Origin of the sequence: Pectobacterium sp. A5351 (assembly GCF_028335745.1) — a bacterium.
GTDB lineage: Bacteria > Pseudomonadota > Gammaproteobacteria > Enterobacterales > Enterobacteriaceae > Pectobacterium.
Genome location: NZ_CP116477.1, coordinates 2939107 through 2996453, shown reverse-complemented (window position 1 = coordinate 2996453; position 57347 = coordinate 2939107). Strand labels below are relative to the sequence as shown.

General features: G+C 52.5%; 54 protein-coding genes, 3 tRNA genes and 2 other RNA genes (2 of these 59 only partly in view). 43 read left to right on the top strand and 16 right to left on the bottom strand.

The window, feature by feature from the left end; all coding sequences use genetic code 11:
• From phrB to O1Q74_RS13865, 8 genes are all read left to right on the top strand, one after another.
• Window positions 1-747, top strand: partial view of a deoxyribodipyrimidine photo-lyase gene (gene phrB, locus O1Q74_RS13900; protein WP_271873889.1) — the end only. Its footprint begins 747 nt before the window's first position; the window shows 747 of its 1494 coding nt (coding positions 748-1494); the start codon falls outside the window, past its left edge; the stop codon is at window positions 745-747.
• The gene (locus O1Q74_RS13895; protein ID WP_271873888.1) at window positions 740-1483 is read left to right on the top strand and encodes a type 2 GTP cyclohydrolase I; all 744 of its coding nucleotides are present in this window, start codon (window positions 740-742) and stop codon (window positions 1481-1483) included. The genes phrB and O1Q74_RS13895 overlap by 8 nt, the downstream gene beginning before the upstream one ends.
• Window positions 1484-1639: 156 nt before the next feature.
• The gene (pxpB, locus tag O1Q74_RS13890; protein WP_271873887.1) at window positions 1640-2296 is read left to right on the top strand and encodes a 5-oxoprolinase subunit PxpB; all 657 of its coding nucleotides are present in this window, start codon (window positions 1640-1642) and stop codon (window positions 2294-2296) included.
• Entirely contained in the window at window positions 2290-3234 is a 945-nt protein-coding gene (gene pxpC / locus O1Q74_RS13885) for a 5-oxoprolinase subunit PxpC (RefSeq protein ID WP_271873885.1), read from the top strand. Before pxpB ends, pxpC begins: the two co-directional genes overlap by 7 nt.
• The gene (pxpA, locus tag O1Q74_RS13880; protein WP_271873883.1) at window positions 3224-3961 is read left to right on the top strand and encodes a 5-oxoprolinase subunit PxpA; all 738 of its coding nucleotides are present in this window, start codon (window positions 3224-3226) and stop codon (window positions 3959-3961) included. Before pxpC ends, pxpA begins: the two co-directional genes overlap by 11 nt.
• 30 nt (window positions 3962-3991) lie before the next feature.
• Complete coding sequence (gene pcp, locus O1Q74_RS13875; protein WP_271873881.1) at window positions 3992-4639, top strand: pyroglutamyl-peptidase I; 648 nt, start codon at window positions 3992-3994, stop codon at window positions 4637-4639.
• Window positions 4640-4682: 43 nt separating this feature from the next.
• On the top strand, window positions 4683-5474 hold the full coding sequence (nei, locus tag O1Q74_RS13870; protein WP_271873879.1) for an endonuclease VIII: 792 nt from the start codon (window positions 4683-4685) through the stop codon (window positions 5472-5474).
• Between the two features lie 15 nt (window positions 5475-5489).
• Window positions 5490-5915, top strand: coding sequence for a bleomycin resistance protein (locus tag O1Q74_RS13865; RefSeq protein ID WP_271873877.1), 426 nt, complete (start codon window positions 5490-5492; stop codon window positions 5913-5915).
• 59 nt (window positions 5916-5974) lie between these two features.
• Here the strand turns inward: O1Q74_RS13865 and O1Q74_RS13860 are convergent, their stop codons facing one another.
• Entirely contained in the window at window positions 5975-7261 is a 1287-nt protein-coding gene (locus O1Q74_RS13860) for a citrate synthase (RefSeq protein WP_271873876.1), read from the bottom strand.
• A gap of 651 nt (window positions 7262-7912) precedes the next feature.
• On the opposite strand from O1Q74_RS13860, the gene sdhC reads away from it, so the two are divergent.
• The 26 genes from sdhC (at window position 7913) to pnuC (ending at window position 31134) form a co-directional block, all read left to right on the top strand.
• Window positions 7913-8302, top strand: coding sequence for a succinate dehydrogenase cytochrome b556 subunit (gene sdhC / locus O1Q74_RS13855; protein WP_015839512.1), 390 nt, complete (start codon window positions 7913-7915; stop codon window positions 8300-8302).
• Complete coding sequence (gene sdhD / locus O1Q74_RS13850) at window positions 8296-8643, top strand: succinate dehydrogenase membrane anchor subunit (RefSeq protein ID WP_015839513.1); 348 nt, start codon at window positions 8296-8298, stop codon at window positions 8641-8643. Before sdhC ends, sdhD begins: the two co-directional genes overlap by 7 nt.
• A complete protein-coding gene (gene sdhA, locus O1Q74_RS13845; protein ID WP_271873873.1) occupies window positions 8643-10409 on the top strand; it encodes a succinate dehydrogenase flavoprotein subunit in 1767 nt (588 codons plus the stop codon). The genes sdhD and sdhA overlap by 1 nt, the downstream gene beginning before the upstream one ends.
• 16 nt (window positions 10410-10425) lie before the next feature.
• Complete coding sequence (locus O1Q74_RS13840; protein WP_015839515.1) at window positions 10426-11142, top strand: succinate dehydrogenase iron-sulfur subunit; 717 nt, start codon at window positions 10426-10428, stop codon at window positions 11140-11142.
• Between the two features lie 273 nt (window positions 11143-11415).
• Complete coding sequence (gene sucA, locus O1Q74_RS13835) at window positions 11416-14223, top strand: 2-oxoglutarate dehydrogenase E1 component (RefSeq protein ID WP_271873871.1); 2808 nt, start codon at window positions 11416-11418, stop codon at window positions 14221-14223.
• A gap of 15 nt (window positions 14224-14238) precedes the next feature.
• A complete protein-coding gene (gene odhB / locus O1Q74_RS13830) occupies window positions 14239-15465 on the top strand; it encodes a 2-oxoglutarate dehydrogenase complex dihydrolipoyllysine-residue succinyltransferase (protein ID WP_271873869.1) in 1227 nt (408 codons plus the stop codon).
• 197 nt (window positions 15466-15662) lie between these two features.
• Complete coding sequence (gene sucC, locus O1Q74_RS13825) at window positions 15663-16829, top strand: ADP-forming succinate--CoA ligase subunit beta (protein ID WP_040034615.1); 1167 nt, start codon at window positions 15663-15665, stop codon at window positions 16827-16829.
• On the top strand, window positions 16829-17701 hold the full coding sequence (gene sucD / locus O1Q74_RS13820) for a succinate--CoA ligase subunit alpha (protein ID WP_271873868.1): 873 nt from the start codon (window positions 16829-16831) through the stop codon (window positions 17699-17701). Before sucC ends, sucD begins: the two co-directional genes overlap by 1 nt.
• 750 nt (window positions 17702-18451) lie before the next feature.
• A complete protein-coding gene (cydA, locus tag O1Q74_RS13815) occupies window positions 18452-20020 on the top strand; it encodes a cytochrome ubiquinol oxidase subunit I (RefSeq protein ID WP_225087362.1) in 1569 nt (522 codons plus the stop codon).
• Window positions 20021-20033: 13 nt separating this feature from the next.
• Window positions 20034-21173, top strand: a complete 1140-nt coding sequence (cydB, locus tag O1Q74_RS13810; protein ID WP_271873866.1) for a cytochrome d ubiquinol oxidase subunit II — start codon at window positions 20034-20036, stop codon at window positions 21171-21173.
• A gap of 16 nt (window positions 21174-21189) precedes the next feature.
• Window positions 21190-21306 carry a cytochrome bd-I oxidase subunit CydX gene (gene cydX / locus O1Q74_RS13805; protein WP_271873864.1) on the top strand — a complete coding sequence of 39 codons (117 nt, stop codon included), beginning with the start codon at window positions 21190-21192 and terminating at the stop codon, window positions 21304-21306.
• Complete coding sequence (ybgE, locus tag O1Q74_RS13800) at window positions 21303-21596, top strand: cyd operon protein YbgE (RefSeq protein ID WP_271873862.1); 294 nt, start codon at window positions 21303-21305, stop codon at window positions 21594-21596. The genes cydX and ybgE overlap by 4 nt, the downstream gene beginning before the upstream one ends.
• A 133-nt stretch (window positions 21597-21729) precedes the next feature.
• Window positions 21730-22134: a tol-pal system-associated acyl-CoA thioesterase gene (gene ybgC / locus O1Q74_RS13795; RefSeq protein ID WP_039348462.1), complete on the top strand. Its 405-nt coding sequence runs from the start codon at window positions 21730-21732 to the stop codon at window positions 22132-22134.
• On the top strand, window positions 22131-22817 hold the full coding sequence (tolQ, locus tag O1Q74_RS13790; protein WP_225087365.1) for a Tol-Pal system protein TolQ: 687 nt from the start codon (window positions 22131-22133) through the stop codon (window positions 22815-22817). The genes ybgC and tolQ overlap by 4 nt, the downstream gene beginning before the upstream one ends.
• A 12-nt stretch (window positions 22818-22829) precedes the next feature.
• Entirely contained in the window at window positions 22830-23255 is a 426-nt protein-coding gene (gene tolR / locus O1Q74_RS13785) for a colicin uptake protein TolR (protein ID WP_010285025.1), read from the top strand.
• Between the two features lie 64 nt (window positions 23256-23319).
• Window positions 23320-24495 carry a cell envelope integrity protein TolA gene (tolA, locus tag O1Q74_RS13780; RefSeq protein ID WP_271873857.1) on the top strand — a complete coding sequence of 392 codons (1176 nt, stop codon included), beginning with the start codon at window positions 23320-23322 and terminating at the stop codon, window positions 24493-24495.
• A gap of 138 nt (window positions 24496-24633) precedes the next feature.
• On the top strand, window positions 24634-25926 hold the full coding sequence (gene tolB / locus O1Q74_RS13775; protein ID WP_271873855.1) for a Tol-Pal system beta propeller repeat protein TolB: 1293 nt from the start codon (window positions 24634-24636) through the stop codon (window positions 25924-25926).
• A gap of 40 nt (window positions 25927-25966) precedes the next feature.
• Window positions 25967-26476: a peptidoglycan-associated lipoprotein Pal gene (gene pal, locus O1Q74_RS13770; RefSeq protein ID WP_010299226.1), complete on the top strand. Its 510-nt coding sequence runs from the start codon at window positions 25967-25969 to the stop codon at window positions 26474-26476.
• Window positions 26477-26485: 9 nt separating this feature from the next.
• Window positions 26486-27262, top strand: coding sequence for a cell division protein CpoB (gene cpoB, locus O1Q74_RS13765; protein ID WP_271873848.1), 777 nt, complete (start codon window positions 26486-26488; stop codon window positions 27260-27262).
• A gap of 174 nt (window positions 27263-27436) precedes the next feature.
• Window positions 27437-27512 (top strand) — tRNA-Lys (locus O1Q74_RS13760).
• 15 nt (window positions 27513-27527) lie between these two features.
• Window positions 27528-27656, top strand: a non-coding RNA gene (locus tag O1Q74_RS13755) — RtT sRNA.
• A gap of 44 nt (window positions 27657-27700) precedes the next feature.
• A tRNA-Lys gene (locus tag O1Q74_RS13750) sits at window positions 27701-27776 on the top strand.
• A gap of 45 nt (window positions 27777-27821) precedes the next feature.
• Window positions 27822-27957: non-coding RNA, RtT sRNA (locus tag O1Q74_RS13745), on the top strand.
• A 234-nt stretch (window positions 27958-28191) separates the two neighbouring features.
• The gene (locus O1Q74_RS13740; protein ID WP_271873847.1) at window positions 28192-28908 is read left to right on the top strand and encodes a DUF554 domain-containing protein; all 717 of its coding nucleotides are present in this window, start codon (window positions 28192-28194) and stop codon (window positions 28906-28908) included.
• Between the two features lie 255 nt (window positions 28909-29163).
• Window positions 29164-30225 carry a quinolinate synthase NadA gene (gene nadA / locus O1Q74_RS13735; RefSeq protein ID WP_271873846.1) on the top strand — a complete coding sequence of 354 codons (1062 nt, stop codon included), beginning with the start codon at window positions 29164-29166 and terminating at the stop codon, window positions 30223-30225.
• A gap of 183 nt (window positions 30226-30408) precedes the next feature.
• Window positions 30409-31134: a nicotinamide riboside transporter PnuC gene (gene pnuC / locus O1Q74_RS13730; RefSeq protein WP_271873845.1), complete on the top strand. Its 726-nt coding sequence runs from the start codon at window positions 30409-30411 to the stop codon at window positions 31132-31134.
• Window positions 31135-31141: 7 nt separating this feature from the next.
• Here pnuC and zitB read toward each other — a convergent pair whose 3' ends face one another.
• Complete coding sequence (zitB, locus tag O1Q74_RS13725) at window positions 31142-32092, bottom strand: CDF family zinc transporter ZitB (RefSeq protein WP_271873844.1); 951 nt, start codon at window positions 32090-32092, stop codon at window positions 31142-31144.
• Window positions 32093-32387: 295 nt separating this feature from the next.
• Between zitB and aroG the strand changes: the two genes are divergently transcribed.
• On the top strand, window positions 32388-33443 hold the full coding sequence (gene aroG, locus O1Q74_RS13720; protein ID WP_271873843.1) for a 3-deoxy-7-phosphoheptulonate synthase AroG: 1056 nt from the start codon (window positions 32388-32390) through the stop codon (window positions 33441-33443).
• A gap of 121 nt (window positions 33444-33564) precedes the next feature.
• On the opposite strand, the gene gpmA is transcribed toward aroG, so the two are convergent.
• The 10 genes from gpmA to modE form a co-directional block, all read right to left on the bottom strand.
• Complete coding sequence (gene gpmA, locus O1Q74_RS13715) at window positions 33565-34317, bottom strand: 2,3-diphosphoglycerate-dependent phosphoglycerate mutase (RefSeq protein WP_015839535.1); 753 nt, start codon at window positions 34315-34317, stop codon at window positions 33565-33567.
• 137 nt (window positions 34318-34454) lie between these two features.
• Window positions 34455-37592: an efflux RND transporter permease subunit gene (locus O1Q74_RS13710; RefSeq protein ID WP_271873841.1), complete on the bottom strand. Its 3138-nt coding sequence runs from the start codon at window positions 37590-37592 to the stop codon at window positions 34455-34457.
• Complete coding sequence (locus O1Q74_RS13705; protein ID WP_271873840.1) at window positions 37589-39082, bottom strand: efflux RND transporter periplasmic adaptor subunit; 1494 nt, start codon at window positions 39080-39082, stop codon at window positions 37589-37591. The genes O1Q74_RS13710 and O1Q74_RS13705 overlap by 4 nt, the downstream gene beginning before the upstream one ends.
• The gene (locus O1Q74_RS13700; RefSeq protein ID WP_271873839.1) at window positions 39079-40338 is read right to left on the bottom strand and encodes a TolC family protein; all 1260 of its coding nucleotides are present in this window, start codon (window positions 40336-40338) and stop codon (window positions 39079-39081) included. The genes O1Q74_RS13705 and O1Q74_RS13700 overlap by 4 nt, the downstream gene beginning before the upstream one ends.
• Before the next feature lie 12 nt (window positions 40339-40350).
• Complete coding sequence (locus tag O1Q74_RS13695) at window positions 40351-40704, bottom strand: copper-binding protein (RefSeq protein ID WP_271873838.1); 354 nt, start codon at window positions 40702-40704, stop codon at window positions 40351-40353.
• Between the two features lie 199 nt (window positions 40705-40903).
• Window positions 40904-41356, bottom strand: a complete 453-nt coding sequence (locus tag O1Q74_RS13690; protein ID WP_271873837.1) for a hypothetical protein — start codon at window positions 41354-41356, stop codon at window positions 40904-40906.
• Window positions 41357-41505: 149 nt separating this feature from the next.
• The gene (gene galM, locus O1Q74_RS13685) at window positions 41506-42552 is read right to left on the bottom strand and encodes a galactose-1-epimerase (RefSeq protein WP_271873836.1); all 1047 of its coding nucleotides are present in this window, start codon (window positions 42550-42552) and stop codon (window positions 41506-41508) included.
• Between the two features lie 126 nt (window positions 42553-42678).
• Window positions 42679-43698: a UDP-glucose 4-epimerase GalE gene (galE, locus tag O1Q74_RS13680; RefSeq protein WP_271873835.1), complete on the bottom strand. Its 1020-nt coding sequence runs from the start codon at window positions 43696-43698 to the stop codon at window positions 42679-42681.
• Window positions 43699-43896: 198 nt separating this feature from the next.
• The gene (gene modF, locus O1Q74_RS13675; RefSeq protein WP_271873834.1) at window positions 43897-45372 is read right to left on the bottom strand and encodes a molybdate ABC transporter ATP-binding protein ModF; all 1476 of its coding nucleotides are present in this window, start codon (window positions 45370-45372) and stop codon (window positions 43897-43899) included.
• A gap of 49 nt (window positions 45373-45421) precedes the next feature.
• Window positions 45422-46213 (bottom strand): molybdenum-dependent transcriptional regulator, encoded by a 792-nt coding sequence (gene modE, locus O1Q74_RS13670; RefSeq protein ID WP_271878928.1) that lies wholly within the window; start codon window positions 46211-46213, stop codon window positions 45422-45424.
• 196 nt (window positions 46214-46409) lie between these two features.
• Between modE and O1Q74_RS13665 the strand changes: the two genes are divergently transcribed.
• The 5 genes from O1Q74_RS13665 (at window position 46410) to glk (ending at window position 50627) form a co-directional block, all read left to right on the top strand.
• On the top strand, window positions 46410-46565 hold the full coding sequence (locus tag O1Q74_RS13665; protein ID WP_010285329.1) for an AcrZ family multidrug efflux pump-associated protein: 156 nt from the start codon (window positions 46410-46412) through the stop codon (window positions 46563-46565).
• A gap of 147 nt (window positions 46566-46712) precedes the next feature.
• Complete coding sequence (gene modA, locus O1Q74_RS13660) at window positions 46713-47483, top strand: molybdate ABC transporter substrate-binding protein (RefSeq protein WP_271873830.1); 771 nt, start codon at window positions 46713-46715, stop codon at window positions 47481-47483.
• Entirely contained in the window at window positions 47483-48172 is a 690-nt protein-coding gene (gene modB, locus O1Q74_RS13655; protein ID WP_015839546.1) for a molybdate ABC transporter permease subunit, read from the top strand. The genes modA and modB overlap by 1 nt, the downstream gene beginning before the upstream one ends.
• A complete protein-coding gene (gene modC, locus O1Q74_RS13650) occupies window positions 48172-49230 on the top strand; it encodes a molybdenum ABC transporter ATP-binding protein ModC (RefSeq protein WP_271873827.1) in 1059 nt (352 codons plus the stop codon). Before modB ends, modC begins: the two co-directional genes overlap by 1 nt.
• A gap of 431 nt (window positions 49231-49661) precedes the next feature.
• Entirely contained in the window at window positions 49662-50627 is a 966-nt protein-coding gene (gene glk, locus O1Q74_RS13645; RefSeq protein WP_271873826.1) for a glucokinase, read from the top strand.
• A 72-nt stretch (window positions 50628-50699) separates the two neighbouring features.
• On the opposite strand, the gene O1Q74_RS13640 is transcribed toward glk, so the two are convergent.
• Window positions 50700-51521: a pyridoxal phosphatase gene (locus O1Q74_RS13640; protein ID WP_271873825.1), complete on the bottom strand. Its 822-nt coding sequence runs from the start codon at window positions 51519-51521 to the stop codon at window positions 50700-50702.
• 273 nt (window positions 51522-51794) lie between these two features.
• Between O1Q74_RS13640 and O1Q74_RS13635 the strand changes: the two genes are divergently transcribed.
• Window positions 51795-51882 (top strand) — tRNA-Ser (locus O1Q74_RS13635).
• A gap of 103 nt (window positions 51883-51985) precedes the next feature.
• Here O1Q74_RS13635 and O1Q74_RS13630 read toward each other — a convergent pair.
• Window positions 51986-52348 (bottom strand): DUF4186 domain-containing protein, encoded by a 363-nt coding sequence (locus O1Q74_RS13630; RefSeq protein ID WP_271873824.1) that lies wholly within the window; start codon window positions 52346-52348, stop codon window positions 51986-51988.
• Between the two features lie 234 nt (window positions 52349-52582).
• Here O1Q74_RS13630 and pgl point away from each other — a divergent pair, with 234 nt between their 5' ends.
• Window positions 52583-53581, top strand: coding sequence for a 6-phosphogluconolactonase (gene pgl, locus O1Q74_RS13625; protein WP_271873822.1), 999 nt, complete (start codon window positions 52583-52585; stop codon window positions 53579-53581).
• A 234-nt stretch (window positions 53582-53815) separates the two neighbouring features.
• Here the strand turns inward: pgl and O1Q74_RS13620 are convergent, their stop codons facing one another.
• Window positions 53816-55066 carry an LVIVD repeat-containing protein gene (locus tag O1Q74_RS13620; RefSeq protein ID WP_271873821.1) on the bottom strand — a complete coding sequence of 417 codons (1251 nt, stop codon included), beginning with the start codon at window positions 55064-55066 and terminating at the stop codon, window positions 53816-53818.
• A gap of 15 nt (window positions 55067-55081) precedes the next feature.
• Complete coding sequence (locus O1Q74_RS13615) at window positions 55082-56158, bottom strand: sugar ABC transporter substrate-binding protein (protein WP_271873820.1); 1077 nt, start codon at window positions 56156-56158, stop codon at window positions 55082-55084.
• Window positions 56159-56453: 295 nt separating this feature from the next.
• On the opposite strand from O1Q74_RS13615, the gene O1Q74_RS13610 reads away from it, so the two are divergent.
• A protein-coding gene (locus tag O1Q74_RS13610) for an IS3 family transposase (RefSeq protein ID WP_271873361.1) occupies window positions 56454-57347 on the top strand; the annotation gives its coding sequence in 2 pieces (ribosomal slippage) (window positions 56454-56931 and window positions 56931-57347; 1365 coding nt in all); it runs 470 nt beyond the window's last position.

Below are 57347 nucleotides of genomic sequence, written 5' to 3'. Positions count from 1 at the left end.
CCGTATCTGGCTCTTGGGATAGTCTCGCCGCGCCAATGTTTTAATCGTCTGTGCGCCGAGTGCCCGGATATGCTGGAACGACGTGAAGGCGGAGCGTTTACCTGGTTTAACGAGCTGGTCTGGCGCGAATTTTACCGTCATCTGATCGTGTTCTGGCCGCAGTTGTGTAAACACCGTCCGTTTACCGCGTGGACGCAGTGGGTGAAATGGCGAGAAGCACCGGAGGATTTAGCCGCCTGGCAGCAGGGTAAAACCGGCTACCCGATCGTAGATGCGGCGATGCGTCAACTGAATGAAACAGGGTGGATGCACAATCGCCTGCGTATGATCTGCGCCAGTTTTCTCGTCAAAGATTTGCTGATCGATTGGCGCGAAGGCGAACGCTACTTTATGTCGCAACTGCTGGATGGCGATCTGGCGGCGAATAACGGCGGCTGGCAGTGGGCAGCCTCGACAGGCACCGATGCGGCACCTTATTTTCGCATTTTTAATCCGACAACACAGGGCGAGCGCTTCGACCCTGAAGGTCGGTTTATTCGTCACTGGCTGCCTGAACTGGATGCCGTGCCGGATAAAGATATTCATCAGCCCCATCGATGGGCTGACAAACATCATCATCAGCTGAACTATCCGCTGCCCATCGTCGACCACAAAACCGCACGTCAGAACACGCTGGCGGCGTTTGAAGCGGCAAAAAATATCGGTATGGCGGATAACGATCGAGAAGAGAAAAGTAAGTATGCGTAATGTGGAATTGGAAAGAATCATTAACGAGAAACTGAGCACGGCGATGTTTCAGGACTACGCACCGAACGGTTTACAGGTTGAGGGGCGTGCAGAAGTAAAATGTATTGTGACAGGCGTAACGGCTTCACAGGCGCTGCTGGATGCGGCGGTAGAAAAGCAGGCCGATGCCATTTTGGTGCACCACGGTTACTTCTGGAAAAACGAACCGCAGATTGTCTGCGGCATGAAGCGCAACCGGCTAAAAACGTTGCTGATCAATGATATCAATCTGTATGGCTATCACCTGCCGCTGGATGCACACCCTGAACTGGGGAATAACGCCCAACTGGCGGCGCTGCTGGAGATTCAGGTGCAGGGCGCGATCGAACCGCTGGTGCCGTATGGCGAACTGGCGCAGCCCATGACGGCAGACGCCTTTTGCCGCCGTGTAGAAAAACGGCTGGGGCGTAGCGTGCTGCATTGTGGGGATAATGCACCGCAACAGATACAGCGCGTGGCCTGGTGTACCGGCGGTGGGCAGGGCTTTATTGAACAGGCGGCCCGCTTCGGAGTCGATGCGTTTATTACCGGTGAAGTGTCTGAGCAAACCATCCACATCGCGCGCGAAATGGGGTTGCACTTTTTCGCTGCCGGACACCATGCCACCGAACGCGGTGGCATCAAAGCGTTGGGCGAATGGCTGGCGGCACAGCATGGTTTTGATGTGACATTTATTGATATTCCTAACCCCGCGTGATGGGTTGAAAGTTTCTGAACCGCACAGGAATGATGTCACATTTTTGATATTGGCATCGTTGTTGCTTGGCTGTTGAGAAGAAAATAGAACAGTAAGCCACACTAATCATTTAGCCATGTTCACCATGACGGATAAAACGCGATTCAGGAGGAAAGATTGCAACGAGCACGGTGTTATCTTCTGGGCGAGAGAGCTGTGGTTCTGGAACTGGAACCGCCCATGTCGTTGGAAAGTCAGCAGCGGATATGGGGACTTGCCGAGCGCCTGAACCACCATGAAGAGGTGCTGGAGGCGATTCCGGGCATGAACAATTTGACGGTGCTGCTGGCGAACCCGCAGCAGGTGGCGTTGGATGCGATTGAACGCTTGCAGCGCTGGTGGGAAGAGAGCGAATCGCTGGTGTTTGATCCACGTGATATCGACATTCCCGTCGTTTATGGCGGAGACGCGGGGCCCGACTTGACGGAAGTGGCCGCGCATAGTGGCCTGACTGCGAGCCAGGTCGTGGAAGCGCACGCGGCCGCACAGTACGTCGTCTACTTTTTAGGCTTTCAGCCGGGCTTTGCCTACCTCGGCGGATTACATGAGAAATTGCATATGCCGCGCCGCGCCGAACCACGTGTGCGCGTGCCAGCCGGATCGGTCGGGATTGGTGGTGCACAGACAGGGATCTATCCGCTGGCGACGCCGGGAGGCTGGCAGTTGATAGGCCGCACTTCACTGACGCTGTTTACGCCACAAACGATGCCACCAACGCTGCTACGCCCCGGCGATAACGTTCGGTTTCTGCCACAGAAGGAGGGCGTATGCTGAAAGTTATCCATGCCGGATTGCATACCTCGGTGCAGGACGGTGGCCGTGTCGGCTTTCGTCGTTTGGGAATCAGCCAGTCAGGGGTGCTCGATCTACCCGCCCTGAAAATGGCCAACCTGCTGGTGGGAAACGCGGAGAATGCCGCTGCGCTGGAAATTACACTGGGCAAGTTTAGCGCAACATTCACCACCGCCTGCTGGGTGGCGCTGACGGGGGCGGACTGTCATGCCGAGCTGGATGGAAAGCCGCTCTGGACAGGCTGGCGTTTCGCTGTGAAGCCAGGCCAAACGTTGAAAATGCGTATGCCACGTAACGGGATGCGCAGCTATCTGGCCTTGTCCGGCGGTGTGGATGTGCCGGAAGCGCTCGGTTCGCGTAGTACCGATTTGAAAGCCGGTTTTGGTGGTTTTGACGGGCGTTTGCTGATGGACGGCGATGAGCTTCCGCTGGGTACGCCGGCTCGTGAACTGACGCGGGAAGCCGGTATTAAGCAACTGTTGTTCAGCAACCGCGTGCGGGCATTGCCGGGGCCAGAGTATCAGGAATTCAGTGAAGAGATGCAGGAGCTGTTCTGGCGAACCTCCTGGCAGTTGAGCCCGCAAAGTAACCGCATGGGCTACCGTTTGCTCGGTGCTGAGCTACAGCGTTCTGCCTTGTCAGGCAACAAACCGCGCGAACTGCCATCGCATGGACTGCTACCGGGCGTCGTGCAGGTTCCGCACAATGGTCATCCTATCGTACTGCTGGCGGATGCGCAGACAACCGGTGGTTACCCGCGTATTGCGACGGTGATTGAAGCGGATTTATTCCATCTGGCGCAAATCCGACTCGGTGAACCGATACATTTTATTCGCTGCACGCAGGCACAGGCGCAAAAAGCGGGCGAAGAACAGCGACGTTACCTCGAACAACTGGCGTGGAGGCTGCATGATTATTGATCTGAATGCCGATCTGGGCGAGGGGGGAGAGAACGACGAAGCGCTGCTGAAGCTGGTGACCTCTGCCAATATTGCCTGTGGATTTCATGCTGGCGACGCGCAAACCATGCGTCAGTCAGTGCGTTGGGGAATGGGCTATGGGGTTGCGCTTGGTGCGCATCCGAGTTTTCCCGATCGTGAAAATTTTGGCCGTAAGGCGATGAATGTGCCTGCGGAAATTGTCTTCGCACAGATGGTGTATCAGCTTGGTGCACTCAGCGCGATTGTCGCTGCCGAAGGGGGCACGCTGTCGCACGTAAAGCCCCACGGCATGCTTTACAATCAGGCCGCATGCGAACCGGCGCTGGCTGATGCGATAGCCAAGGCAGTGAAGGTCGTCAATCCCTCGCTGCGTCTGGTCGGGCTGGCGGGCAGTGAGCTAATCCGAGCCGGGCAACGGCTAGGGCTGGAGACGCGTCAGGAAGTGTTCGCCGATCGCTGTTATCTGCCTGACGGAACGCTGGTACCGCGCACTCAGGCGGGAGCGCTGATTAACAGCGATGAGCTGGCGCTGGCGCAGACGCTGGAAATGATTCAGCGCCAACGGGTCAGGGCAATCGACGGATCCTGGGTTAATGTGCAGGCGGATACCGTGTGTATTCACGGCGATGGACAACACGCACTGCTGTTTGCCCGCAAATTACGTAGCTGCTTTAGCGAGCACCAGATAACGGTTGCTGCGGCATAATCATTATTTTTTGTAGGACGGGGATAATCGATGAAAACCGTTTTGATCACGGCGTTTGAACCTTTTGAGGGCGAAGCGATTAATCCCTCATGGGAAGCAGTAAAAGTGCTTCATCAGCGGGAAGTCGGCGGTGCACGTGTGGTCGCCTGTCGTTTATCGTGTGTTTTTGATGTGTCGCTGGAAGAACTTTACCGTGCTATCGCGGAATGGCAGCCGGAAGTGGTGATCGCGGTGGGGCAGGCAGGCGGGCGCGCTGATATTTCTGTCGAACGCGTGGCAATTAATATTAATGATGCCCGTATTGCCCATAACCGCGGTAACCAGCCGATTGACACGCCCGTGGTGGAAAACGGACCTGCGGCCTATTTTTCGACGTTACCGATAAAAGCACTGGTGCAGGCGTTACGTGTGGCGGGCATTCCTGCCTCGGTATCGCAAACTGCGGGGACGTTTGTCTGTAACCATGTGATGTACGGGCTTTTACATCACCTGCACCAACAGGGCGATGTGGTGCGCGGCGGGTTCGTTCACACCCCCTATTCGCCGGAACAGGCTGCGCGACATCCCGGTGAACCGAGCATGCCTACGCCGCTCGTGACGGCGGCGCTGGAAGTGATGATCAAGCAGTCGCTGGTGCAGCAGGTGGATGTGGCGGTGACGGGTGGCGCGCTGCATTAGAGTGATTAATCGCGCAATATGTCTGAATTTCAGGGAGTAAGGTATGCCGGAAGGACCGGAAATTCGCCGGGCGGCCGATAAGCTGGTTGAGGCCGTTGTGGGAAAAACGCTGACGCGTGTCTGGTTTGCGTTTCCTGAGTTGAAGCCGTACGAGGCGGAATTGGTTGGGCAGCAGATCAGGCAGATTGAAACGCGTGGAAAAGCGCTGCTGACCTATTTTAGCAACGATCGGGTGCTGTATAGCCACAATCAGCTGTATGGCGTGTGGCGCGTCGTGAATGCCGGCGAATCGCCGGAAACGAAGCGGGATTTGCGCGTCCGGCTGGAAACGCAGGATCGCGCCATTCTGCTTTACAGCGCGTCCGATATTGAAATGCTGACGCCGGAAGCGCTCACCGCGCATCCTTTCCTGCAACGTATTGGCCCTGATGTCTTGGATCTCTCACTGACGCTGGAACAGGTGTATGAGCGCCTGTTATTACCGCGCTTTCGCCGTCGTCAGTTCAGTGGACTGCTGTTGGATCAGGCATTTCTTGCGGGACTAGGGAATTACCTGCGCGTCGAGATTCTCTGGCAGGCACAGCTGGCGCCGCAACATACAGCAGCACAGTTGAATGAGGACCAGTTGCAGACGTTAAGTCAGGCGCTGCTGGAGATTCCCCGATTGTCCTACAACACGCGCGGCACCGTTGATGAAAATCGACATCATGGGGCGATTTTTTCGTTCAAGGTTTTCCATCGTGAAGGGGAATGCTGTGAGCGCTGCGGCGGAGTCATCGAAAGAACCATGCTGTCATCACGCCCGTTCTATTGGTGCCCGCACTGCCAGAAGTGATAATGTGAGTGATTTATGCGCAAGATGAATACGTTAATTCCAGAAATGATTGTCTCTGACTTACAAAAGAGTCTGGCGTTTTATTGCCATGTTTTGGGATTTCAGATTGAGTACGACAGGCCTGAAGATAAGTTCGCATTCCTTTCATTTCATGGGAGCCAACTGATGCTGGAACAGGATTACTTAACCGAATCACCCTGGCGTGTGGAGCCTTTAGAACCGCCGTTTGGCCGCGGTATGAATTTATCGATTGAGTGCCCAGATGTTCAGGTGCTGGCGGCGGCGATTGAACGTGCGGGTTATACGCTACGCAGACCCGTGGAAACGTGCTGGTACCGCGATCATGAGGTGTACCACGGGGAAAGTAATTTTCTGGTACAGGATCCAGATGGCTATTTATTGCGATTCACGCAAAGTTTAGGTTGTAAGTCATCCCTTTAGTACCGTTATAAAAAAAGGCCGGATGTGATATCCGGCCTTTTTGATGCGTACTGAATGGATTAATCGTGTTTCAGATTGGATGCGAAGTCACGTTTGTCATAGCCGGTGTACAGCTGACGTGGACGGGCAATCTTGATGCCGTCGTCGTGCATTTCGTTCCAGTGCGCAATCCAGCCCACGGTACGCGCCATCGCGAAGATAACGGTGAACATGGAAGACGGAATGCCCATCGCTTTCAGGATGATACCGGAGTAGAAGTCCACGTTCGGGTACAGTTTCTTCTCAATGAAGTACGGGTCGTTCAGCGCGATATGCTCCAACTCCATCGCCACTTCCAACAGGTCGTCTTTTCTGCCCAGCTCTTTCAGCACTTCATGGCAGGTTTCACGCATGACTTTGGCGCGTGGGTCGTGGTTCTTGTACACGCGGTGGCCAAAGCCCATTAGACGGAAGGAGTCGTTTTTGTCTTTTGCACGTTCGATAAACGCAGGGATGTGTTCCACGCTGCTGATTTCTTCCAGCATACGCAGACAGGCTTCGTTCGCGCCACCGTGCGCCGGTCCCCACAGCGAGGCGATTCCCGCGGCGATACAGGCAAACGGGTTCGCACCAGACGAGCCAGCGGTACGGACGGTAGAGGTTGAGGCGTTTTGTTCGTGATCGGCATGCAGGATCAGAATACGGTCCATGGCGCGTTCCAGCACCGGATTTACAACATATTCTTCACAAGGCGTAGAGAACATCATGTGCAGGAAGTTACCTGCGTAGGACAGGTTGTTTTTCGGATAAACAAACGGCTGGCCCAGTGAATATTTGTAGCACATTGCCGCGACGGTCGGCATTTTGGACAGCAGGCGGTAGGCCGCGATTTCGCGGTGGCGCTCAATGTTGATGTCCAGTGAATCGTGGTAGAACGCCGCCAGCGCGCCAGTCACGCCGCACAATACGGCCATTGGGTGTGAATCGCGGCGGAAACCGTGGAACAGACGGGTAATCTGTTCATGGATCATGGTGTGGCGCGTCACGGTCGTCTTGAAGGTTTCATACTGTTCTGTTGTCGGGACTTCACCGAACAGCAGGATGTAACACACTTCAAGATAGTTGGATTTTTCAGCCAGTTGGTCAATGGGGAAGCCGCGGTGCAGCAGGACGCCTTCGTCACCGTCGATATAGGTAATCTTTGATTCGCAAGATGCCGTAGAGGTAAAGCCAGGGTCAAACGTGAAGTAACCTTTAGAACCGAGGGGACGAATATCAATCTCATCATGTCCTAGTGTGCCGGATAGGACATTTAGCTCAATAGGTTCTTTACCTTCTAGAGTAAGTGTTGCTTTTTTATCAGCCATTTACAGTCTCCTTAGCGCTTTAATTTTAAAAATTTTCACTGAAGAAATACCGTCATGCCTGTACGCCGGCAAGAATAATGGCCGGTGAAACTCTGTCGTGACACAGTCGTCAAATAGGGTACAGAGTAAGGCGGATTGCCGCATTCAGGATGAAAAATTTGTTCTCCAGGTAATTAACAATATTCAGATAATGAGTGGCGCTCTGAATAGATTCTAGTCATTACCTATGACTTTTACGTGGACTCTCCCCACTGTTACATAAGTTACGCCAGTGTGGAAGTGTCGCCGTGTGCTTTAACACATCATAAGGAATTCAATCCCCTAGTTGTAATTGAAATGTTGAACTTTTGTCAAATCAGATAATTAATTTTATATAAATTGTGAAATTCGTGATCTAAATCACTGTTCGGGGCAAATGTCACCAAACAGTTTGTATGGGAATTGTAATGGGAATGTGAAGGACCTATACTGCCGCCAGGTCTCCGGAATCACCCTGCAGTAGGAGCACCCAGTATGAAAGGATCATGCGCTGTTTAGACACCGGAATGTCGATGTTTGAGCGCGTATCGTAAACCCACTCTTCAGGGCTGCAACTTTCATACTGTCTGACCTCACATCAGGCCCGGAGGAAGAAACAATAATAAAAGCTGTGTGGGCAAATCCGTGAAAAAACAAAGACCTGTCAATCTGGAATTGCAGACGATCCAGTTTCCCGTTACTGCGATAGCATCTATTCTTCACCGCGTCTCCGGCGTTATCACCTTTGTCGCTGTCGGTATTTTACTGTGGCTGTTAGGCACTTCTCTTTCTTCAGAGGAAGGATTCCTGCGTGCTGCGGAAATTATGGATAGCTTCATCGTCAAATTTATCGTTTGGGGCATCCTCGTTGCGTTGGCTTATCACATTGTTGGTGGTTTACGTCATCTCTTGATGGATTTTGGCTATATAGAAGAAGACCTTGCCGCAGGTAAGCGTTCTGCAAATATCTCCTTTATTATTACTGTCGTGCTTTCAATTCTGGCTGGAGTCCTCGTATGGTAAGCAATGCTTCTGCGTTAGGACGCAATGGCGTACACGATTGGTTACTGATTCGCGCTTCCGCCATCGTCATTGTTCTGTATGTAATTTATATCATTGGTTTTATTGCTACGGCTGGCGATATCACGTATGAAATCTGGCGTGGTTTCTTCTCGATGGCTCTCACCAAAGTATTCACACTGCTAACGTTATTTTCCATTCTGGTTCATGCCTGGATAGGGATGTGGCAAGTGCTGACCGACTACATTAAACCGCTGGCCTTACGCCTGACTTTACAGTTGGCGATTGTCGTAGCGCTGTTGGTGTACGTCATTTATGGAACTATTGTGGTGTGGGGTGCGTGATGAATTTGCCAGTCAGAGAATTTGATGCAGTGGTTGTTGGTGCCGGTGGCGCAGGTATGCGCGCCGCGCTGCAAATCTCCCAAATGGGCCTGTCCTGTGCCCTGTTATCGAAAGTCTTCCCAACCCGTTCCCATACTGTCTCTGCGCAGGGCGGTATTACCGTTGCGCTGGGTAACACCCATGAAGATAACTGGGAATGGCACATGTATGACACCGTAAAAGGGTCAGATTACATTGGCGATCAGGACGCGATTGAATATATGTGTAAAACCGGACCGGAAGCGATTCTGGAGCTGGAACACATGGGGTTACCGTTCTCCCGTCTGGATGATGGCAGCATTTATCAGCGTCCGTTCGGTGGTCAATCCAAGAACTTTGGCGGCGAGCAGGCCGCACGTACGGCGGCTGCCGCTGACCGTACCGGTCACGCGCTACTGCATACGTTGTATCAGCAGAACCTGAAAAATCATACGACTATTTTCTCCGAATGGTACGCCCTCGATCTGGTGAAGAACCAGGATGGCGCGGTAGTCGGCTGTACGGCTATCTGTATCGAAACCGGTGAAGTCGTTTATTTCAAAGCGAAAGCGACCGTACTGGCAACGGGCGGTGCGGGCCGTATCTATCAATCCACGACCAACGCTCACATTAATACAGGTGACGGCGTGGGTATGGCGCTGCGTGCTGGCGTTCCGTTGCAGGACATGGAAATGTGGCAGTTCCACCCGACCGGTATTGCTGGTGCAGGTGTACTGGTGACAGAAGGCTGTCGTGGTGAAGGCGGTTACCTGCTGAACAAGTACGGTGAACGTTTTATGGAGCGCTACGCGCCGAACGCGAAAGATCTGGCGGGCCGTGACGTTGTTGCGCGTTCCATCATGATCGAAATTCGTGAAGGCCGTGGCTGTGAAGGTCCGTGGGGGCCTCATGCCAAGCTGAAGCTGGACCATCTGGGTAAAGACGTTCTGGAATCCCGTCTGCCGGGTATTTTGGAGCTGTCCCGCACGTTTGCTCACGTCGACCCGGTAAAAGAGCCGATTCCGGTTATTCCAACCTGCCATTACATGATGGGCGGTATTCCGACCAAAGTGAGCGGTCAGGCGCTGACGGTGAATGAGAAAGGTGAAGACGTGGTGATTCCAGGGCTGTTCGCCGTGGGGGAAATTGCCTGCGTCTCGGTTCATGGCGCTAACCGTCTGGGCGGTAACTCGCTGCTCGACCTGGTGGTATTCGGTCGCTCGGCGGGTATTCACCTGCAAGAGTCTCTGGAAGAGCAGGGCACTAGCCGTGATGCCAGCGATTCCGATATTGAGGCATCGCTCGATCGCCTGAACCGCTGGAACACGACCCGCTCAGGGGAAGATCCGGTTGAAATCCGTAAAGCGCTGCAATCCTGTATGCAGAATAACTTCTCGGTCTTCCGCGAAGGCGATGCGATGGCGAAAGGGTTGGAAGAGCTGAAAGTGATCCGCGAACGCCTGAAAAATGCGCGTCTGGACGACACGTCAAGCGAGTTCAACACCCAGCGTATCGAGTGTCTGGAGCTGGATAACCTGATGGAGACCGCCTATGCGACAGCGGTATCCGCCAACTTCCGTACCGAAAGCCGTGGCGCGCATAGTCGTTTCGACTACCCAGAGCGTGACGATGAGAATTGGCTGTGCCATTCGTTGTATCTGCCGCAAACCGACAGCATGACGCGCCGTGAGGTGAACATGCAGCCTAAACTGCGTCCGGCGTTCCCGCCGAAAGTACGTACTTATTAATTGCGGAGATCAAACGATGAAACTCGAATTTTCTATTTATCGTTACAACCCGGATGTTGACGATGCTCCGCGGATGCAGGATTACCAACTGGAAGCGGAAGAAGGCCGCGACATGATGCTGCTGGATGCGCTGATGTTGCTGAAAGAGCAGGATCCGACGCTGTCATTCCGTCGTTCCTGCCGTGAAGGCGTCTGCGGTTCCGATGGCGTTAACATGAACGGCAAAAACGGGCTGGCCTGTATTACGCCAGTTTCCGCGTTACGTCGCGGAAACAGCAAAATTGTTATCCGTCCTTTACCTGGATTACCGGTTGTACGTGATTTGGTAGTGGACATGGGACAGTTCTATGCCCAATATGAGAAAATAAAGCCTTACCTGTTGAATAATGGGAAAAATCCGCCGGCGCGTGAGCATCTGCAATCGCCCGATCAACGTGCCAAGCTGGATGGGTTGTATGAATGCATCATGTGCGCCTGCTGTTCAACGTCTTGCCCGTCGTTCTGGTGGAACCCGGACAAGTTTGTTGGTCCTGCGGGGCTGCTGGCGGCTTACCGTTTCCTGATCGACAGCCGCGATACGGAAACCAAGCCACGACTGGACGAGTTGGACGATGCGTTCAGCGTCTTCCGCTGCCACGGCATCATGAACTGCGTCAACGTGTGTCCGAAAGGGCTGAACCCGACCAAGGCTATCGGCCATATTAAATCGATGCTGTTGCACCGCAGCGCGTAACGGATAGTCAGTACGTAACGCGTTATTGCATAAAGATAAGTAGTAAAACATGTATCTCCCTCTGAAGTTGCTATTCTTCAGAGGGAGCGCAGGAAACCTTTAAAAACCGGCTTACGCGCCAGAACCGGTTTTTAAAGGTTCCTTAGGGGGATGGATACCCTAAGCGCGTACCGATGTACGACAAGTGAACCGTTTGTATAGTAAACGAGATACGGGCACTAATTACATGTTAACCACGGCGAAAACTGAAGCTTATTAGCTTAAGGGATCATAATGCAGAACGGCGCAATGAAGGCCTGGCTGGATTCCTCCTATTTGGCGGGTGCGAATCAGTCCTACATAGAGCAACTCTATGAAGATTTTTTAACCGATCCTGACTCGATCGAACATAGCTGGCGCTCGATCTTCCAGCAATTGCCTACGAGTGGGGTCAAACCGGATCAACTCCATTCCAAAACGCGTGATTATTTCCGCCGTTTGGCGAAAGACGCTTCGCGCTTTACTTCATCTGTCACCGATCCCGATATTGATGCTAAACAGGTCAAGGTATTGCAGCTGATCAATGCGTTCCGCTTCCGTGGACATCAGCGCGCTAATCTGGACCCGATTTTCCTGCGCCCTCAGGAGCCAGTTGCAGAACTGGATCTGGATTACCACAATCTGACGCAGGATGACCTACAGGAATCCTTCAACGTGGGCTCTTTTGCCATCGGCAAAGACACCATGAAGCTGGAAGATCTGTATGAAGCACTGAAGCGCACCTATTGCGGTTCTATCGGTGCGGAATACATGCACATCACCAGCACGGAAGAGAAGCGCTGGATCCAGCAGCGTATCGAATCGGTAATGGGGCAACCGTCATTTACGATAGACGAGAAACGCCGTTTCCTGAAAGAGTTAACCGCAGCCGAAGGGCTGGAGCGTTATCTGGGTGCCAAATATCCCGGTGCCAAGCGTTTCTCGCTGGAAGGCGGCGATGCGCTGGTTCCGATGCTGAAAGAACTGATTCGCCATGCTGGCGCGAACGACACCCGTGAAGTGGTCTTGGGGATGGCGCACCGTGGCCGCCTCAACGTGTTGATCAACGTTTTGGGCAAAAAATCTCAGGATCTGTTCGACGAGTTTGCTGGCAAGCATAAAGAACACCTGGGTACGGGGGACGTGAAATATCACCAGGGCTTCTCGTCGGAATTCGAGACCGCTGGCGGCCTGGTGCATTTGGCGCTGGCGTTCAACCCCTCGCATCTTGAAATCGTCAGCCCGGTTGTAACGGGATCGGTTCGTGCGCGTCTTGACCGCCTTAGTAGCCAGAGTGGCCCACGTGTTCTGCCAATCACCATTCACGGCGATGCAGCAGTCAGTGGTCAGGGTGTGGTTCAGGAACTGTTGAATATGTCGACGGTGCGTGGCTACGAAGTTGGCGGCACACTGCGTATTGTTATCAACAACCGTATCGGCTTCACTACGTCTAACCCGCTGGATATTCGTTCCACCGAATACTGTACCGATATCGGTAAAATGGTGCAGGCACCGATTTTCCACGTTAACGCAGACGATCCTGAAGCGGTGGCGTTTGTTACACGCCTGGCGCTGGATTTCCGCAATGCCTTTAAGCGCGATGTATTTATCGATCTGATTTGTTACCGCCGCCATGGTCATAACGAAGCGGATGAGCCAAGTGCAACGCAGCCGATGATGTACCAGAAGATCAAAAAACATCCTACGCCACGTAAGGTTTATGCCGACCGTCTGGAGCAGGAAAAATCCATCACGCTGGAAGATGCCACTGAAATGGTCAACCTGTACCGCGATGCGCTGGATGCGGGTGAATGTGTGGTGGAAGAATGGCGTGAAATGGACATGCAGTCCTTTACCTGGACGCCGTATCTGAACCATGAATGGGATGAGCCTTATCCGCACGCAACAGAAATGAAACGCTTACAGGAACTGGCGAAGCGTATCAGTGAAGTGCCGGAAGGGATTGACGTTCATCCTCGCGTTGCCAAAGTTTATGCTGACCGTGCCGAAATGGCCGCTGGCAACAAGCCGTTTGACTGGGGAGGAGCGGAAACGCTGGCTTACGCGACGCTGGTTGATGAGGGCATTCCGATTCGCCTGTCCGGTGAGGATAGCGGCCGCGGTACGTTCTTCCATCGCCATGCTGTCGTGCATAACCAGAAAAACGGTTCCAGCTACACGCCGCTGAATCATGTGCATAACGGGCAGGGCGCGTTTAACGTCTGGGATTCTGTATTGTCCGAAGAGGCGATTCTGGCGTTCGAATATGGTTATGCGACCGCAGAACCGCGCACGCTGACCATCTGGGAAGCGCAGTTTGGTGACTTCGCCAATGGTGCGCAGGTGGTTATCGACCAGTTCATCAGCTCCGGCGAGCAGAAGTGGGGCCGGATGTGTGGTCTGGTTATGCTACTGCCGCACGGTTACGAAGGACAGGGCCCAGAGCACTCGTCTGCGAGACTGGAACGTTATCTGCAATTGTGCGCTGAGCAAAATATGCAGGTTTGTATTCCTTCAACGCCGGCACAGGTATATCACATGCTTCGCCGTCAGGCGCTGCGTGGAATGCGCCGTCCGCTGGTGGTCATGTCACCAAAATCCCTGTTGCGCCATCCGCTGGCGATCTCTTCACTGGAAGAACTGGCGAACGGTTCCTTCCAGCCTGCGATTGGCGAAATAGAAGAATTAGATCCGGCAGCCGTGAAGCGTGTCGTGCTTTGTTCCGGTAAGGTCTACTATGATTTGCTGGAGCAGCGCCGCAAGAACGAGCAGAAAGATGTCGCGATCGTCCGTATCGAACAGCTTTACCCGTTCCCGCATCAGGCAGTACAAGCGGCACTGGAATCTTTTGCCCATGTTCACGATTTCGTGTGGTGTCAGGAAGAGCCGCTGAATCAGGGAGCCTGGTATTGCAGTCAGCACCATTTCCGTGAAGTGATTCCGTTTGGGGCTTCTTTACGTTACGCAGGACGCCCGGCTTCTGCATCACCCGCCGTTGGCTATATGTCCGTACACCAGAAACAACAGCAAGATCTGGTCGATGACGCGCTGAACGTTGATTAAATAAAAGGATAGATAATGAGTAGCGTAGATATTCTTGTGCCCGACCTGCCTGAATCCGTCGCTGACGCCACTGTTGCTACCTGGCATAAAAAACCAGGCGATAGCGTTCAGCGCGATGAAGTACTGGTTGAAATTGAAACTGACAAAGTTGTACTGGAAGTGCCTGCTTCTGAAGCTGGCATTCTGGATGCTGTGCTGGAAGAAGAGGGCGCAACGGTAACGTCTCGCCAACTGCTGGGTCGTATTCGTCGTGGCGACAGCTCTGGTAAAGAAACCAGTGAGAAGTCACAGAGTAAAGAATCAACACCGGCACAGCGCCATACGGCTGGACTGGAAGAAGAGAGCAGCGATGCGCTCAGCCCGGCGATCCGTCGCCTGATTGCCGAGCACGATCTTGATGCTTCTGCTATCAAAGGCAGTGGTGTAGGTGGTCGGATTACTCGTGAAGACGTGGATAAGCATTTGGCTGCCCAGAAGAAAGAACCAGGTAAAGTCGCGAAGTCTGAGGCTCCAGCGGCTTCTCCGGTGCCTGCTTTGGGTGCGCGCAGTGAAAAACGCGTACCGATGACGCGCCTGCGTAAACGTGTTGCAGAGCGTCTGCTGGAAGCGAAAAACAGCACGGCCATGTTGACGACGTTCAACGAAATCAACATGCAGCCCATTATGGATCTGCGCAAGCAATACGGCGAAGCGTTTGAGAAACGTCATGGTGTGCGTCTGGGCTTTATGTCCTTCTACATCAAAGCCGTGGTTGAAGCGCTGAAGCGTTACCCTGAAGTAAATGCCTCTATTGATGGCGAAGATGTGGTTTACCACAACTATTTCGATGTCAGCATTGCGGTTTCTACTCCGCGCGGTCTGGTTACGCCAGTACTGCGTGATGTGGATGCGCTGGGCATGGCCGACATTGAGAAACGTATCAAAGATCTGGCCGTGAAAGGTCGTGACGGCAAACTGACGGTTGAAGAGTTGCTGGGTGGTAACTTCACGATTACCAACGGCGGCGTCTTTGGTTCTCTGATGTCTACCCCGATCATCAACCCACCGCAGAGCGCGATTCTGGGTATGCACGCCATTAAAGATCGCCCAATGGCGGTGGATGGTCAGGTCGTTATTCTGCCGATGATGTATCTGGCGCTGTCTTACGATCACCGTTTGGTTGACGGCCGTGAATCCGTTGGCTTCCTGGTGACGGTGAAAGAGATGCTGGAAGATCCAGCGCGTCTGCTGTTAGACGTGTAGTCCGACAGGTAGACTTTCGGGCGGTAACCCTGACGGTTTCCGCCCGAAATACACAGATTATGTGCTATGCAGGCCGCTTCTTCTCAGCGGCGTTATCCAAATATATCAGAGAGTTATTGGCGTTTTTCTCTACCGAAAGAGTCGGTGATGAAAAACCGCCTGCCGACTTATCTCCAAACCTAAATGGATAGAACATCATGAATTTACACGAGTATCAGGCAAAACAACTCTTTGCTCGATATGGTTTACCGGCACCGACCGGTTATGCCTGCACCACACCGCGTGAAGCGGAAGAAGCCGCGTCTAAAATTGGTGCGGGTCCGTGGGTCGTAAAATGTCAGGTTCACGCAGGCGGTCGCGGTAAAGCGGGCGGCGTTAAAGTCGTCAGTAACAAAGAAGATATCCGCGCCTTTGCTGAAAACTGGTTGGGTAAAAAACTCGTTACTTATCAAACTGACGCGCAAGGTCAGCCGGTTCATCAGATCCTGGTTGAAGCTGCAACGGATATCGACAAAGAGCTTTATTTGGGCGCGGTTGTTGACCGTGGCACGCGTCGCGTGGTGTTCATGGCGTCCACCGAAGGTGGCGTAGAAATTGAAAAAGTGGCGGAAGAAACGCCGGAGCTGATTCATAAAGCGGCGATCGATCCGCTGGTTGGCCCACAGCCTTACCAAGGTCGTGAATTGGCCTTCAAACTGGGCCTGAGCGGTAAGCAAGTGGCTCAATTCACCAAAATCTTCATGGGTCTGGCGACGCTGTTCCTGGAGCGCGATCTGGCACTGGTAGAAATCAACCCGCTGGTTATCACTAAGCAGGGCGATTTGGTGTGTCTGGATGGCAAATTGGGCGCGGACGGCAATGCGTTGTTCCGTCAGCCTGAGCTGCGTGAAATGCGTGACCCAAGTCAGGAAGATTCCCGTGAAGCGCATGCAGCACAGTGGGAACTGAACTATGTTGCGCTGGACGGTAACATTGGCTGTATGGTGAACGGCGCCGGTCTGGCCATGGGCACCATGGACATCGTGAAGCTGCACGGCGGTGCTCCTGCAAACTTCCTTGATGTTGGCGGCGGTGCGACGAAAGAACGCGTTACTGAAGCGTTCAAAATTATCCTGTCTGACGACAAGGTAAAAGCTGTCTTTGTTAACATCTTTGGTGGCATTGTGCGTTGCGACCTGATCGCTGACGGCATCATTGGCGCAGTGGCCGAAGTGGGTGTTAACGTACCGGTTGTGGTACGTCTGGAAGGAAACAATGCGGAGCTGGGTGCCAAGAAACTGGCGGATAGCGGCCTGAATATTATCGCCGCGACCAGCCTGACGGGTGCCGCTCAGCAAGTTGTTGCAGCAGTGGAGGGTAAATAATGTCCATTCTGATTAATAAAAATACCAAAGTTATCTGTCAGGGTTTTACCGGTAGTCAGGGGACATTTCACTCTGAGCAAGCACTTACTTACGGTACGCAAATGGTTGGTGGTGTGACGCCAGGTAAAGGCGGCACGGAGCATCTGGGGCTGCCCGTATTTAATACAGTGCGTGAAGCGGTAGAAGCAACGGGCGCAACGGCATCTGTTATCTACGTCCCCGCTCCGTTCTGTAAAGACTCCATTCTGGAAGCGATTGACGCCGGTATCGAGCTGATTATCTGTATCACCGAAGGTATCCCAACGCTGGATATGCTGACGGTGAAAGTGAAACTCGATCAGAGCGGCGTGCGGATGATCGGCCCGAACTGCCCTGGTGTAATCACGCCGGGCGAATGTAAAATCGGTATTATGCCGGGCCATATTCACCTGCCGGGTAAAGTGGGTATCGTTTCTCGTTCAGGAACGCTGACGTATGAAGCGGTGAAGCAAACCACCGATGCCGGGCTGGGTCAGTCCAGTTGTGTCGGTATCGGCGGTGACCCGATTCCAGGCTCTAACTTCATCGATATTCTAAAGCTGTTTGAACAGGATCCGCAGACCGAAGCCATCGTGATGATCGGTGAAATCGGCGGTACGGCGGAAGAAGAAGCGGCAGCGTATATTAAAGAACACGTGACTAAGCCGGTTGTCGGCTACATCGCAGGTGTGACAGCGCCGAAAGGTAAGCGCATGGGCCATGCCGGTGCCATCATCGCGGGTGGTAAAGGTACCGCTGACGATAAGTTCGCGGCGTTAGAAGCCGCGGGTGTTAAAACTGTTCGCAGCCTGGCGGATATTGGTGATGCAGTAAAAGCGATATTAGCGCGTTAATCGATTATCCGATTAAACACTCTAGCCACCTTCGTGAACTGCACCCTAAAAGTTGGACACCAACGAGTAGGGGTCAGTTCATTCCGGGTGGCTTTTTTATGCATAGGATGATGAAATTCAATAGGATTAAATATTGTTATATGTTCGCAACAAATTTCAAACAATAAATAAACGAAAGAATACGCAATAAATCAAATCATACAGAATAAAAAATGCGTTTCATTGTATGTGAATGAGCCAATCTTAAAGTAAAAAATATATTGCTGGATTAATTTCAATTAAACCAAAAAGTCACATTGCATTAACAATGAGTGCAATAAAGAAATTAATGCAACGCACTAATCACGAGAAAAGCGTTAAATTGTTTTAGATCAAAAAACGCCTCTGGATATAATTTATGAAATAGGCTTAAATTGCGCGAGGTCAATTGTCGCCTTTCAAGTCTTTTAATTGAAAAGTTGATTTGAAGCCAAAAACCTAGTCTAGGTCACGTAAAAACCTATTTATTGTAGGGGATTACAGGCGTAATATACGGCTACCTCCCTATGGGGTACGCTACTTGTAATACTTGTGATTTATCTTGAGCTTGCTGTCGGGGTGTGACTGCCCTGGTGAACGGTATTTATAGCGTTTGTTACAGCCTGTGTTAAAGCAATTCTTGTTGTGTTCTTTTGGGTGTAATGGCCGGATGTTTGGCGGCTTGTCAGCGTTTGCAAGCTAATCCCTTCCTGCGAGGAGCAAGGAGTCAAAATGTTTGATGTAGTCGAACTGTCACGTTTACAGTTTGCCTTAACTGCAATGTACCATTTTCTATTCGTACCATTAACGCTGGGGATGGCGTTTTTGCTGGCGATTATGGAAACGGTATATGTGCTGTCCGGCAAACAAATCTATAAAGATATGACTAAATTCTGGGGCAAGTTATTCGCTATTAACTTCGCTCTGGGGGTCGCTACCGGATTGACCATGGAGTTTCAATTCGGGACCAACTGGTCATATTTCTCCCACTACGTCGGGGATATTTTCGGCGCGCCGTTGGCGATTGAAGGCCTGATGGCATTCTTCCTGGAATCGACCTTTGTTGGCTTGTTCTTCTTCGGCTGGGACCGTTTAGGAAAAGTGCAGCATATGGCCGTTACCTGGCTGGTCGCGCTGGGCTCTAACTTCTCCGCACTGTGGATTCTGGTTGCCAATGGCTGGATGCAGAACCCCATCGCATCGGATTTCAATTTCGAAACCATGCGTATGGAAATGGTGAGCTTCGCCGATCTGGTGCTGAACCCGGTTGCTCAGGTGAAATTCGTTCACACGGTGGCTGCGGGCTACTGTACGGGCGCGATGTTCATTCTGGGTATCAGTTCTTACTATCTGCTGAAAGGCCGTGACGTTGCGTTTGCCAAGCGTTCATTCGCTATTGCAGCAAGTTTTGGTTTGGCTGCGGTACTGTCTGTTATCGTGCTGGGTGATGAATCCGGTTATGAAATGGGCGATGTGCAGAAAACCAAACTGGCAGCGATTGAAGCCGAATGGGAAACTCAGCCCGCTCCGGCATCCTTCACGCTGATCGGTATTCCAAACCAGGATACGATGGAAAACAACTATGCCATCAAGATCCCTTATGTTCTGGGCCTGATCGCTACCCGTTCAACGGATAAGCAGGTTACTGGTCTGAAAGAGCTGATGGAAATGCACGAAGTGCGTATCCGTAACGGTATGAAAGCCTATCAGCTGTTGGAAGAACTGCGTGCAGGCAATACCGATCCGGCAGTAAAAGAAGCGTTCAACCAGTCTAAGCAGGATCTGGGTTATGGCATGCTGCTGAAACGCTATACGCCGAAAGTCTCTGATGCGACTGAAGCGCAAATCCAGCAGGCGACCAAAGATTCTATTCCACGTGTTGCACCGCTGTATTTCTCTTTCCGTATCATGGTTGCATGTGGCGTACTGATGCTGTTGATTATCGGTCTGTCTTTCTGGACGGTTCTGCGTGGCAAAATTGGCCAGAAAAAATGGCTGCATCGTGCTGCGCTCTACGGTATTCCGCTGCCGTGGATTGCTGTTGAAGCAGGTTGGTTTGTGGCTGAATACGGCCGTCAACCTTGGGCCATCGGTGAAATTCTGCCAACGGCTGTCGCCACGTCATCACTGACAGCAGGGGATATTCTGTTCTCTATGGCGCTGATTTGTGGTCTGTATACGCTATTCCTGGTTGCAGAAATGTATCTGATGTTCAAATACGCACGCCTGGGCCCAAGTAGCCTGAGAACGGGGCGCTACCACTTTGAACAACCTATAGCGGCTGCGCAGGAAGCACGGTAAACAGGAGTCCACTATGTTTGAATATGAAGTCTTGCGTTTTATCTGGTGGCTGTTGATCGGTATTTTGCTGATTGGCTTCGCTATCACTGATGGTTTTGACATGGGCGTGGGCATTCTGGTGCGTCTGATGGGGCGTGGCGATACCGAACGTCGTGTCATGATTAACAGTATTGCACCGCACTGGGACGGTAATCAGGTATGGCTAATTACCGCCGGTGGTGCACTGTTTGCTGCCTGGCCGATGGTCTACGCTGCCGCGTTCTCCGGCTTTTACGTGGCGATGATTCTGGTGTTGGCATCACTGTTCTTCCGTCCTGTCGGCTTCGATTATCGCTCGAAAATTGAGGATCCGCGGTGGCGTGGCATGTGGGACTGGGGCATTTTCATCGGTAGCTTTGTTCCGCCGGTGGTGATCGGTGTGGCGTTTGGCAACCTGTTACAAGGTGTGCCGTTCCATGTCGATGAATATCTGCGTCTGTACTACACCGGAAACTTCTTCCAACTGCTGAATCCGTTTGGTTTATTGGCTGGCGTGGTTAGCCTGACCATGATCCTGACTCAGGGCGCCACTTACCTGATGATGCGGACCACGGGCGATCTGCACGTGCGTTCCAAATCTGCTGCGCAGATCTCTGCGTTGGTGATGATGGTAACGTTTGCTCTGGCTGGTGTGTGGGTCGTTTACGGTATTGATGGTTATGTGGTGACGTCTGCGATTAACACTGCGGCTGAATCTAATCCGTTGCATAAAGAAGTCGCTCATCAGGCAGGAGCCTGGTTGATCAACTTCAATAATTACCCTGTACTGTGGGCGATTCCTGCTCTGGGCGTTGTACTGCCTGTGCTGACTACAGTGATGGCGCGCGCAGAGAAAGGGGCATGGGCATTCCTGTTCTCTTCTCTGACTATCGCCTGTGTGATTTTGACTGCTGGGGTTGCCATGTTCCCATTCATCATGCCGTCAATCACCGTGCCTAACGCGAGTCTGACAATGTGGGATGCCACGTCGAGCCTGCTTACCCTGAAAGTCATGACGGTGGTTGCGATTATTTTTGTTCCTATCGTGCTGTCTTATACCGCATGGTGTTACTACAAGATGTTCGGTCGCATTACCAAAGAGCAGATTGAGCAAAACACTCACTCTATGTACTAAGTAAGGAGCTTAATTTATGTGGTATTTTGCCTGGATACTCGGAACGCTTCTTGCTTGCTCACTGGGGATTGTTACGGCCCTGGCGCTTGAGCAGAGTGAGGCAAGCAAAGCGGCTGAAGAAGATAAGCAATGAATGATCGGGTCGATAAACTCTATCGCCTGATGGATAAGAGCCCGATAAGGGCTCTTTCCCTTATCATGGCGTTGCTGCTGGCGGGCTGTGTATTCTGGGATCCGACGCGCTTTGCGGCGCGAACCAGTGAACTCGCGGTTTGGCAGGGGCTGCTACTGATTTGGGCCGTTTGTGCTGGCGTTGTTCACGGCGTGGGTTTTCGTCCGCATCGCCAGCTCTGGCGTGCGTTTTTCGCACCATTTCCTGCCTTTGTGATCCTGTGCGCAGGATTGTACTATTTCTTCGGTTAAAATAGTCTCCTATTCCATTTAGTTATGGGTTGCTTGCAGCCCATAATTATTTTCTTTCCGCTGTCACAATCCATTCCAAACCTCATTTCTCTTGCGTATAGTAGCGAGGTTTAATGCATTACCGGGATGTAGAGTGAGTAATTCGTTGTTTCGCTGGCCAGTTCGAGTCTACTTTGAAGACACTGATGCAGGTGGCGTTGTCTACCATGCACGCTATGTTGCCTTTTATGAAAGGGCAAGAACTGAGGCGTTGCGTGAGCGCAACTTTCACCAGCAAGCCTTGCTAAGTGAGCATGTCGCGTTTGCTGTTCGTCGGATGACGGTGGAGTATCTTGCTCCTGCGCGCCTCGACGACATGCTGGAAGTGCAAAGTGAGATTATCTCACTACGTGGTGCTTCGCTAACTTTTGCACAACGTATTCTCAATGCTCATGGCACCCTGCTAAGCCATGCTGAAGTTTTGATCGCATGCATCGATCCACATCAAATGAAGCCAATTGCGCTTCCTAAGTCTATTGTCGCGGAGTTCAAGCAGTGACTGACATGAACGTTTTTGATTTGTTCCTGAAGGCAAGCCTTCTGGTCAAACTAATCATGCTGATTTTAATCTGTTTTTCTATCGCTTCCTGGGCGATCATTATTCAACGTACCCGCATTCTGAATTCGGCGACGCGTGAGGCTGAGGCGTTCGAGGACAAATTTTGGTCGGGCATTGAACTGTCGCGTCTCTACCAGGAAAGCCAAGGCCGTCGAGACAGCCTGACGGGCACTGAACAAATCTTCCATTCAGGTTTCAAAGAATTTGCACGGCTGCATCGTGCTAACAGCCATGCGCCGGAAGCGGTGGTGGAAGGGGCGTCCCGCGCCATGCGTATTTCAATGAATCGTGAATTGGAAACGCTGGAAACGCACATTCCTTTCCTGGGCACTGTTGGTTCTATCAGTCCGTATATCGGTCTGTTCGGTACCGTTTGGGGGATTATGCATGCTTTCATCGCGCTGGGTGCCGTGAAGCAGGCAACCTTACAGATGGTTGCCCCTGGTATTGCCGAAGCGTTGATTGCAACGGCAATTGGCCTGTTTGCGGCAATTCCTGCAGTCATGGCGTACAACCGTCTTAACCTGCGGGTGAGCAAACTGGAGCAGAACTACGACAACTTTATGGAAGAGTTCATCGCTATCCTGCACCGTCAGGCGTTCTCCAGCGACAACAGTAAGTAATCAGGGGGGATCATGGCACGAGTACGCAGAGGCCGTCGTGAACTGAAATCCGAGATCAACATTGTTCCGTTACTGGACGTGCTGTTGGTGCTGTTGCTGATTTTTATGGCGACAGCCCCCATTATTACGCAGAGCGTTGAGGTGGACCTGCCGGATGCGACCGACTCAAAAACGGTCTCCAGCAATGATAATCCGCCCGTGATCGTAGAGGTTTCAGGCATAGGACAATATAGTCTGGTTGTTGAACAAAATCGTATGGAACAACTTCCAGCAGAACAAGTGGTTGCTGAAGCGCAATCACGGCTGTCAACCAATCCCAAGACGGTCTTTTTGATTGGTGGCGCGAAGGATGTTCCTTATGATGAGATCATTAAAGCGTTGAATTTGTTGCATCAGGCTGGCGTAAAATCCGTTGGTTTGATGACTCAACCCATTTAAATGAGCGCATCACGGTAATGATCGTTAAGCCTATTTCTGGCAACACTGTTTTTGGGAATCGCTTGTGCTAAAGGCAAACGAACAAAACGATAAGCTGAAACGCGCCGTTATTATCTCGGCTGTTTTGCACATCATACTGATTGCTTTGCTGCTCTGGAGTTCGTCGACGCAAACGATGGATGCCAGCGGGGGCGGCGGAGGCTCGTCAATTGATGCCGTCATGGTCGATCCGAGCGCAGTGGTGGAGCAATATAACCGCCAACAGCAGCAGCAAACTGATGCGAAACGTTCTGAACAGCAGCGTCAAAAGCAGGCTGAACGGCAGGCCGAAGAGCTTCAGCAGAAGCAAGCCGCTGAACAGCAGCGGCTGAAAGAGCTGGAAAAAGAACGTCTGCAAGCGCAGGAAGAGGCGAAAAAGCAGGCTCAGGAGCAGGCAGAACAGCGTAAGCAGGCTGAAGCTGCGGCTCAGCAGGCAAAAGAACAGCAGAAGCAAGCCGAAGCGGCGGCGGCTAAAGCGAAGGCTGAAGCTGAACAGCAGGCGAAAGCGGCGGCAGACGCTAAGAAGAAAGCGGAAGACGAAGCGAAGAAGCAGGCTGCCGCTGCCGCTGCTGCTAAGAAGCAGGCGGAAGAAGAAGCGAAGGAAAAAGCGGCTGAGGCGGCTAAGCAGAAGGCGGCAGAAACTGCTAAAGCAGAAGCAGCAAAGGCAGCCGCAGAGGCTGAACAAGCTAAGCAGAAAGCTGCCGCTGAGGCAGCAAAACAAAAAGCTGAGGCTGAAGCAACGAAAAAGGCAGAAGCAGCCGCAGCGGCTAAGAAAGCGGCTGATGATAAAAAGAAAGCGGCAGCAGAAGCGGCTAAGCAGGAAAGCGCCGTTGATGATTTGCTGGGTGGATTGGCTTCATCGAAAAATGCGCCGAAATCCGGCGGTGGCGCGCCTGCGGGCGCAGGCAACAATAAGAAGAGCGGTGCATCAGGCGCAGCGCTGGATAGCTATGGCGGCCAGGTGCGTTCAGCCATTCAAAGCAAGTTTTATGACTGGCAGCTCTACAAAGGACGTACCTGTACATTACGGATTAAGCTGGCGCCAGATGGTCTGCTGATTGATGTCACTGCTGAAGGCGGCGATCCGGCATTATGTCAGGCGGCTATTGCGGCTGCCAAACAGGCTAGAATACCGAAGCCACCGAGCACAGAGGTTTATGAGGCTTTCAAAAACGCGCCGATAGACTTTAAACCGCAGTAACCGGGCTGTTTACCCAATAGATTTAAGATTATTACGATGGTAAATAAACCAGGTTATGTTGTTTTGTTGACATTGGTTTGTTTTTGTTAAAATTCTGCTAATTTATCGTAGACTTCGCGTCTGGATAAGGGAGATGAGATGAAGCAAGTACTGAAAGTTGCATTAAGCTTTTTAATGCTGTGGGCAGCGGCGCTGCACGCGGAAGTACGCATAGAGATTACCCAAGGGGTAGACTCTGCGCGTCCTATCGGTGTGGTTCCGTTCAAATGGGCGGGGCCGGGCGCTGCGCCTGAAGACGTAGGCGGCATCGTGGGTGCTGATTTACGCAACAGTGGCAAGTTCAACCCGATCGACGCAAACCGCATGCCACAGCAGCCTGCGACGGCATCTGAGGTCACGCCTGCTGCATGGACGGCGCTGGGTATTGATGCGGTTGTGGTTGGTCAGGTTCAACCGAGTGCCGATGGCAGCTATCTGGTTTCTTACCAGCTCGTCGATACCTCAGGTAACCCAGGTAACGTTCTGGCTCAGAATCAGTTCAAAGTCACTAAGCAATGGCTGCGCTATGCTGCACATACGGCCAGCGATGAAGTGTTTGAGAAACTGAGCGGTATCAAAGGCGCATTCCGTACCCGTATCGCTTACGTTGTTCAGACCAACGGCGGTCAGTTCCCGTATGAACTGCGCGTTGCGGATTATGACGGATACAACCAATTTGTTGTTCACCGTTCGCCACAGCCGCTGATGTCTCCGGCCTGGTCCGCAGATGGCAGCAAACTGGCCTATGTCACGTTTGAAAGTGGTCGTTCTGCGCTGGTTATCCAGACGCTGGCAAATGGCGCGATCCGCCAGGTTGCTTCTTTCCCACGTCATAACGGTGCGCCTTCTTTCTCTCCAGATGGTAGTAAACTGGCATTCGCGCTCTCCAAGAGCGGTAGCCTGAACCTGTATGTCATGAATCTGGGTTCTGGACAAATCAGCCAGGTGACGGATGGCCGTAGCAATAATACGGAGCCAACGTGGTTCCCTGACAGCCAGACCTTGGCCTATACTTCAGATCAGGCGGGTCGTCCTCAGGTTTATAAAGTTAATGTTAACGGCGGAACACCGCAGCGTTTGACCTGGGAAGGTGCCCAGAACCAGGATGCTGATGTGAGCGCCGACGGGAAATTTTTGGTAACGGTTGGCTCTAATGGCGGAGCTCAGCATATTTCCAAACTGGATCTGGTAACGGGTGCCGTACAAGTATTAACGGACACGTTCCTGGACGAAACGCCAAGTATCGCACCGAATGGCACGATGGTGATCTACAGCTCCAAACAAGGGTTGGGGTCAGTGCTACAGTTGGTTTCGACAGATGGGCGTTTCAAAGCGCGTCTTCCGGCTACTGATGGACAGGTTAAATTCCCTGCCTGGTCGCCGTATCTATAAGTACAGATATGTACAATAAACTCGTCAAAGGACATAAGAAATGCAATTCAATAAAGTGCTGAAAGGCCTGATGTTGGCTCTGCCGGTACTGGCAGTGGCCGCTTGTAGCTCCAACAAGAATGCGGACAATGACCAATCTTCCATGGGTGCTGGTAACAACGGCATGATGGACGGCGGCAACATGTCTTCTTCTGAGCAAGCTCGTTTGCAGATGCAAGAATTACAGCGCAACAACATCGTTTACTTCGGTCTGGACAAGTACGATGTTAGCTCTGAATTCGCTCAGATGCTGGACGCACACGCTGCATTCCTGCGTAGCAACCCGTCTTACAAAGTGACTATCGAAGGTCACGCGGATGAACGCGGTACGCCAGAATACAACATCGCTCTGGGTGAGCGTCGTGCCAATGCGGTACAAATGTACCTGCAGGGTAAAGGCGTTTCTTCCGATCAGATCTCTATCGTTTCTTACGGTAAAGAGAAACCAGCTGTTCTCGGTCATGACGAAGCGGCCTATGCCAAAAACCGTCGTGCCGTTCTGGTATATTAAGAGAATCGCATGAGCAGTAACTTCAGACGTCACCTGTTGGGTCTGTCGTTACTGGTTGGCGTAGCGGTCCCTTGGGCCGCTACTGCCCAAGCGCCAATCAGTAATGTCGGCTCAGGCTCGGTCGAAGACCGTGTCACTCAATTGGAGCGTATTTCTAACGCCCACAGCCAGCTTTTAACCCAACTTCAGCAGCAACTCTCTGATAATCAGCGCGATATTGACAGCCTTCGTGGGCAGATTCAGGAAAGTCAGTATCAGTTGAATCAGGTTGTTGAACGGCAGAAGCAGATCTATCAGCAGATTGATGGATTAAGTTCGCAATCATCCTCTACACCGACGACAGATGGCATGCCTGCCGCTGCTGCGGGTACTGATACCGGTGCTGCTAACACAGCGGCACCGGTCAGTACGGGTGATGCGAATACGGATTACAATGCTGCAGTCGCGCTCGTGCTGGAGAAAAAACAGTACGATCAGGCTATCAGCGCATTTCAGGCATTCGTCAAGAAGTACCCTGATTCAACCTATCAGCCTAATGCGAACTATTGGCTTGGTCAGTTGAATTACAACAAGGGGAAAAAGGACGATGCGGCGTACTATTTCGCCAACGTTGTTAAAAATTATCCCAAGTCACCAAAAAGTGCCGAGGCCTTGCTGAAGGTCGGGGTGATCATGCAGGAAAAAGGTCAGACTGATAAAGCTAAGGCCGTTTACCAGCAAGTTGTAAAAATGTACCCCAATACAGAAAGTGCAAAGCAGGCACAAAAACGTTTATCTGCGTCATAACCCGTCTTAATTGGCACAAAAATTGCGCACCATGAGCGGTTTTTGTGCCTAAACGTCTTAAGAGTAAGCAATCAAACAGTTTTTTAAGAAAATAGGTTGCGCTGAAAATTTAAATCAGTAATATGTGCCGCCGTTGCCAAGGCAAACAGCAAAACGCTAAAGCAGCATGAAATTGGGTCGTTAGCTCAGTCGGTAGAGCAGTTGACTTTTAATCAATTGGTCGCAGGTTCGAATCCTGCACGACCCACCAATTTCAAGTGTGATAATTGATTTTGAATCGTGAAGGATGAGAACCGAAAGGTTCGACAAAATCGGCAGTGTCGATTTTGAACAACGCGAAGGCGTTGGCCCGAAGGGCGAGTCCGTAGGACGAGTAATCCTGCACGACCCACCAGTTTCAAGAACAGTATTAATAAGCATCAAGCAGTTCCGCATTGCGGGTCGTTAGCTCAGTCGGTAGAGCAGTTGACTTTTAATCAATTGGTCGCAGGTTCGAATCCTGCACGACCCACCATCTCCTGGCAATTCAATTCAACATTATACAATCGCTATTCCTCTCGTTATTCACATAGCAAGTATCTTGACTTTTAATCAATTGGTCGCAGGTTCGAGCCGAGCGAAGCGAGACAGCAACGCGTTAGCGTTGACCCCGAAGGGGCGAGGCCGAAGGCCGAGTCATCCTGCACGACCCACCACTTCGGCAGTAGATTTCCTTCCGCGAATAAATTCATTTTAAATTATATATCGCACGTGTCGTGTAGGTGAGATAAACCTATCATCATTCCCTACTCGTTAAGACTTTGCGGTATATTAGGTTTTTTTCCCTCTCTATGCTCTATATAGCCCGTCAGGAACTGTTTTCTCATCCTATCGAGCGGAATGGAGTCACTGTCACAGGGACGCGCCTGTAGCCCTGTTTAGGAAGATATATGACTGGTCCGTTGATTAATGGTGCTGCTATCTTGATTGGTAGTGGCTTAGGCATTACTTTGCGTCGCTTTATCCCCCAACGTTTGCAGGATGGCCTTCCGCCAGCGTTTGCGATGGTGTCGATTGCAATGGGTATCACGCTGGTCGTTAAAGTCCAGCAACTGCCTGCGGTGGCGCTGGCTATCGTGATTGGTGTTGCGTTAGGCGAGTTGCTCCGCATGGAGTCTGGTGTACAGTGGGCTGGCACGATGATTCAGAGAGGGCTAAACCGCGTTCTGCCTGCACAAGAGCACCGCTTACCGCAGGATGTCTACACCCAGAACTTTACCGCGTTAATCGTTCTGTTTTGTGCCAGCGGCACCGGTGTGGTCGGCGCGTTGACGGAAGGACTCACCGGTGATTATCAACTGCTGACCATCAAATCTGCTTTGGATATTTTCACCGCACTGATTTTTTCCATCACGCTTGGCATTGCCGTGATGTCGATTGCGATACCGCAGATGATTGTCCAGACGCTGTTGTTTTTCTCCGCTAAATTGATTATGCCCTTTATGACCGATATCACGATGGGGGATTTTTCTGCCTGTGGTGGCATTATTATGATTGCGGTAGGACTGAGGATCGCGCAGATCAAATCATTTGCGGTGGTTAACTTCCTGCCTGCTTTGGTGCTGGTTATTCCTATCTCTCTGTTCTGGCATCGCCTCTTCGCCTGAAGGGCAACGTCTGATTAGCGGCTGACGATCGAGGGCATGTCGCTGCTACATCTTCCCTCTTTGTCTATAAGCCATACCACTCACGCATTTCACATCGGCATTTTAAGCATATTAAACAAAATAGCCGGTTTTTTGGAAAAAACACCGCGACTTTGGGCATGTTTTTCGGTATTTTGTTTAGGATAGAAAACTTCGATGCTGATGATGAATCAGTATCCGGTGTTACAACCCGAGTTGTCATCGTGGAAATTCATAATGAGCACCTTTTTTGATAGCAATGAGACCATTTATCCGTTTCCGCCAAAGCCGAAGCCATTATCGGCTGAGGCGAAGCAGCACTATCGTAGCAGGATAAAAACGCTGTTGCGGGAAAGAAACGCCGTCATGGTCGCACACTACTATACCGATCCTGAAATTCAGGCGTTGGCAGAGGAAACCGGCGGTTGCGTGGCGGATTCGCTGGAAATGGCGCGGTTCGGTAGCACCCATTCAGCATCGACGCTGCTGGTGGCGGGTGTTCGCTTCATGGGGGAAACCGCCAAGATACTCAATCCAGAAAAGACGGTTCTGATGCCCACGTTGGAGGCCGAATGTTCGCTCGATCTCGGCTGTCCCGTCGAGGAATTCAGCCGTTTTTGCGATGCACACCCGGACCGAACAGTCGTCGTTTATGCCAATACCTCTGCGGCGGTAAAAGCGCGTGCTGATTGGGTGGTCACGTCCAGTATCGCAGTAGAGTTGATCGAACATCTGGATAGCCTGGGAGAAAAAATTATCTGGGCACCGGATCGTCATCTGGGAAGCTATGTCCAAAAGCAGACAGGTGCAGATGTACTGTGTTGGCAAGGCGCGTGCATTGTGCATGACGAATTTAAAACGCAGGCGCTGAAGCGCATGAAGATTCTGTATCCGGATGCGGCCATTTTGGCCCATCCAGAGTCACCGCAGAGCGTGGTAGAGATGGCTGACGCTGTTGGGTCGACCAGCCAGCTGATTCAGGCGGCGAAAACGCTACCGCAGCGCGAACTGATTGTGGCGACCGACCGCGGTATTTTCTACAAGATGCAGCAGGCTTGCCCGGAGAAAACGTTGCTGGAAGCGCCGACAGCGGGTGAAGGTGCCACCTGTCGTAGCTGCGCGCACTGCCCGTGGATGGCGATGAATGGGCTGGAAGCGATTGCTAACGGCCTGGAACAAGGCGGCAATGCCCATGAGATTCATGTTGATGCCGCCCTGCGAGAAGGGTCATTAATCCCGCTGAATCGCATGCTGGATTTTGCGGCTTCACTAAAATTGCGTGTGAAAGGGAATGCCTGACGGCGAATCAGAGCATCTTGATATGCCTTAAATAATTCGAGTTGCGTGAAGGCGGCAACCGAGCGAATTCCCAGGAGCTTACACAGGTAAGTGACTGGGGTGAGTAAGGTCTGCCAACACACAAGCCGCTTGAAGTATGACGGGCATAGACATTTCTTACAATAATTGAGACAGGGTGGTGAGATGGATTTTTTTAGTACCAGCAACATGTTAATTCATATTCCTTTGGGGGAAGGGGGATACGATCTTTCCTGGATTGAGGCGATTGGTACGCTGTTTGGCCTGCTGTGTATTTGGTTCGCGAGTCAGGAAAAAACCATCAACTATCTGTTTGGGTTGATTAACGTCACGCTGTTTGCTGTGATCTTTTTCCAGATTCAGCTTTACGCCAGCCTGTTGCTGCAAATCTTCTTTTTTGCCGCCAATATTTATGGCTGGTATGCCTGGACGCGGAAGACGGACTTGCAGGAAGTGGAGCTACGCATCCGCTGGCTGCCAGTGCAGAAGCTGATTTGCTGGTCGGTGGCGTGTATTGTCACGATTGGCTTGATGACGTTCTATATTGATGCGGTATTCGCTGTGCTGACGCGTATTGCTGTTTCTGGCATGCAGGGTTTAGGGCTTGCAGTACATATGCCGACTCTCCAGCCGGATGCGTTCCCATTCTGGGATTCCACCATGATGGTGCTGTCGATCGTCGCGATGATCCTGATGACGCGTAAATACGTCGAAAACTGGCTGCTGTGGGTGGTGATTGATGTGATAAGCGTGGTGATTTTTGCTTATCAGGGCGTCTACGCGATGGCGGTAGAGTACGCGATCCTGACGCTGATCGCCCTGAACGGTTCCTGGTTATGGATTAAGAGCGCACAGGAAAACCGCGTTAGCACGGTTTCACCGAGTGTATAATCCAAACTTAATGCTTGTGGTGGTGGCCTTCTGCCTCATGGTTTGCCGAATGATGGCTTTCCTGATGGTGGAAATCGCAGTGGTCATCATCACAGCGTTGATATTCCATCTGCACCGTCGCATGTCCAATCTGGTAGTTTTTCAGTAAATATTCCTGAATACGTCTTAACAGCGCATCGTGATCGTAAGGGGGAACCACCTGCGCATGCAGTGTCATCATCGGTTTTTCACCAATCTGCCATAAATGAACGTGGTGAATATTCCTGACTTCAGGAATATTCAGCGTCAGATCTTTCTGCAAAATCTCAATGCTAAGTTGGGTAGGTGTGCCTTCCAACAGCTCGTGAATGCTCTCTTTCAATAACGCCCAGGCGCTGCGTAGCACCAGACACGACACTAAAACAGAGAGAATCGGGTCGATAGGCGTCCAGTTGGTATAAAGGATGATGATGGCCGCCACAATCGCGCCGACGGATCCGAGTAGATCGCCCAACACGTGCAGGGCTGCTGCACGGACGTTAATGTTTTTCTCTTCACTGCCGTGGTGTAACAGCCAAAACGCCACGATATTTGCCAGCAATCCGGCAACGGCGACAAGCAGCATGGGGACGCCCGCAACAGGCTGAGGCTCATAGAAGCGTTGGATGGCTTCCCAGAAGATGAACGCGGTAATCAGTATCAGCGTCAGCGCGTTTACAAACGCAGCGAGGGTCGTGAGCCGCAAATAGCCGAAGGTATGGCGCGCATTGGGCTTACGCTGTGCGAAACGCACGGCGATAAGCGCGACAAACAGCGCGGCGGCGTCTGTCAGCATATGACCTGCATCCGCCAGCAAGGCGAGGGAGCCGGATAGCAGGCCGCCAATGACTTCTGCCACCATAAACGTGGCGGTAATGATAAATGCGGCCAGCAGGCGTTTACTGTTACCTGATTCCGTGTGGCTGTGGTTATGTGCCATAGATCACCCTGAGTTGCGGTTTTATTCCACTTTACTGAAACTCGCAGAGAAAACCTATCCTGCGTTTCACCGAACTGTCGGTTGCGGTATTTTCTGGTGAAAATAGGACGGATAGGGCATCTGAGAGCATTTGATCGCGTAAACCCCGTTGATTTCAGCGTCCTGATAACACCAGCTTGACATATAATAATCAATCTTCAATATGAAACATCCCGTTTCTCAGGCTACCTGCACGGGCGGGATGGCGCGTATTGGATGGGGTTAACATACCGTTTCGGAACCGATGGGTTTATTTATGAATTACCAAAATGATGATTTAAGAATTAAAGATATTAATGAACTTTTGCCGCCGGTTGCTTTGCTAGAAAAGTTTCCAGCCACGGAGAAGGCAGCGGAAACGGTATCGTTCGCGCGTACTGCGATCCATAAAATTCTTAACGGCAATGACGACCGCCTGCTGGTGGTGATTGGTCCTTGCTCTATTCATGACACAAAAGCAGCAAAAGAGTACGCCGCGCGTCTGCTGACGCTGCGTGATGAGCTGAGTGACGATCTGGAAGTGGTCATGCGGGTTTATTTTGAAAAACCCCGCACCACGATTGGCTGGAAAGGGCTAATCAACGATCCGCACATGGACAACAGTTTCCAGATCAATGACGGCTTGCGCATTGCGCGCCAGCTGTTGCTGGAAATTAACGATACCGGCTTGCCGGCTGCGGGTGAATTCCTTGATATGATCACCCCGCAATACCTGGCGGATTTGATGAGCTGGGGGGCGATCGGCGCGCGCACAACAGAATCTCAGGTACACCGTGAACTGGCCTCTGGCCTGTCATGCCCCGTCGGCTTTAAAAATGGCACTGATGGCACCATCAAAGTCGCGATTGACGCGATTAACGCCGCCAGCGCGCCACACTGCTTTCTGTCTGTGACCAAATGGGGTCATTCGGCTATCGTGAACACCAGCGGTAACAGCGATTGCCACATCATTCTGCGCGGCGGAAAAACGCCGAACTACAGTGCTGAACACGTGAAAGACGTAAAAATTGGTCTGGAAAAAGCGGGTCTGACATCGCAGGTCATGATCGATTTCAGCCATGCGAACAGCAGCAAGCAGTTCAAAAAGCAGATGGAGGTCTGTACTGACGTCAGCGGGCAGATCGCTCAGGGCGACAAAGCGATTATGGGCGTGATGGTGGAAAGCCATCTGGTTGAAGGTAACCAGAGTCTTGAAAGTGGTGAACCGCTGGTTTATGGCCGCAGCGTCACCGATGCGTGTATTGGCTGGGAAGATACGGAATCCCTGCTGCGTCAGCTAGCGTCTGCCGTACGCGAACGCCGTAGCAAGTAATGTCGAATGGCGTGCTGACTGGCCCGCCATAAAAAACGCAGGGAACGTTTTTCAGCGTCGCTTGCGACGGACCGACATAAAAAACCCGGCACAGGCCGGGTTTTTCTCATTCAACGGTAAATTACTTGGCTTTACCCTGATTCGCTACTGCGGCCGCTTTTGCAGCGATTTCGTCTGCGTTGCCCAGGTAGTAACGTTTGATTGGTTTGAAGTTCTCGTCGAACTCATATACCAATGGCACGCCAGTTGGGATATTCAGTTCCAGAATTTCGTCTTCGCCCATGTTGTCCAGGTATTTCACCAGTGCACGCAGTGAGTTACCGTGAGCCGCGATGATGACGCGCTCGCCGCTCTTGATGCGTGGCAGGATGGTTTCATTCCAGTAAGGCACAACACGTTCGATGGTCAGCGCCAGGCTTTCAGTCAGTGGCAGCTCTTTGTCGCTCAGAGAAGCGTAACGCGGATCGTGGCCCGGGAAACGTTCGTCATCACGCGTCAACTCTGGCGGCGTAATTGCGAAACCACGGCGCCATTGTTTAACCTGCTCGTCACCGTATTTTTCAGCGGTTTCGGCTTTATTCAGACCCTGCAACGCACCGTAGTGGCGCTCATTCAGTTTCCAGGATTTTTCCACTGGCAACCAGGCTTGATCCAGCTCGTCCAGTACGTTCCACAGTGTGTGAATGGCACGTTTCAGCACGGAGGTATACGCGAAATCAAAGGCAAAACCTTCGTCTTTCAGCAGCTGACCTGCGGCTTTGGCTTCTGAACGGCCTTTGTCGGATAGATCGACATCGTACCAGCCTGTGAAGCGGTTTTCGTTGTTCCACTGGCTCTCACCGTGTCTTACCAGTACCAGCTTAGTTACAGCCATAGCTAAACTCCTTCCTATCCTAAGATTTCTGTGATAACTGATTTCATTATAGGGGCGGAGAACGGTTATCGGCAATCGATAGTCGATGGCAAGCGTGATTTATCCGCAGGTTGTTTGCGTAAAATCACGCTCTGGCTTTACCGTTTCAGCAAACCGATTTCCCCCTTGTGCAATAACAGATAAACCGCGGGGATCACCAACATCGACAGCAGAGGCGCGCTTACCATGCCGCCTATCATCGGCGCGGCGATCCGCTGCATGATTTCGGACCCGCTGCCTCCGCCCCACATGATGGGCAGCAGGCCTGCCATAATCGTTGCGACAGTCATCATTTTTGGCCGTACCCGCAGAACAGCCCCTTCGTGGATAGCATCCATTAACTGCTGGCGCGACAGCGCCTGACCGGCCACGCGGTGTTTTTCCACCGCATGATTGAGGTAGAGCAGCATGATGACGCCAAATTCCGCTGAGACACCCGCCAGTGCAATAAAGCCTACGGCACCGGCTACAGAAAGATTATAGCCAAGGATATAGAGCAGCCAGACGCCACCAATCAGCGCGAAAGGGAGCGTTGCCATAATCAGCAGCGCATCTTTGATGCGGTTGAAGGTGACATACAGCAGCACAAAAATGATCAGCAGCGTAAAGGGTACGACGACTTTCATTTTTTCCGTGGCGCGTTCCAGATACTCAAACTGACCGGACCAGCTCAGGGAAACGCCTTCCGGCAGTGTGACCTGTTGGGCAACGGCCTGCTGCATGTCTTCAACGGCAGATTTTAGGTCGCGTCCACGTAGGTCGACATAAATCCAGTCCGACAGGCGGCTGTTTTCACTTTTCAGCATGGGCGGCCCTTCGCTGACGCGAATGTCAGCCAGCTCTGCCAGCGTCACTCTGCTGCCGTTTGTTGTCACGATGGGGAGGTCGCGCAATTTTTGTAGCGAATCACGTAATTCACGCGGGTAGCGGATATTGATGGGGTAACGTTGACGACCTTCAATGGTTTCGCCGATGTTCTGCCCGCCGATGAGCGTCGCGACGATCGATTGCAGTTCCTCAACAGACACGCCGTAGCGCGCGGCGCGTGGGCGGTCGATATCAATATCGATATAGCGCCCGCCTGCTAGCCTCTCCGCCAGCGCAGAGGTCACGCCCGGCACCTGTTTTACCACCTGCTCGATTTGCTCGGCGGTACGCTCAATATCTGCCAGATTATTGCCGTTGACCTTGATGCCCACCGGGCTTTTGATACCGGTAGCCAACATGTCCAGCCGGTTGCGAATCGGTGGCACCCACACGTTGGCGATGCCCGGCAGGCTGACGGTGCGATCCAACTCGGCCACCAGCTTATCCATGGTCATCCCCTCACGCCATTGGTCGCGCGGTTTCAGCCGAATCGTACTTTCCAGCATGGTAAGCGGAGCGGGGTCGGTTGCCGTTTCGGCCCGACCGGCCTTACCGAAAACCGATTCAACTTCGGGCACGGTTTTAATCAACCTATCCGTTTGTTGCAGCAGGCGACCCGCTTCACGCGCGGAGATGCCGGGCAGGGTAGAAGGCATATACAGCAGATCGCCTTCATCCAGCGGTGGCATAAATTCGCTTCCCAGACGGCTGAGCGGAAAGAGCGTGAGCAGCAACAGCAGGCCGGAGACCAGCAGCGTGATCTTCGGATAGCTCAACACTTTTTGCAGCACCGGGTGATACAGGGCAATGAGCCAACGGTTAATCGGATTGGCCTGTTCGTCCGGTATCTTACCGCGCACGAAATATCCCATTAATACCGGAACCAGCGTAATCCCTAATCCGGCGGCAACGGCCATGGCATAGGTTTTGGTAAAAGCCAGCGGTGAAAACATGCGGCCTTCTTGCGCCTCCAGTGAGAACACCGGTACAAACGACAGTGTAATGATCAGTAGGCTGCAAAACAGCGCAGGACCGACCTCCACCGCCGCCCGTTCGGCTAACTGCCACCACTCGTTGTTTTGCGGCTGCTTGCCAGGGTTTTCATTCCGCCACTGCTCAATGACTTTATGCATGTTCTCTATCATCACAATCGCGGCATCCACCATGGCGCCGATGGCAATCGCGATTCCGCCCAGCGACATGATATTCGCGTTCACGCCCTGATAGCGCATGATGATAAATGCCCCTAAAATTCCCAGCGGCAGGCTGATAATCGCTACCAGCGCCGAGCGGAAGTGGAACAGAAACAGTGCGCAGATGACGGCGACAACGGCAAATTCTTCCAGCAGCTTAAAGCTGAGCGTGTCGATAGCGTGTTCTATCAACTGCGAGCGATCGTAGGTTGGGACGATCTCAACGCCCGCTGGCAGGCTTTTTTGTATCTCCTGTAACCGTGCTTTGACAGCATGCAGCGTATTCAGCGCATTTTTACCATAGCGCAGGACGATAATACCGCCCGCCACTTCACCTTCGCCATTCAGTTCGGCGATGCCGCGCCGCATCTCCGGCCCTTCTCTGAGCGTAGCCACATCCTGTAACAGCACAGGAATGCCGTTACGGGTGGTAATCACCACGTGGTTAAAGTCTTGCACGGTTTTCAGGTAGCCAGTGGTGCGTACCATATACTCCGCTTCACCCAGTTCCAGCACCGAACCGCCATTTTCCTGATTGGCTGCCTGCACGGCACTCACGATCTGCTGGTGGGTGATGCCCTGCGTCCGCATCCGTTCCGGATCGACGACGATCTGATATTGCTTGACCATGCCGCCCACGCTGGCGACTTCTGCCACATCAGGAACCGTTTTCAGCTCATATTTCAGCAGCCAATCCTGAAATCCGCGCAGGTCGGCCAGACTGTATTTGCCGCTGCGATCGACCAGCGCGTATTCGTAGATCCAGCCAACGCCGGTAGCATCCGGGCCAAGCGAGGTTTTGGCCTCGGCGGGCAGGCTGGATTGTACCTGACTGAGATATTCCAGCACGCGCGAGCGCGCCCAGTAAGGATCGGTTCCGTCCTCAAACAGCACGTAGACGTAGGCATCGCCGAACATGGAAAAGCCCCTGACTGTCTTGGCACCCGGCACGGAAAGCATGGTGGTGGTGAGCGGATAGGTCACCTGATTTTCCACCACCTGCGGCGCTTTCCCCGGATAGCTGACGCGAATGATGACCTGCACGTCAGACAGATCGGGGAGAGCATCCAGCGGCGTTTTTTGCAGAGAGAGCAGTCCCCACGCCGCCATGAACAGCGCCGCCAGTAAAACCAGCAGGCGATTGTTGAGCGACCAGCGAATCATGTAGGCAATCATGGATGGCCTCCGTGCCCGGCATGCGGATCGTCAGCGGGTAAAAAATGCAGGACGTGTATCCCGCTGTCGTCCATGCTGAACTGGAAACTGACGGTGCTGCCGATTCCCACGCCCTGAGGTAGCCCTGATGATGGCAGCGTGAAATCCATCGTCATCGGTGACCAGTTGAGCGCCGGAACGGCTTCATGTTCAATGGTGACCTGATTGCCATTTATCGCTTTGATCACACCCTGAGTTTGATAGCCGACGGGAGCAGCGGAGGCTGTCGATGTGTCAGTAGCAAATTGCGGCAGGGCGTTGCGCAGGCTGGCTTCGGAATCAATCAGGAACTGACCGGAGGTGACCACGCTGTCGCCAGCCTTCAACCCATCGATAATTTCGACCCAATCGCCTAGCGACGCGCCCGCAGTGATGTTACGCGGAGTGAAATGGCCATTGCCATCGCTTAGCAAGACCCGGTTTTGGCTACCACTGACCAATAGTGCTTCCTGTGGGATTGCCAGACGCGGCTCTGCCTGAGCGTGAGAAAGCTGCACGGTGAGGTACATGCCGGGTTTAAGCTGCTGTTGCGGGTTATCCAGCACGACACGGGCTTTTAGCGTGCGTGTGGTACTGTCCAGCACGGGTAGCAGTTCGCTGATTTTGCCGTGGAAGGTTTTGTCCGGCCAGGCACGGCTGGTGGCGCTGATGTCGCTGCCGAGAGTGAGCTGAGCCGCCTGAGTCTCGGGATAATCGACATCGACCCAAACCGGATTCAGGCTGGCAAGTTCAAATAACGGCTGGGCAGGGCTTAACTGCATGCCTTGCCGTACTTCAAGCTTATTCACGTAGCCGTCTTCCGGCGCGGTAATGGCGATTCGATCCTGCGGCTTGCCGCTACGCTCGACTTGACGAATAACCGTTTCCGGCATGAACAGCAGTGCTAGTCGCTGGCGGGCTGATTGGGTCAGAACGTCGTCGCCCAACTGTCGTACCGCCAGATATTCACGCTGCGCCGCCGCCCATGTCGGGTTCCACAACGTGGCGAGTGTCTCGCCTTTCTTCACCTGCTGTTGCAGGGCATTGACCGTGAGTTTTTCGACAATGCCGCCGCTGGGCGCGACGAGCGTGTGCAATCCACGCTCGTTGATCGCGACGGTGCCGTAACCCGTACTGCGGTCGACAAGTTCACGTATTTCCGCGTGGGCAGTGCGAACGCCGAGGTTCTGCTGCTGACGGGCGCTGACGGTGATACTGCCATCACCCTGTACTTCATCGGCGTAGCGGGGCACCAATTCCATATCCATAAACGGGGATTTCCCCGGTTTGTCGAAACGTTTATCCGGCACCATCGGGTCATACCAATAGAGAACGGCACGTTCTGGCTCTGCGGTAGAAGGCGAGTGCGGCGTTTGCTGTTTGCCAACCAGATAGCCCACGCCACCTGCACTGAGAATAGCCAGTGTCATCAGGCTAAACATCAATGATTTGTTCGTGACTGTTTTGCTCATCGCGTAGGGCTTCCTTGTGGTGTCAGATAACGGATGGCAGCCCAATATTGCGCCATCTCCCGAGCGGTATCCTGAACGGCAATCCGGCTTTCGAGTAACGCCCGACGGGCATCTAGTACGGCGGAAAGATTACTGCTGCCGGATTGATACTGAGCCTGAATCAGTTTGATGCGCTGCTGTTGGAGAGGGAGAACCTCGTTGCTCTGGCGCTGCCAGCGTGACTGTGCGGCTTGATATTGAGCTATTAGCGTATCGAGTTGCGCCTGATGTTCTCGTTCGGTGAGCAAGACTTTGTCGCGCGCTTCCATGCTGCGAGAGACATCCGCGGCGTAGTCCTTATCCTGACGCTTGGATGTGAACAGCGGCAGATCGACCGTCACCATCATGCCCGCCATGTCGTCGTAATCGTCCCCACGTTTTGCGTAATAGACTTCAACATCGACATTAGGGATGGCGGCAACCGCTGACTGTGCGGAGCGAGCCTGAGCCAGTTCGGCTTCACGCTGCGCCTGTTGCATTTCCGGGTGCTGGTGAATGGCGCTGCTCAGCATCTCTGGTGATGCTGGCAGTCGTTCAAAACGGGGCAGTTCGCCTTGCACGTTAATTGCCGTCATGCCGGTAAGCTGCACTAGTCGGGCGTGCGCGATCTGAGTATCTCGTTCGGCGTCGGCCAGCTTGTCCTGCATGGTTGCCAGCGTCAGACGAGCATCCAGTACGCTACTGGTTTCACCGCCTGCCGCCACATTCGCTTTTTGTGACGCGATCTGCCGCTGGCTTTCGTTGACCAGCGCAGCGACGTCGGCCAATGCTCTCTGTGAGAGCGCCAGATCCAGCCATGCCTGTGCCGTTTCCCGCTGCAGGCGCGCGCGGATACTTTCGCTATTACTTTGCAGCGCGTCGGCTTCGACCCGAATAGCCTGCGCTTTGCTATCGCGTTTACGGCTGCTGACGTAGGTTTGCATGACGCCGATGCGCTGCATCGTCATGCCTTCACGCGTGAGTCGGCTACCGTTGTTACCGCCCAATGGCAAATTTTCGACGCCAAATTTCAATTTGGGATCGGGAAGTTGTGTGGCGGAGTCGGCCATGTTCTGTAGCGCGTTAATCTGGTGTTGATTGGCCGACAGATCGGCGGAATAACGTTCCGCCGCCTGTAAAGCCTGTTCAAGACTCAGGTCTGCCGCAAATACGGCGGCAGGCAGCCACAGCAACATCGCCAGACACGCGCGCGTGGCATCGTGTTTGGATAAGTTCATGATGTGCTCCGGTTAAGGCTGCTGTGGTGTAATCGCGGTCAGAATGTAGCCGCTGTCGTTCTGGATAAAGCTGAACGAAACGGACGTGTTGATGGGTAACGGCGCTATTTTTCCCTCTGATGGCAGCGTGAAGGCCATCGTCATAGCTGGCCATTTTAGGTCGACAATGGGGGCGTGAGAGAGCGTCACACTGTCGGCGTTCCACTGTTTAACGATCCCGGTGCTCTGATAAATAACGGGAGTGGCCGCAGGAGGTGTGGTATGCATCATCGCATGATGCTGGTGGTCGTTTGCCCACGCGGGAAAAGTAACGGAAGAAACAGCAAAAATCAGGCTGCTGAGCAGAGCCATATAGGTGATACGCATAAAATAATCCCAATATACTCGTAATACTTCAAGTTGCATGTGCGTTGGCCGCGTTCAGTCACCCGAATCACTTACCTGAGTAAGCTCATCGGGATGCCTTCTCTTGCCGCCTTCCTGAAACTCGAATTATTTGGAGTGTAAAAATAATTGATAAACAAGGTGTTGCGCTCGCTGGCGCAGGGGTTATCAATCGCTTGGGTTATTCTCTGAATCGACAGAAGCGGATCTCAGCCGGAGGGCCAACTGCGGGAGGAGAGAGCCAGGCATCGCATGCCTGATTAAGCGGGACAGGGTTATCCGCTAAAACCAGTTCACCGCTGACCGGCAGTGCGAGTAATGCCAGCGAATCGTTATCCTGCTTAACGCTATCCGGTATGCAGTGCTTTTCGCACAGTGGTGTTTGCTGGTCGGCAGTGTAAGACGCTTCAGCCGTATGCTGAGCGTGAGACGATAGTGGCTGAACGTCAGCTTGTTGCAGATGTGCCTGATGCTGGACAGCGGGCGAGGTCTGGCTGAGCGCCATATCGCATTGATGACCTGCGATAGCCAGTTGCGCATTTAGGAAAAGCCAGCACAGTGCCAATAGCCATCCCCATCTGCCTTTATGGCGCAGATGATGAATGAGTAATGGAGACCGTGATGATGTGGACATGGCAATTCCTTTTTGGATGTCATAGGAGTGTAAGCGTCTGGGCTGGAGGGGAGCAAGCGAGGAATGGCATAGTTTTGTAAAGTCGTGTAGTAAATTGGCAGATGTCTCTGCCAATGTTATCAATGAGTTAATCGTGTTTTGCTGTTCGGTTACTGTACGAGAAACTGGTATGTGGTATCCGAGCGGTAGACTTTTCCCGGCTTGAGCCAGCAGTCGGGCTGTGGCCAGTCTGGGTTATTCGGGCTGTCCGGCAGGAATTCGCTTTCCAGCGCGACGCCGGCATAGTTTTCATAGTGACCACCGTCTCGCGAAGGTGTTCCGGCCAGAAAGTTGCCGCTGTAGAGCTGCAAGGCGGGGGCGCTGGTGAAGACACTCATCAGCACGCGGCCATCTGATGACCACAAATTGGCTGCCGGACTCTCGCTGGAACCGCAGGTGCGATGCAGTAAGTAAGCATGATCGTAACCACCGACGGCCATTTGATCGCTGTCGCGCAGGAAATCCTCTTCGAGCGTTTTTGGCTGGCGGAAATCCATTCCGGTCGCGTTTACTGGTGTCAGGTCAGCGTTGGGAATCCCCGAGCTATTGACCGGTAAATAATAGTCAGCAAACAGCTGTAATTGGTGTTTACGTACGTCAGTCAGATCGCCATCAAGGTTGAAATAGGCGTGGTTAGTCAGACAGACAGGGCAGGCTTTCTCTACGGTCGCCTGATACGAAATTTCCAGCGAATTATGTTCGGTCAGCGCGTAGGTCACCTGTACGTTGAGGTGCCCTGGATACCCCTGATCGCCATCAGGTGAATGCAGTTGGTAAGTAACCTGGGTTGCATCCTGACTGACAATTCGCCAGCGGCGTGCATGAAAGCCTTCCGGGCCACCGTGCAGTTGATGTTCGTTCTGATTCGGAACCAGATGAAAGGTTTCGGCCTCTCGACTGAACGTTGCTTTGGCTATGCGGTTGGCATAGCGGCCAATCGACGCACCGAGGTAAGCCCTTTGTTGTGGATACTGCTCGGGTGATGCGCAGCCCAATAAAACCTCTCGCACTTCACCTTCTGGCAGTGGGAGTTCACAGGAAAGCCAGGTTGCCCCCCAGTCCATCAGGCACACGCGCATGCCTGCCTGATTCTGCAAGGTTGTTAATTGAAACGGCTGGCCATCTGGCGCCAGCGAATTGAGACTTTCATTCAACATGACTTGCTCCTGTAGAGGCTCGACAAGATAGAAGGGACTGGCCGATACATGCAGTATAGAGGAAAGCAGCAGAAATCAGCTCTGCTGTGCTTCCCCTACTCTGTCACTCGACGTGAAAAAACGTCGTTACGCTTCTTCGTACCCGTTAGGGTGACTGGATTGCCAGCGCCAGGTGTCCTGCGCCATTTCTTGCAATGAGCGCGTGACTCGCCAGTTCAGATCGTTTGCTGCACGTTCGGCATCTGCCCAATAAGCAGGCAGATCGCCCTGACGACGCGGGGCAAAATGGTAAGACAATGGCTTACCACAAGCCTGGCTAAAGGCTTCAACGACCTGCAATACACTGTAGCCTACACCCGCGCCCAGATTGTAAATGTGCACGCCAGCACGATTTTGCAGGGTGTTCATGGCGGCGATATGACCATCAGCCAAATCGACGACATGGATGTAATCTCGTACGCCTGTGCCATCAACGGTAGGGTAGTCATTGCCGAAGATCGCCAGCGAGTCGCGACGCCCGACTGCAACTTGAGCAATGTAAGGCATCAGATTATTGGGCACACCCTGCGGATCTTCGCCCATTTCACCTGATGGATGTGCGCCAACCGGGTTGAAATAACGCAACAGCGTAATACTCCACTCCGGTTCTGCATGCTGTAAATCTTGCAGGATTTGCTCCACCATCAGCTTGCTGCGGCCATAAGGACTGGCAGGCTGCCCGGTCGGGAAACTTTCTTGATATGGTGTACGCGGTTGATCGCCATAGACGGTAGCAGAGGAACTAAAAATCAGGTTTTTCACGCCTGCTTTCTTCATGGCCTCAACCAGCACCAGCGTACCGTAGACGTTATTGTCATAGTAACTCAGCGGTTCACGCACGGATTCCCCCACGGCTTTCAAGCCGGCGAAGTGGATGACGGAATCAATGGAATGTTTAGCGAAAATCTCGTCCAGCAGTGCGCTGTCGCGGATATCTCCCTGATAAAAAATGGGCGTTTTATCGGTTAAACGTGTAATGGTTTTAACGACGCTAGCCTTGCTGTTGCACAAGTTATCGAGAATGACGGGAGTATGCCCGGCTGCCAGCAATTGTACGCAAGTATGACTTCCTATGTAACCGCTACCACCTGTGACGAGAACGTTCATAATGACCCCTATTATCGCAATACTACAAAATAACATGGCTGGATGCTGAAAAAGGTGATCTACAGCGAGAATCCGCCTTTGTTATCGATGATTTTTGTACGAATAAACTTAATGAAGCGTAGGCTACAGTGTAAATTAGCCTGGTTTCCTTCACTACATTTTATTTTGTGGTAGCGTTATCATTCCTGTTTTTAAGCGTTATTTACATAGTCCATCAATTTGGTAGCGATAGATGTCGTTGTGCGGCACAAAAGTGAGCCGGTGTGTGATGCACTCTGGCGCATCTTCAGCATGGTGAGAGACAAAGAGGAGCTGCGTTTCGCCCTCGCCAATCAGGATATCCAACCAGCGGCGCACCAGTTGGCGATTGAGTGGGTCAAGCCCCTGTAGGGGTTCGTCCAGAATGAGCAGGGCGGGGTGCTTGACTAACGCGCGTGCAATCAGCGTCAGACGCTGCTGCCCCCAGGAGAGCGACTGAAATGGGGTATCGGCGATCGCGCCATTAAGCCCAAGCAGGGTGAGCCACTGTTCGGTCAGGTGGCGCTGACGGTCAGAGACAGCCTGATAAATCCCAATAGAATCAAAGAATCCTGACAGGATAACGTTGCGAACGCTGGTGCTGACGCGGTAATCCAGATGAAAACTGCTGCTGACGTAGCCGATGTGGCGCTTGATATCCCAAATGGTTTCCCCGCTGCCGCGTTTGCGGCCAAACAGCGTGAGATCGTTGCTATAGCCTTGCGGATGATCGCCGGTAATCAGACTCAACAGCGTCGATTTTCCTGCGCCATTGGGACCAACAATCTGCCAATGCTGTCCGGGCAGCACTTTCCATGTCAGCGCATGCAGAATGGGGCGATCGTTGTACTGCACCACGCCATTACGCAACTGAATACGTGCCTCGTCAGCGGGAAGTGTCATGTAGCGCTGCGGATCTTCAGGCTCTGGCAGCGAGCTCCCCGACAGTTTTTCGCTAAAAGCGAGCTGAGCCACCAGCGCTTCAGAGAGGATCGTTTCACGCTCGCCGACGCGGGTCAGCGTACAGTCTGCTAACACACCAACATGGTTGATAAAGTCAGGGATATCATCGAAGCGGTTCAGAATGAGCACCAGCGTATAGCCAGTGCCTGCCAGTGTCCGCAGCTCGTCGGTAAGCTGTTGACGAGAGGCAACGTCCAGCCCATCAAAAGGTTCATCGAGAATCAGCAAATCTGGCTCGGGCATCAGTGCCTGACACAGCATCGCCTTACGTGTTTCCCCCGTTGAGAGGTATTTGAAACGACGCTCCAGCAAATGTGCAATACCAAACTGGTACGCCAACTGTTGGCAACGTGCGGGATCGTTGACGCTATCCTGAATCACTTCTGCCGTCGTGCGGCCAGTGTCATCTTCACCTTCGCTCAGTAGATCGGTGTTATTACGCTGCCACTCGTCGGAAACCAGTTTTTGTAATTGTTCAAACGACAGACGAACAGGGCGTTGGAATTCCGTTGTTCGTTCACCCTGTAATAGCGGCAATTCGCCGGATAATGCACGCGCCAGTGCCGACTTGCCGCTCCCATTGGCCCCGACAAAAGCCCAGCATTGGTTTTCGTCGAGCATCAGTTCGTCCAGACGCAGCATGCGGGTATCGTTGAGACGAAACAATCCCTGCGTGATTTTCAACAATGGCATTTTTTATCCTTCGTCAGTCGGCGATAAACAATGTTAAGCAAGGTAGATGTTAACAAAGCGTGGCGATGATGACCCGGTCAGCATTGAAACAGGCCTTCACGTCCGTTCCCTGTTGCAGCTTTTGTTGCTCAAGCAGGGCGTTCGGTACCATTGCGCACAGGGTCTCTCCCCCTGTCAGCGTAATCAGAACTTCGCTGTTTTCTACACCGTGCTGAATGGTCTGAATTCGCCCAGGCAAGATGTTATCAACGGCGGGCGCAGCGGACGTGGCGGCGTACACATCGATCCACGGGGCTTTAATCAGCGCCAGCACTTCTTTTCCTTTCTGTAATTGCAGACGCTCGGCGCTTTGCTGCGTAATCAGTGCGCTGATCGTTGTTTTACCATCGGCGAGTAAAATATCCAGATGTTGTTGCACCTGTTCTTCACCGCGTGCGAGCACGGTTCCAAAAAACTGGTTACGTGCGCTGGTTTGCAGCGAGAAACGCGCGATGGCTGCCAGCAGGCTATCTAACGGCAACCCGTCTTCCTGTAAGACATCAAAGGCTTTCTGCTGAATCTGGGCGAGCAAATCGTACAGTTGGAGAAGGCGTTCGCCGTAGCGGGTAAGTTGAGCGCCACCGCCGCCTTTGCCACCGGTCATACGTTCAACGATGGTCTGCTCGGCCAGCTGGTTCATCTCATTGATGGCATCCCATGCGCTTTTATAGCTAATTCCCGCCAGTTTGGCTCCCTGACTGATTGAACCGGTATGACGAATTTGCTTGAGCAGCTCAATACGCCGTGGGTCGGCGAATAAACGCTGTTGGAGTTTCAGGGTGAGAAGAATTTCAGCCTGCATAGTGAGGGCACCGTCGGTGAGTTTAATTCCCTGTATTGTCGCTATTTTCTTCATCAGGGGCAAATCGCACAAATAGACGCACTATTTTCTATTACTGCGGTAGACTACGTGGCAATAATGACGATCTCGGTTTACAGTGAAATAGCACACTCGGCTGGCTAAAGTAGCGGTAACCGTTGCAATAAGTGAGGTAAGCATGTTGGAGTTGTTGAAGAGCCTGCTGTTTGCAGTTGCCATGGTTCCTGTGATGATGGTGGTTATCATGGGCGCGATTTATTGCCTGGGCGAAGTGTTTAACGTGTTGTCCCGCATCGGTCATTCCGACGGTCAACGCGCAAAGAATCAGCACTGATTCACTATCCTTTTCTATGTTGATGTCCGGCTTTTTTGCCGGACATTTCTTTTCTACCCCTCTACATATACCTCTTTAAAGCGCATGACACTGCTTTATGATTCGTTATATCATTATTTACACAACGATAATTGTCAGGAGACAAGAATGAAGCAGCAATGGTTAAAATGGTTTGCCGCACTGACCCTCAGTGCAGGAATGGCGCTGCCTGCGATGGCAGAAGATAAAGTCACGGTGTTCGCCGCGGCATCACTGACGAATGCGTTGCAGGACATTGCCACGCAATATCAGAAAGAGAAAAACGTTGCCGTTGTAGCGTCTTACGCATCATCTTCAACGCTGGCGCGCCAGATTGAGCAAGGTGCGCCTGCCGATCTGTTCATTTCTGCTGACCAACAGTGGATGGACTACGCGCAGGATAAAAACCTGATGGATACCGCTACGCGTCACACGCTGCTGGGCAATGAGTTGGTGGTGATTGCGCCGAAGGCCAGTGCGCAGAAAGATATCAACATTGATGATAAAACCGACTGGAAAAGCCTGCTGAAAGGCGGACGTCTGGCCGTTGGCGACCCGGATCATGTGCCTGCAGGAATCTATGCCAAAGAAGCGTTACAGAATCTGAAAGCCTGGGATGAACTCTCCCCGCTGATGGCTCGGGCGAACAACGTGCGTGCTGCGATGGCGCTGGTGGAACGTGAAGAAGCACCTCTGGGCATTGTTTACGGTTCTGATGCGGTTGCCAGCGATAAAGTCAAAGTTGTTGGTACGTTCCCTGCCACGAGCCATAAGCCTGTCGAATATCCGATAGCGATCGTAAAAGAACATAAAAACCCAGTGGTTACCGGGTTTTATGACTATCTAAAAACGCCGGAAGCGGCAGCCGTATTTAAACGCTATGGCTTCGCGCCGCGTTAATGATGCTGAGTGATTACGAATGGCAGGCGGTTGAGCTGAGCCTCAAAGTTTCCGTTGTGGCTGTGGCATGCAGCTTGCCGTTTGGGATACTGATGGCGTGGATTTTGGTGCGCTGTCGGTTCCCCGGCAAATCGCTGTTAGATAGCATTATCCATTTACCACTGGTGTTGCCGCCAGTGGTCATTGGCTATCTGCTGTTGGTGGCGATGGGAAGGCGCGGCGTAATCGGTTCCTGGCTCTATGACTGGTTCGGCTTCAGCTTTAGTTTTAGCTGGCGCGGTGCTGCATTAGCGTCGGCGATTGTCGCGTTTCCGCTGATGGTTCGAGCGATTCGGCTGTCACTGGATGCTGTCGATAAGCATCTGGAACAGGCCGCCCGAACACTGGGTGCCACACCTTGGCGTGTGTTTTTCACCATCACATTACCTCTCTCTTTTCCTGGTATCGTTGTTGGAACCGTATTGGCATTTGCCCGTTCGCTTGGTGAATTTGGCGCGACCATTACGTTTGTTTCTAATATTCCCGGCGAAACCCGAACCATTCCACTGGCGATGTATACCCTGATTGAAACGCCCGGCGCGGAGGCTGATGCAGCAAGGCTGTGTATCATTGCCATTGTCTTGTCGCTGGCTGCGCTGTTGGCATCGGAATGGTTAACAAACTGGAGCCGTAAGCGGTTGGGGGGATAATGCTGCAACTCGATTTTCATCAACAACTGGGCAACCTCGAACTCCGCGTTCAGTCTGAACTGCCCGCGAACGGGATTACTGCTATTTTTGGTGTATCCGGCGCGGGTAAAACCTCGTTGATCAATGCCGTTGTTGGCCTGACTCGTCCAGATAGCGGGCGGATTGTGCTCAATGATCATGTATTGGTGGATACGCAGCAGCGTGTTTTTCTTCCTCCGGAAAAGCGTCGAATCGGCTACGTCTTTCAGGACGCCCGCCTGTTTCCGCATTATCGTGTACGTGGCAATTTACGCTACGGAATGGCTGAGACCATGGAATCGCAGTTCGATGATATTGTCGGTTTACTGGGTATTGAACCGTTGCTGAATCGCTATCCGCGGACGCTGTCCGGTGGAGAAAAACAGCGCGTCGCGATTGGCCGGGCATTGCTCACCGCGCCGGAACTGCTGCTCATGGATGAACCGCTGGCGTCGCTGGATTTGCCCAGAAAGCGTGAGCTATTGCCGTATCTGGAGCGTCTGGCGAAAGAGGTCAAGATTCCGATTCTGTATGTCAGCCACAGTCTGGAAGAGATTGTTCGATTAGCCGATCATGTTGTGGTGCTCGATAAAGGCAAAGTGAAAGCACAAGGGGTTCTGGAAGAGGTGTGGGCCAGCAGTGCACTACGCCCCTGGTTACCGCAAGATGAGCAGAGCAGTATTCTGAGTGTTCGCGTGTTGGCTCAACATGCGCATTACGCGATGACGGCGCTGGCATTAGGTGACCAGCAGATGTGGGTCGGTAAAGTTGAACTGCCTCAGGATGCCGCATTGCGCATTCGGGTGAATGCTGCGGATGTTTCTCTGGTGTTACAGCCGCCGGAAAAAAGCAGTATCCGCAATGTGCTGTGTGCCAGCGTGGTGGAATACCTTGATGTAGACGGACAGGTTGAAGTGAAACTTTCGGTCGGCCAGCAGACGCTGTGGTCCCGTATTACGCCGTGGGCACGGGACGATCTCGCACTTCATTCCGGGCAAACGCTCTATGCGCAGGTGAAGAGCGTGTCCATTACGGCGTAATGGAGATCGATGCGATTTTTCTCTGTTGCAGTGAGTCAGCGATAATAAAGCAGTGGCCTTCTGGCAGTAGCCTGTGGTTTATGGACGCATGCTGTCAGGTTCGATGCGTCATCGCCGTATGCTACGGTGCGAGGCTTCCGTATGGATGCCTCGCACCGTGGTAGCCTTGGTATCTCAAGCCTTACACGAGCGGCATTCTTCTCAATAACGACGTTTTAACCGTCGCTTTCTTCCCTATTGTCAGGGTGATCAACATGTTGTGACGACAATCACTTGCGGCAACACTGTCACCGCATGTTTCCCAGCTTGAGCTGTCATTCATTGAATGACGCGAATGAGATCCTTATCACTAGAAAGCTATATAGCCATGGCGCAGTTGGCTGTTTTCGCGCAATGATCGGGTATCTACTTTGCTTGAGGTGAAAAGAAGAATGACGCACTTTGTTTTAGTGGGCGATGTCGGCGGCACCAATACGCGTTTGGCGCTGTGTGACGCGATGACGGGCGAGCTGTCGCAAATCGAGACGTATTCTGGGTTGGATTTCCTTTCTCTGGAAGGGGCAGTCCGTGATTATCTCGATTCGCGACAGGTCACGGTGCAGGATGCTTGTATCGCGATTGCCTGCCCGATTACCGGTGACTGGGTGGCGATGACGAATCACACTTGGGCATTTTCCATCGCTGAAATGAAAGCGAGTCTGGGCTTACGCCACTTTGAAGTCATCAACGACTTTACCGCCGTTTCTATGGCGGTGCCGGTGTTGGGGAGTGAGAGTCTGCTCCAGTTCGGTGGTGGGGAGCCAGTGCCGGGTAAGCCCGTTGCCGTGTATGGTGCAGGCACGGGGCTGGGGGTTGCTCATCTGGTTCATGTTGCCAATCAATGGATTAGTTTGCCGGGTGAAGGCGGACATGTGGATTTCGCGTCTAATAGCGACGAAGAAGACAACATTCTGGCGGTATTACGCCAGTCGCTGGGGCATGTTTCCGCAGAGCGCTTACTCTCTGGGCAGGGGTTAGTGAATATTTACCGTGCCGTGGTGCTGTCCGATGACCGTACGCCGGAGGCGCTCGAGCCGAAAGATATTACCGAACGGGCCGTCAACAACACGGATGTGGATTGTCGCCGCGCGCTGTCGCTATTCTGTGTCATCATGGGACGATTCGGTGGCAATCTGGCGTTAAATTTAGGCGCATTTGGCGGTGTTTATATTGCGGGCGGTATCGTGCCGCGTTTTCTGGAGTTTTTTAAAGCTTCCGGCTTTCGGGCAGCCTTTGAAGACAAAGGGCGATTGAAGAGCTATATGCAGGATATCCCCGTGTACCTGATTACTCACGAACAGCCGGGATTAATGGGGGCGGGCGCTTACCTGCGGCAGGTGCTCGGCAACGCGCTATAAGTGAGCGTGTTCGTTGAACGCAATCAGGCAATTGCCTAATACGGCTTGCTTGCCTGATTGCATCATCGTTGGTTAGGCCAGAATGCGGGTGCGGATGACATCGGCGATGCTGGGTTCCTCATTGCTGCCAATCACCAAATCGGCACGCGCTTTGATTTCGTCAGCGCTGTTGCCCATGGCGACACCTAATCCTACGCCTTCCAGCATGCTGATATCATTAAAGTTATCGCCGAATGCCACGACATCCTTCATGCTGATGCCCTGTTCGCCAAGCCATTGCTGAAGCAGTTTGCCTTTGCTGTTGCCGGTTTGGGCGATATCAACCTGATCTTGCCACGACCACTCGCAGGCCAGTCCGAGCTGCTTTTCCACTTTCGAGGCGAAATGGTTCAGCGTAGGGACATCGGCGTGCGTGGTCGCGAATTTCCAGATGGCGTGGGATGCTTCCGTTTGGCGCACCAGATTTTCCACCTGCGCAAAGCGAGGGCGCTGTTGCTCCGGTAGATTAGCGGCCCATGCCTGCGTGCGCACTACGTGCCCGGTAGGATATTGGTAATACATGTCGTCATCGGCATACATCAGTCCGTGAATATCACATTCCTCCAGCAGCGTGATGACATTTTTTGCCTGCTCAACAGAGAGCGGGTTGGTGTGTGACGCCTGGCCCTGCTGGTAATCATAGACATAGGTGCCGTTACAGCAGATAGCGGGCGTATCCAACTGCAATCCCTGATAAAAAGGGTGAATGGCTGAGTGGTGGCGCCCGGTGACGATCATCACTTTTATACCTTGCTGGCGGGCTAGCGCGAGTGCACTAAGTGATTCGGGCAGGATTTTTTTCTGTTGATTCAGCAGCGTACCATCAAGATCAAGTGCAATTACTCGGTAGGTCATCGTTGTCTCGCAAATAAAAATGTGGATATCGAATTAGCCTTACGATAAAGGACGCGGCGAGAAATAGACAGACAACAACGAGATAAAAGTGTCTTAGATCCATTTGATGACGAATGATGCCGTGCGGCGGTGGGAAATCGGGCTAAACGGACAGTTTGGTAGCACCGTTGTCGATTTTCTATACTTTCAACGGCTTATCATCTATTTTTTAAGCAATTGATCAAAACGCAGCTTTACAATGTGCGATGTACTGTTTATAGTGCGCGTCATTGCGGAGGAGTGGCCGAGTGGTTGAAGGCACCGGTCTTGAAAACCGGCGACGCGAAAGTGTTCTAGAGTTCGAATCTCTACTCCTCCGCCACTTTCAATCTTAACCTTTCTTATTTCATTCTTGCTTCTTGCTTCTTGATTATCTCTGACGATTTGCCGTCATAATTTCTGTTTTATTCGTTATCGCTGCATCTTTAGCGTCTGTTAATCAAATCGTTTTCCAGCCAGTACAAAATGACTTCAACGACATAGCGCTGCTCTTCGTCGCTCAGCGGCTGGTGTTGGGCGATGTGATGCCATTTTTCCAGACATCCTCGGCAGCAGGTTGCGGTGGCATGTTGCGCAATAAACACGGGGTGGCCGCGCATCGGTGTCTGCTTGCCATCATTGGCCGGATCCGCCGGTGCCAGCCTGCGTGCGATAAAATCGGCGGCGTGGGAGGCGATCGTTTCCTTACCTTTGCTGTAGCAATAGTCTCGCTCTTTGGTACCCAACGTAAAACGCTGGCGGAAAGGGGAACGCGACAGCCGGGAAAATAGCGAATCAAACGTGGTCATAACCTAAAGTCCGTAAAACATGAACGATGCAAAAATAGGGACGTGCGGACACTGCCGTATAAATCAATCATGACTTAAATCAGCCATTGCTTAAATCAATAGTAGCCTTGCGCTGTCTCTGTAGAATAAAGTGATGGGTCATTTATGGTATACCGTGCGTCAGGTTGAGCCAGTTCGTTATCCTTTCTTGCGCCTTCCTGAGCCGTCACATTCGCGTGAAATAAGGAGAATACGATGCAGCAAGTTGTTTATGTCGCCAGCCCGGAAAGCCAACAGATCCACGTTTGGCAGCTCGGTGCTCAGGGAAATCTGACATTATTGCAGACCGTTGATGTTCCAGGGCAAGTTCAGCCGATGGTGATCGCGCCGAATAAGCGTCATCTGTATGTCGGGGTACGTCCTGATTTCAGGGTTCTAAGCTATCGTATTGATGAGCAGGGTAAATTAACGCAAGCGGGTGTGGCGTCTTTACCGGGTAGCCCGACGCACCTGTCTACCGATAATGACGGACGTTTCCTGTTCAGCGCGTCTTACAGCGGTGCTTGTGTTAGCGTTAGCCCGATTGGTGCGGATGGTGTTGTCGGCGAGCCGATTCAGCAACTGGACGGACTGGAAGGGTGCCACTCAACCAATATTGATCCAACGAATACTGTTGTGTGGGCACCTTGCCTGAAAGAAGACCGCATTCGTCTATACGACCTCAGCGCTGATGGCAACCTGAGCGTGCATCGTCAGGCAGAAATGACGACGGTATCTGGCGCGGGTCCACGCCATATGGCTTTCCACCCCAATCAGCGTTTTGCCTATTGCGTGAATGAACTAGACAGCTCGGTGGGTGTGTACCAGTTGGATGCAGCCAGCGGCGAATTGCAGAAAGTGCAAACGCTGGATGCCATGCCTGCGGGCTTCAGCGACACGCGCTGGGCGGCAGATATTCACATTACGCCGAATGGCCGCTTCCTGTACATCAGCGATCGTACTGCCAGCCTGCTGAGCGTTTTCCAGGTGTCTGAAGACGGCAGCACGTTAACGCTGACCGGACATCAGCCGACCGAAACGCAGCCGCGCGGTTTCAATATCGATCATACCGGTGAGTTCCTGATTTCAGCAGGGCAGAAATCTCAGCACATCGAGGTGTATCACATCGACCAGAACACGGGCGATCTGCAACCGCTCGCGCGTTACGCCGTCGGTCAGGGGCCAATGTGGGTATCGGTGCTGGCGCTGGACTAAACAAGTCAGGCACAACATTGAGATTAAGCCCTGCATTGATCCGCATAGTGCTGTTCACTAAGGCGTGGATTTACTCGCCCAGTTGCTGTGCTCGCCCTGACGGGCTGCCACAAGTGGCATTTAAAATGCGTTTGCATTTTATAGGGGGAAACACGGTGATGAGGTTCCCGCAGGGATACCTCGCACCGTGGTAGCCCCCGGCATCTCTATACGTAAACGATCGGCATGAGGCCATTAACCCCGGTATTCGATAATCGACAAACCCGCGTTGTAGTCTGTGCTGTAGATGATGCCGTCGGCATCAACAAACACATCGCAAGACTGAATAATCTGCGGCCTGCCGGGCCGTTTATCGACCATTCTGGCTGGCGCAGCAGGCACCAGCGCACCGGTTTCTTTCGGCTGGTACGGATTACTGATGTCGTAAGCGCGTACTCCTGCATTTTGATAGGTGGCGAAGATCAGTGACGAACTGATGAAACTCCCAGGTCGGTTTTCATGCAGATTATGTGGGCCAAAGTGTGCGCCTTTTTTTACATAGTCCGTTTCTTTCGGCTGCGGGAAGGTGGCGATGCTCACCGGGTTACTCGGTTCACGAATATCGAACACCCAAATCAATTTCTCGCCATCTTCCTGATTATCCAATACCGCTTCATCCAACACGATCAGCAGGTCGCGATCCGACAGGGGCAGCGCTGTGTGTGTGCCGCCACCAAACGGTGGGCTCCAGTTACGATGGCTGATGAGTTGTGGATTGGTGCGATCGCTCACGTCCAGCAGCGTTAGCCCGCCATCGCGCCAGCTTCCATAGGCGGTGTCGCCGCTGATGATGGCATGGTGCAGGGCATAACGTTTGCCGTCCGGCCAGCTTGCGGTTTCCCCTCCGGCGGTGTGCATACCGGGTAGCCAGTAGCGGCCAGCAACCTCAGGGCGCAGTGGATCGGCTAGATCGATAGTCAGAAAGATGTAGTCGCTGTAGCCATCGAGCAGCGCGGAGACATAGGCCCAGCGTCCGCCTACGTACCAGATGCGATGAATACCGATGCCGTCCAGCGGCAGGAAGCTGATTTCACGCGGTTTATCCGGCGTTGAAATATCGAAAATCCGTAATCCGGCGCTCCAGCTTTTGCCCTGCTGTTTGGTACTGACCGTATCGGCGACGGAGCGGGTGTAATAGACCTTTTCTTCTGCGAAACTGGCATCGGCAAACAAATCGCGTGCGTTAACGACAAGCAACAGGTCATCATGGGTTTGCAGGTGGATATTCCAGGTACCGGGCGGGGCAGCAATAAACCCCGCTGGCTTGGGATTTTTGGCATCGCGCACATCCACAATCGACACGCCTTGTGAAACCATGTGCCCGATGTAAGCGTAGCCGCGATGAACCATCACCTGCACGCCGTCGGGTCTGCCTCCCTGATCGCTGTGCCCTATCAGCCGCATATTGCGGCTGTAATCAGGGGTGGGCAGAGGGGTCGATGCCATAACGTTATCTCCGTATTATTTCGCCTGTTTGGCTTCCAGTGTAGCAAACCATGGAGCGATAAAATCATCCGTGTGGCCCCAGCCTGGGATAATTTTCGCCAATCCCGCGACGTTGACTGCACTCGCTTGGCTGGCTAACAGCGCCTGCGGAATCGCCGCCGCGCGGAACTCGTAGGTTGCTGGCGTGGGTTCACCGGCTATCTTGTTGGCAACCAGACGCAGGTTAACTTTACCGATCAGTTTTGGATCGACGGCCACGCTGACTTTCCACGGGCTGCTCGCTTCGCGCATCAGCTGTAAATCTTGATTGGAGATGTCAATGCTGTACAGTTTGATTTCAGTCCGGCCGTTTTCTTTCAATGCTTTATAAGCGCCCTGGCTGAAGGCATCCCACGATCCCCAGATTGCATCAATTTTGCCTTTCGGGTATTTCGCCAGCACCGCGCCGACTTTGTTGGCGGTATCGCCCTGTACGTCGGAGGACACGGCGCCAATCGATTCCAGTTCCTTGATGCCGGGGTTAGCTTTCAGGATCTGCTGATAGGCGAGCTGGCGGCGTTCCATCGGCGGGAAGCCTGCAACCCACAGCTTGATGATATTGGCGTTACCGTTGAAATCTTTCACCAGTTGGCCGAGTGATTCGTTAGTCAGTGAAGCGTCATCCTGTTGGGTGACGGTCACGCCTGGAATTTCGCCGTTTACGGCGGTATCAAATACCGAGACGGCAATGCCGCTGTCGACGATACGCTTAATCAAATCGGTAGAGTAGGGATCGCGGCCCTGCGACAGGATGATGCCGTCATATTTCTGGCTGATGGCCTGATTCACGAAATCCTGAAAACGGGCGTCGTCGCCGTTGCTTAGGAAGGTGCTGACCTTAAAGCCCAGCTTTTTACCTTCTTCGAGCACGCCGGAAACAAACTGTGTGGTGTTGTCGTCCGATCCCAGATTGCGGATAACGGCGATGCGAACCGGGCCGTCATGATTGGCGATAGCCGCCGGAACGGGAGCAATCGTGGCGTTCTGATTGGCCAGTGCCGGTAATGCGGTCAGTAAGCTCAGTGCAAGCAGGGCAGGCGTAAATTTCTTCATTATCAGCTCCATGGCGTTTTATAAAGGGATCTTGTGTTGACGATAGTGTGTTGTGTTGATGGCAGTATTGTTATGTTTTCTGCGCCACTACTTTATAGCTGTCTTTATGTCTGGATGTCTATTTAAAAATAATACTGCATCATAGCCATTGAGCGATAGTCGGGAAAGCGGGGAGAGTTATGACGTTTGGATGTAAGTTATAACGATTTGTGCTGACTGCGGATAAAAGAAAAATGCCCGCGAGTGGACTGCACCCCAAAAGTTGGACACCCAACTGAGTAAGGTGCAGTTTTTTATGGCAAAGCCAAAATATTCCCTCGAAACCAGATTAGCTGTAGTTAATCACTACCTCGCCGGAAAAGATGGAACACATCGTACAGCTGAACGCTTTGGTGTTGAGAGAACATCAGTGCGACGCTGGGTAAGAGCCTGGCAACTCCATGGTATTGATGGCATTACCTGGAAAAATGACCGCCATTCTCCGGCGTTCCGGATGACTGTTGTCCAGACTGTTCTCAATGAAGAACTTTCGATGCGTGAAGCTGCCGCACGGTTTAATATCTCAACTGAAACCGTTGTCCGGCACTGGGTGAATGTATACAAAGACGCAGGTGAGAAAGGACTTCTGAGCATAAAACCAGGCCGGAGCAAGGACATGACAAAACCCAAAAAAACACCTCCACTTACCGATGCTGCACTGGAAAAGTTATCTCCCGAAGAACTGCGGGCTGAACTTCGTTACCTGCGCGCAGAGAATGCCTATCTAAAAAAGCTGAAGGCCTTAGTTCAAAGCGAGAAAAGCGGCAGAAAGCCGGAATAATCAGTGAGCTAAGGCTGGAGTATGCGCTCGGTGATCTTCTGCGTGCAGCGGGTATGTCCCGTAGTACGTGGTATCACAATATGAATGCGCTGAAGCGAGTGGACAGGCATGCCGGGCTGAAAGATAAAATCAGAGAGATTTACCACTATCACAAAGGGCGTTATGGCTACCGCAGGATCACACTCTCACTGAGAAAACAGGGGTTGTTGGTAAACCATAAAACTGTGCAGAGACTGATGGCGGAGCTGTCACTCCGCTCTCTGATAAGGGTGAAGAAATATCGTGCCTGGAAAGGGGAAATGGGCAAGGCTGCGCCCAATATCCTGAGCCGGAACTTCAGTGCATCGAAAGCCAACGAAAAATGGGTCA

Excerpts from the sequence above, each read along its gene's own strand:
- modE (WP_271878928.1), bottom strand. The coding sequence starts at position 46,213 with ATGCAGGCTGAAATTCTTCTCACCCTGAAACTCCAACAGCGTTTATTC.
- O1Q74_RS13640 (WP_271873825.1), bottom strand. The coding sequence starts at position 51,521 with ATGACCTACCGAGTAATTGCACTTGATCTTGATGGTACGCTGCTGAAT.
- O1Q74_RS13840 (WP_015839515.1), top strand. The coding sequence starts at position 10,426 with ATGAAACTCGAATTTTCTATTTATCGTTACAACCCGGATGTTGACGAT.
- pgl (WP_271873822.1), top strand. The coding sequence starts at position 52,583 with ATGCAGCAAGTTGTTTATGTCGCCAGCCCGGAAAGCCAACAGATCCAC.
- pal (WP_010299226.1), top strand. The coding sequence starts at position 25,967 with ATGCAATTCAATAAAGTGCTGAAAGGCCTGATGTTGGCTCTGCCGGTA.
- gpmA (WP_015839535.1), bottom strand. The coding sequence starts at position 34,317 with ATGGCTGTAACTAAGCTGGTACTGGTAAGACACGGTGAGAGCCAGTGG.
- aroG (WP_271873843.1), top strand. The coding sequence starts at position 32,388 with ATGAATTACCAAAATGATGATTTAAGAATTAAAGATATTAATGAACTT.
- modC (WP_271873827.1), top strand. The coding sequence starts at position 48,172 with ATGCTGCAACTCGATTTTCATCAACAACTGGGCAACCTCGAACTCCGC.
- O1Q74_RS13895 (WP_271873888.1), top strand. The coding sequence starts at position 740 with ATGCGTAATGTGGAATTGGAAAGAATCATTAACGAGAAACTGAGCACG.
- O1Q74_RS13860 (WP_271873876.1), bottom strand. The coding sequence starts at position 7,261 with ATGGCTGATAAAAAAGCAACACTTACTCTAGAAGGTAAAGAACCTATT.
- galE (WP_271873835.1), bottom strand. The coding sequence starts at position 43,698 with ATGAACGTTCTCGTCACAGGTGGTAGCGGTTACATAGGAAGTCATACT.
- sucA (WP_271873871.1), top strand. The coding sequence starts at position 11,416 with ATGCAGAACGGCGCAATGAAGGCCTGGCTGGATTCCTCCTATTTGGCG.
- modB (WP_015839546.1), top strand. The coding sequence starts at position 47,483 with ATGATGCTGAGTGATTACGAATGGCAGGCGGTTGAGCTGAGCCTCAAA.
- tolB (WP_271873855.1), top strand. The coding sequence starts at position 24,634 with ATGAAGCAAGTACTGAAAGTTGCATTAAGCTTTTTAATGCTGTGGGCA.
- O1Q74_RS13740 (WP_271873847.1), top strand. The coding sequence starts at position 28,192 with ATGACTGGTCCGTTGATTAATGGTGCTGCTATCTTGATTGGTAGTGGC.
- pxpA (WP_271873883.1), top strand. The coding sequence starts at position 3,224 with ATGATTATTGATCTGAATGCCGATCTGGGCGAGGGGGGAGAGAACGAC.
- pcp (WP_271873881.1), top strand. The coding sequence starts at position 3,992 with ATGAAAACCGTTTTGATCACGGCGTTTGAACCTTTTGAGGGCGAAGCG.
- sdhA (WP_271873873.1), top strand. The coding sequence starts at position 8,643 with ATGAATTTGCCAGTCAGAGAATTTGATGCAGTGGTTGTTGGTGCCGGT.
- O1Q74_RS13710 (WP_271873841.1), bottom strand. The coding sequence starts at position 37,592 with ATGATTGCCTACATGATTCGCTGGTCGCTCAACAATCGCCTGCTGGTT.
- modF (WP_271873834.1), bottom strand. The coding sequence starts at position 45,372 with ATGCCATTGTTGAAAATCACGCAGGGATTGTTTCGTCTCAACGATACC.
- modA (WP_271873830.1), top strand. The coding sequence starts at position 46,713 with ATGAAGCAGCAATGGTTAAAATGGTTTGCCGCACTGACCCTCAGTGCA.
- cydA (WP_225087362.1), top strand. The coding sequence starts at position 18,452 with ATGTTTGATGTAGTCGAACTGTCACGTTTACAGTTTGCCTTAACTGCA.
- O1Q74_RS13665 (WP_010285329.1), top strand. The coding sequence starts at position 46,410 with ATGTTGGAGTTGTTGAAGAGCCTGCTGTTTGCAGTTGCCATGGTTCCT.
- glk (WP_271873826.1), top strand. The coding sequence starts at position 49,662 with ATGACGCACTTTGTTTTAGTGGGCGATGTCGGCGGCACCAATACGCGT.
- pxpC (WP_271873885.1), top strand. The coding sequence starts at position 2,290 with ATGCTGAAAGTTATCCATGCCGGATTGCATACCTCGGTGCAGGACGGT.
- sdhD (WP_015839513.1), top strand. The coding sequence starts at position 8,296 with ATGGTAAGCAATGCTTCTGCGTTAGGACGCAATGGCGTACACGATTGG.
- zitB (WP_271873844.1), bottom strand. The coding sequence starts at position 32,092 with ATGGCACATAACCACAGCCACACGGAATCAGGTAACAGTAAACGCCTG.
- nadA (WP_271873846.1), top strand. The coding sequence starts at position 29,164 with ATGAGCACCTTTTTTGATAGCAATGAGACCATTTATCCGTTTCCGCCA.
- odhB (WP_271873869.1), top strand. The coding sequence starts at position 14,239 with ATGAGTAGCGTAGATATTCTTGTGCCCGACCTGCCTGAATCCGTCGCT.
- O1Q74_RS13700 (WP_271873839.1), bottom strand. The coding sequence starts at position 40,338 with ATGAACTTATCCAAACACGATGCCACGCGCGCGTGTCTGGCGATGTTG.
- O1Q74_RS13630 (WP_271873824.1), bottom strand. The coding sequence starts at position 52,348 with ATGACCACGTTTGATTCGCTATTTTCCCGGCTGTCGCGTTCCCCTTTC.
- O1Q74_RS13705 (WP_271873840.1), bottom strand. The coding sequence starts at position 39,082 with ATGAGCAAAACAGTCACGAACAAATCATTGATGTTTAGCCTGATGACA.
- O1Q74_RS13615 (WP_271873820.1), bottom strand. The coding sequence starts at position 56,158 with ATGAAGAAATTTACGCCTGCCCTGCTTGCACTGAGCTTACTGACCGCA.
- pnuC (WP_271873845.1), top strand. The coding sequence starts at position 30,409 with ATGGATTTTTTTAGTACCAGCAACATGTTAATTCATATTCCTTTGGGG.
- O1Q74_RS13690 (WP_271873837.1), bottom strand. The coding sequence starts at position 41,356 with ATGTCCACATCATCACGGTCTCCATTACTCATTCATCATCTGCGCCAT.
- cydX (WP_271873864.1), top strand. The coding sequence starts at position 21,190 with ATGTGGTATTTTGCCTGGATACTCGGAACGCTTCTTGCTTGCTCACTG.
- cpoB (WP_271873848.1), top strand. The coding sequence starts at position 26,486 with ATGAGCAGTAACTTCAGACGTCACCTGTTGGGTCTGTCGTTACTGGTT.
- O1Q74_RS13695 (WP_271873838.1), bottom strand. The coding sequence starts at position 40,704 with ATGCGTATCACCTATATGGCTCTGCTCAGCAGCCTGATTTTTGCTGTT.
- ybgE (WP_271873862.1), top strand. The coding sequence starts at position 21,303 with ATGAATGATCGGGTCGATAAACTCTATCGCCTGATGGATAAGAGCCCG.
- O1Q74_RS13620 (WP_271873821.1), bottom strand. The coding sequence starts at position 55,066 with ATGGCATCGACCCCTCTGCCCACCCCTGATTACAGCCGCAATATGCGG.
- cydB (WP_271873866.1), top strand. The coding sequence starts at position 20,034 with ATGTTTGAATATGAAGTCTTGCGTTTTATCTGGTGGCTGTTGATCGGT.
- galM (WP_271873836.1), bottom strand. The coding sequence starts at position 42,552 with ATGTTGAATGAAAGTCTCAATTCGCTGGCGCCAGATGGCCAGCCGTTT.
- tolR (WP_010285025.1), top strand. The coding sequence starts at position 22,830 with ATGGCACGAGTACGCAGAGGCCGTCGTGAACTGAAATCCGAGATCAAC.
- sucD (WP_271873868.1), top strand. The coding sequence starts at position 16,829 with ATGTCCATTCTGATTAATAAAAATACCAAAGTTATCTGTCAGGGTTTT.
- nei (WP_271873879.1), top strand. The coding sequence starts at position 4,683 with ATGCCGGAAGGACCGGAAATTCGCCGGGCGGCCGATAAGCTGGTTGAG.
- O1Q74_RS13865 (WP_271873877.1), top strand. The coding sequence starts at position 5,490 with ATGCGCAAGATGAATACGTTAATTCCAGAAATGATTGTCTCTGACTTA.
- sucC (WP_040034615.1), top strand. The coding sequence starts at position 15,663 with ATGAATTTACACGAGTATCAGGCAAAACAACTCTTTGCTCGATATGGT.